We start from the raw sequence: 56,443 nt of genomic DNA, 5'->3' as shown, positions 1-56,443 counted from the left end.
GTGCTCCCGGCGGCGCGGCAGGCGGCGCCCCGTTGGCCAGGGCGCGCAGTTGCTCGACCAGGCGCGTGCGGGCGGCGTCGTCCTCCAGGATATCCGCCAGCCCGGCGTAGGAGCCGGCGTCCGCGGTCGTGGGCGCTGCCGAGGTGGCCGGCGCCTGCGCGGAGGCAGGCGGCAACACGGCGAGCAACCCGATCGCGAGCAGAAGAGCGAGCCACCATCGCCCATCCATCAACCGACCGCCTGGCCGGTGCCCCGAGTGAGTTGCCTCGCGCCGTTCTACCACTAGCCTACCTCCTGTGGGAGCGAAGGGCGCGGCAGTGCCGCGCGCCCTTCGCGCATCGAAAAGCCCCTGATTGTCCCTGAACCCAGGGCGAGCGACAACCCGCACTACCGCAGCACGGCCGCGCAGCCGCTAAAATAGCGGATTCGCCCGCTGTCGCCTGCTTCTTCGACGTGGCGCGCGGCGCTCGCATTCACGTTTGGCTCATCCATGCTCACCTTCCAGCAACTGATCCTCCGCTTGCAAGACTACTGGGCCAGCCAGGGCTGCGCCCTGCTGCAACCCATCGATATGGAAGTGGGCGCGGGCACGTCGCACACCGCGACGTTCCTGCGCTCTCTCGGGCCGGAGCCGTGGCGCGCCGCCTACGTCCAGCCCTCGCGCCGCCCCAAGGACGGTCGCTACGGCAACAACCCGAACCGCCTGCAGCACTACTATCAGTACCAGGTGGTGTTGAAGCCCGCCCCTGCGGACATCCTCGAGCTCTACCTGGGCTCGCTGCGCGCCATCGGCATCGACCCGGCTGCGCACGACATCCGCTTCGTCGAGGATGATTGGGAGAATCCCACCCTCGGCGCCTGGGGCCTGGGCTGGGAAGTCTGGCTCAACGGCATGGAGATCACGCAGTTCACCTACTTCCAGCAGGTGGGCGGCCTCGATTGCAAGCCGATCACGGGCGAGATCACCTATGGGCTCGAGCGCCTGGCCATGTATCTGCAAGGCGTGGAAAGCGTGTACGACCTCGTCTGGACGCACACGCCCAACGGCGTCGTGAAGTACCGCGACGTGTTCCACCAGAACGAAGTCGAGCAATCCACGTACAACTTCGAGCACGCCATGCCGGACGTGCTCTTTGCGCACTTCACGGATTACGAGAAGCAGGCGCAGGCCCTGCTCGCGCTCGAGACCCCGCTCGCGCTGCCCGCCTACGAATCCGTGCTCAAGGCCGCCCACACGTTCAACCTGCTGGATGCACGTGGCGCGATCAGCGTGACCGAGCGTGCCGCCTACATCGGCCGCATCCGCAATCTGTCGCGCGCCGTGGCTCAGGCCTATTACGACTCGCGCGAACGGCTGGGTTTCCCCATGCTGAACTCCGCCACCGCCCAATCGAAGGAAGCTGCATGACCGCCGGCACCGACACCCAAACCCTGTTGGTGGAGCTGTTCACCGAGGAACTGCCGCCCAAGGCCCTGCAACGTCTGGGCGACGCCTTTGCCAACGGCATCGCCAGCGGCCTCGCCCAACGCGGCCTCGTCGCCGAAGGCGCTGCAGCGCCCACCACCTTTGCCTCGCCGCGCCGCCTGGCCGTGCTCGTGCCCAGCGTGCTGGCGCAGGCGGCCGACAAGCCCTACGCCGAGAAGCTCATGCCGGTGAGCGTGGGTCTGACGGCCGAGGGTGCGGCCAGCCCCGCCTTGCAGAAGAAGCTCGCTGCCAAGGGCCTGGCCGACATCGACGTCAGCACGCTCGAGCGCGAATCGGATGGCAAGAACGAACAGCTCGTCTACCGCGGTGTGGCGCGTGGCGCGGCGCTGGCCGATGGCCTGCAGGAAGCCCTCGCCGACGCCGTCGCCAAGCTGCCCATCCCCAAGACGATGAGCTATCAGCTCTCCGATGGCCAGACCACGGTGCGCTTCGTGCGTCCGGCGCATGGCCTCATTGCCCTGCACGGCGAATCGGTGGTGCCTGTCACCACGCTCGGCCTCGAAGCGAGCCGCATCACCCGCGGCCATCGATTCCAGGCCGCACGCGATCCGATCGCCATCGCCGATGCCGGCAGCTACGAGAGCAGCCTTGCGGAGCACGGCCGCGTCATCGCCTCCTTCACAAAACGCCGCGACGCCATCGAGCAGCAACTGCGCGACAATGCGAGCCGCCTGGGCGCCTCGCTGGGCCCAGAAGCCGACGTCGCGCCGCTGCTGGACGAAGTCACCGCCCTGGTCGAGCACCCCACGGTATACGTGGGCGAATTCGAGCCCGCGTTCCTGTCCGTGCCGCAGGAGTGCCTCATCCTCACGATGCGGCTGAACCAGAAGTACTTCCCGCTCTTCGAGGCCGATGGTCAGCGTCTGACCAACCGCTTCCTGATCGTGAGCAACATGGCGCTGGAAGACCCGAGCAACATCATCCAGGGCAATCAGCGCGTGGTGCGCCCGCGCCTGGCCGATGCGCAGTTCTTCTTCGAGACCGACCGCAAGGCCACGCTCGAGAGCCGGGTGGCCGGCCTGGGCAACGTGGTCTATCACAACAAGCTCGGCAGCCAGCTGGCCCGAACGGAGCGCGTGGCCGCGCTGTCTGCCTGGGTCGCACGCGCCCTGGGTGGCGATGCGGCCCGCGCCGAGCGCGCCGCACGCCTGGCCAAGGCCGATCTCGTCACGAGCATGGTCGGCGAATTCCCCGAGCTGCAAGGCGTGATGGGCGGCTACTATGCGACGCACGATGGCGAGTCGACCGACGTGGTCGACGCCATCCGTGGCCAGTACGAGATCCGCCTGGACGCCCCGGTGGCCGCCGACGGCGTCACCCGCGCTGCGCTGTTCCTGGCCGAACGCGCCGAGACGCTCGCCGGCATCTGGGCGGTGGGCTCGCAGCCCACGGGCGATCGCGACCCCTTCGGCCTGCGCCGTGCCGCGCTTGGCCTCATCAGCGCCTTCGAGCAGCTGACGGCCGGCGGCCAGCTCAACGCTCATGACGCGCAGCCCGCGCTCACGCTGGACGCTCTCCTCACGCAGGCCATCGCCGCCCTGCCCCGGGGCGTGGTGAAGGACGCCGCCGACCTGCACGACGCCTTGCGCGGCTTCATCTACGAGCGCGTGCGCAACCAGCTCGGCACCCAATATGATCGCGCCGTCATCGACGCTGTCCTGGCCCTGCAACCGCCCCTGCACCAGGTGAGCGCGCGCGTGGCCGCGGTGGCCGCCTTCCAGCAGCAGCCCGCCGCCGCCAGCCTGGCGGCCGCCAACAAGCGCGTCGGCAATCTGCTCAAGAAGGCCGAGGACACGAGCGCCAGCGTGGATGCCGCGCTGCTGCGCGAGCCTGCCGAGGCCGCGCTGGCCAAGGTCATCGACCAGCTGCAGCCGGACGCCGAGCGTCAGGCGGCGGCTGGCGACTTCGCCGGTTCGCTCACGACGCTGGCCGGCGCGCGCGAGGCGGTGGACGCGTTCTTCAACGACGTCATGGTGATGGCCGAGGATCCTGCCGTGCGGCGCAATCGCCTGGCCCTGCTCGCCCGCCTGCACGGTCTGATGAACCAGGTGGCCGACCTTGGGCGTCTTGCCTGAGGCCGGGGATCGCGGCATTGTCGCCATGAAGCTCATCATCCTGGACCGGGACGGCGTCATCAACCAGGACAGCCCGGCGTTCGTCAAGAGCCCCGACGAATGGATCGCCCTGCCGGGCAGCCTGGAGGCCATTGCGCGCCTGAACCGCGCCGGCTGGCGGGTGGTGGTGGCCACCAACCAGTCGGGCCTCGGGCGTGGCCTGTACGATGCCGACACGCTCAACGCCATCCACGCCAAGCTGCGCAAGCAGCTGCAGGCCGTGGGCGGGCAGATCGACGCCTTCTTCATCTGCCCGCATGCGCCAGGCGCGGGCTGCGATTGCCGCAAGCCCGAGCCAGGCATGTTCCTGGACATCGCACGGCGCTACGACATCGACCTGCGCGGCGTGCCGGCCGTGGGCGACTCCATGCGCGACTTGCTCGCCGCCGATGCCGTGGGCTGCCAGCCGTGGCTGGTGCGTACTGGTAACGGCCGGCGCACCGAGCACGAATACGAACTGCCGCAAGGCACGCTCATCCGCGACGACCTGATGGCCGTCGCGCTCGCGCTGGAGGGCGCATGATTCTCTGGTTGCGATCGCTGATCTACCTGATCTTCCTGGCCGTCACGGTCATTCCGTACGCCATCGCCTGCACGATCCTGCTCGCGGTGCCAATGTCGCGCAGCGCCTACTACCGCTTCACGGTGGGCTGGCCGCGCCTGGCGGTATGGGGCGCGCGCTGGATCTGCGGCATCCGCTGGCAGGTCAAGGGCTGGGAGAACCTTCCCGACAGCGCGGCCGTGGTGCTCTCCAAGCATCAGTCGGCCTGGGAGACCCTCTGGTTTCCCGCCTACATGCCGCGGCAGCTCTGTTTCGTCTACAAGAGCGTGCTGCACTGGGTGCCCTTCTTTGGTTGGGGCCTGTCGTACCTGCGCATGATCGCCATCGATCGCGGCGATCGGCGCAGTTCGATGCAGCAGGTGCTGGCCAAGGGACAGGCACGCCTGGCCGACGGCCGCTGGCCCATCCTCTTCCCCGAGGGCACGCGCGTGCCGCCCGGCGAAGTCGGACGCTATCAGCCCGGCGGCGCACGCCTTGCCGTGCACGGCGGCGTGCCCGTGATCCCGGTGGCGCACAATGCCGGCGAGGTCTGGGCCCGCAATGCCTTCGTGAAGAAGCCCGGTCTCGTCACGCTCTCGTTCGGGCCCGCCATTCCCTCCGAGGGCCTCAGTCCCGCGGAGCTCAACCAGAAGGCCCAGGACTGGATCGAAGCCGAGATGCGCGTCCTGGCCCCGCACCGTTACCGTGACTGAGCCGGACGCCCAGTTGACGTTCGACTGGGGCCTGCCGGCGCCAGCGCCGCGCCCTGCCCCCGCGGCACCTGCGCCACGCCTCGATCCCGCGGGCGCCAGCGCGCCTTCGCCCCAACCGGATACGCGCAGCGACAGCCCCACGGATGCAGCGGCGTCGCCCTTGCTGGACCTTCCCGGCGCCGGGCCAGCGGCCTTGCCGCCGGGCACCGATCTCGCCCTGGGCGGTTCCGGCTTCGTGCCTACCCTGCCGCCGACGACCCTGCCCGCGGGCGCCCGCTGGCGCGAAGTGGCGACGCCCGCCCAGACGATCGGCTTCGTCCTCCTGCGCTCCAAGCGCCGCACCATCGGCTTTCTGATCACGGATGACGGCCTTCGCGTGACGGCGCCCCGCTGGGTCGGCCTGGGCGAGATCGACGAGGCCGTGCGCGGCAAGGCGAGCTGGATCCTCTCGCGTCTGCGCACCTGGCAGGAACGCCAGCAGCGCGTCGCAATGCATCGCGCGCGCTGGGAGGATGGCGGCGAGCTTCCGTATCTAGGCCAGACGATCCGCTTTCGCGTCGGCGGAGATCGCCGGCACTTCGCGGGCGACGCCCTCGCGCCGCAAGCCGGCGACACCCTTTGGCTCGGTCTGCCCTCCGGCGCCGACGGCAACCGCATCCGCGACACCGTGCAGGCCTGGCTGCAAGGTCAGGCCCGCGCGATCATCCAGACACGCCTGGACCATTTCCTGCAACGCACCGGGCTTGCCATCACGCAGTGGCGGCTATCTTCGGCGCGTACCCGCTGGGGATCGTGCACCAGCCAGGGGCATATCATGCTGAACTGGCGGCTCGTGCACTTTGCGGTGGACGTGATCGACTATGTGATCGCCCACGAGCTCGCCCACCTGCGCGAGATGAACCACGGGCCTGGCTTCTGGACCGAAGTCGGGCACATCCTGCCGGGCTACGAGCAGGCGCGGCAGACCCTGCGCCAGCACGACCCGGCGAGCCTTCCATCCTTTACCTAGGAGTCTCCCATGCGAATCCTGCACACCATGCTGCGCGTCGGCAACCTGGACAAGTCCATTGCGTTCTACACGGACGTGCTCGGCATGAAGCTGCTGCGCCGCAAGGATTATCCGGACGGCAAGTTCACCCTCGCCTTCGTTGGTTACCAACCCGAGTCCGAAGGCCCGGCCCTGGAACTCACCCACAACTGGGACACCGACAGCTACGACCTGGGCGCGGGCTACGGCCATATCGCCCTGGAGGTCGAGGATGCCTACGCCGCCTGTGAGCGCATCAAGGCCAAGGGTGGCAAGGTGGTGCGCGAAGCCGGCCCGATGAAGCACGGCACCACTGTGATCGCCTTCGTCGAGGATCCGGACGGCTACAAGGTCGAACTGATCCAGGCCCAGGGTCGCGAGGATTGAGTGCGGCGCTGGTGGATTCGGAGACCGGCAGCGCCTGAACATTCCCTCCGAACCGAACGGTCACACCATAAGGGCTGGATCCTGTCACAGGATCCAGCCCTTTGTCATTTGCATCCTGTCCCGCGCGGCCGATACACAAGCCGTGCGCATTGGTATAAAATTTTGTACAAGGAAGCCAGGTGGCGCAGAGCAAGGAATTCCCTGGATCGGTTCCTCTTACGCCGATCTCATCGGATTTCCTGCCGAACCCCGGCGCGACGCAGGCTTTCAACTGAGCAAAATCCAGTCAGGGCTGGACCCTGAAGACTGGAAGCCCTTCGACGCCATCGGCGCAGGTACGCGGGAGATTCGGCTGCGCGACGCGAATGGCATCTACCGGGTGATGTACGTCGCCAAGTTCGACGAGGCCGTCTACGTCCTTCACTGTTTTCAGAAGAAAACGCAAGCCACCAGCCAGCGTGACAAAGACATCGCCGCGGCGCGCTATCGCGCCGTGATCACGTCAAGGAGGACCGGATCATGACCACCGACACAACGGTTCGTCACGTGAGCAGACCCGACGCGAATCTCTTCGCAGAGCTCGGTTTCTCACCCGAAGAGGCAGCGCGCCTCCAAGCCGCCTCGCGTCAACAGATTCATGAGACGCGCGTATTGAAGGAGCAGTTGATGTCGGAAGTTGCCGGCTGGATTGCGCAACACCGGCTGAAGCAAGCCGAGGCCGCCGACATCCTCATGGTGTCGCGTCCCAGAGTCTCCGACGTCGTGAACCTCAAGTCGAGCAAATTCACCATCGACGCGCTGGTGGAAATGCTCACCCGGATCGGCAAGACCGTACGGGTCGCCGTCAGCTGACTGCCGCCGGGCCGCCCCAAGGCGGAACGCGCCCCCTCGGGGGGCAGCGACCAACGGGAGCGTGGGGGCGTTCTACTAATTCCGCGCGTTGATCACCCGCATCGCCTGCATGCGGCCGTTGCCGTCAAGGACGCGGATCGTGATCTGGCGGGCCTGCATGTTGTCCGGCAGGGGCAGCACGCCGTGGACGTTCTCGTAGTCGCTCAGCGTCAGGCCGACCGGATCCAGCGTGACCGTGCCCGTGCGGCCGCTCGGGTAACGGCCTTCGACGGCGAATTGCACGCCGCCTTCGAAGGTGCCCGAGGCCTCTCGCGTGAGCACGACGTGATAATCCATGCCGCCGTCGCGGTTGAAGAAGCGCGCCGCGCGAATCTGCAGCGTGCCGCCACGCGGATCCGGCGGCAGCGCGTCCTTGAGCATGGCCAGGTCGTTCTGCAGCGGCTTGAGCCCGGTGCGCGCCTTGTCGAGTTCTTCGGCGAGCGTGGCTCGCTCGGCCTGCTGGGCGGCGAGGGTCTCGCGCGTCTCGTCGAGCTGGCTGCGCGTCTGCTGCAGCGCGAGGCTCGCCTGGTTGTACTGCTCGGTCAACTGCCGGGATTCCCCCGCGGACAGACGCGGCGGCAGGTACTCCTCCTGCACGAACAGCACCCCGGCGATGCCGAGCACCACGCCGATCAGCAGCCAGAGCAGCCAACGAGGGAACCGCCGCTTGGGCTTGGCCCCAAAGGCGTAGGGTTTGAACGGCGAGGGTTTTGATCTTCCGAACATCGTGCGCGCTTTCCTTGTACCGCCGACGGCCAGATGCTGCCGTCCCGAACATTAACCGCGCAGGATAGCGCGGATCACCGATGGGCGTGCCCGCACGAAAAATGCCGTTTCGATTGGACAGGTTCCGTCATCAGATCACAAATAGGGTGACGCGAGCCATATCAAGCGGTTTCGCAGCCGCTTGGTGAAGGGGCGCGCCGCGAGGGTGGCGGGCGTCTCTTCGGTGGCACCGGCCATGTTGCGCTCGATCCGCGCGATGATCCAGTGCGCCACGGAGCGGCCGTAGATCTCCATGTCCAGCTCGAAATTAAGCCGCATGCTGCGCGGATCGAGGTTGGACGAACCCACGTAGCTCCAGAGCCCATCCACCGTCATGAGCTTGGCGTGATCGAAAGTGCCGGCCGAGCGCCAGATGCGCACGCCCTTGCCCACGAGCTGATCGAGCTGTGCCGTCATCGCGTAATCGACCAGCCGCAGATTGTTCGTGCCCGGGATCACCACGTCCACCCGCACGCCACGACGCGCGGCGATCGTGAGGGCGGCAATCTGCGCCTGATCCGGCAGAAAATACGGTGACTGGATACAGACACGCTCCTGGGCCACGGACAGCGCGCCCAGGATCATGTCGTGGGTGGTGCCGACGTTGCGGTCGGGGCCAGACGCCACGGCACGCACGGGCATGCCGTCGTCGAAGAACGACGGTGATCCGATCGGGAACCACGTCTCGCTGCGCAAGGACTCGCCCGTCGTGAACTCCCAGTCATGGGCGAACACGGTCATGAGCTGGGCCACCACCGGGCCTTCGACCCGGAAGTGCGCATCGCGCGCAGGCTCGCCGCGCGCGCCCTCGCGCGTGAACCCCGACCGGATGTTCATCCCGCCCGAGAACCCGAGGTGCCCGTCGATGATGAGCAGCTTGCGGTGGCTGCGCAGGTTCGCGTAAGGCAGGCGCAGGCCGAGCGTGCTGCTCATGAAGAGCGCCGTGCGCACTTTGCCCCGCCCGAGCCGCCAGGTGATGGCCGGCCGCGAGTACTTGGCCCCGATGGAGTCGATCAGCACCCGCACGGTCACGCCGCGCTCCTGCGCCTCGATCAAAGCATCCGCCATGGCGCGCCCGGCTGGATCGTTGTCGAAGATGTAACTTCCCAGGGCGATGGTGGAACGCGCAGAGCGGATCGCCGCCAGCATGGCCGTGTACGTCTCGTCGCCGCCATCGAGCGGGGTGACGCGATTGCCCGCCGTGAGCGCGAACTGGCTGATGCGGTCGCCCAGCACCTTCATCGACGCGAAGCGCGGCAGCGTCATCAGGCTCACGTCCACGTCGGAGATCGTGGGCCGCCGGTGCAGGAGGGGATCGGACTGGTCGCGCAGCTGGCCGACCTTGGTGTAGCGCACGCGATTCACGCCGGCCACGAGATAGAACAGGACGCCGAAGACGGGCGAGAAGAGCACGACGGCCACCCAGCCAATGGCGGCGCGCACGTCCTGCTTGGTCATGGCGGCATGCACGGCCGCCGCCAGGCTTGCCACCGTGGTGACGAAGACGGCGACGTGCGGCCAATACTCGGCCACGAATACGCTGAAGCTGCTTGGCATCGGGGTCGTTGAAAGCGGGCCGCCGGCCGCGACTGCCGCGCCGGCTACCTGCCGATCTTAGCTGAAATACCCTGACGCTCCCGGCGCAGGCCGCATGCTAGGATGCTCGCGCCGCCTCCCCCCAGCTTCACGTCCCGGTTCCCCGCATGTTGAATATCCTCTGGCTCGGCTTCTTTCTCGTGGGCGCTGTCGCGGCGCTCGCGCGCTGGCTGGTGGCCGGCGACCCCGCCGTCTTCTCCCAGATCATCGAAGCGCTCTTCGGCATGGCCAAGGTGTCCGTGGACATCATGCTGCTGCTGTTCGGCACGCTCACGCTCTGGATGGGATTCCTCAAGATCGCGGAGAAAGCCGGGCTGATCGACTCGCTCGCGCGCCTGCTCGCCCCGATCTTCGCGCGGCTGATGCCAGGCGTGCCCCGAGGCCACCCGGCCATCGGCCTCATCACGATGAACTTCGCGGCCAACGGACTGGGGCTGGACAACGCCGCCACGCCAATCGGCCTGCGCGCGATGCGCGCGCTGCAGGAGCTCAATCCCAAGCCCGACACGGCCACAGACGCCCAGATCCTTTTTCTCGCGCTCAATACGTCCGCCCTCACGCTGCTGCCGGTGACGATCTTCATGTACCGGCTGCAGCAGGGTGCGCCCGAGCCTGCGATGGTGTTCCTGCCGATCCTGATCGCCACGTCGGCCTCCACGCTCGCCGCCCTGCTCGCCGTGGGCATCGTGCAGCGCCTGCGTCTGTGGGATCCCGTCGTGCTCGCCTGGCTGGGTGGCACAGCCTTGATCGTGGGCGGCATCATGACCTTGCTGGCCGGCATGTCCTCGGCCGCCATGTCGGCCGCCTCCTCGCTGGTGGGCAACCTGGTCGTCTTCGCCCTCATTATCCTTTTTCTGGTGGTGGGCGCGTGGCGGCGGGTGCCCGTGTACGACGCGTTCGTGGAGGGCGCCAAGGAAGGCTTCGACGTTGCCAAGAACCTGCTGCCGTATCTCGTGGCCATGCTGTGCGCGATCGGCGTGCTGCGCGCATCCGGTGCGCTCGACTTCATCCTCGAAGGCATTCGCTCGGTCGTGACGTGGTTCGGTTGGGACACGCGCTTCGTCGACGCGTTGCCCACGGCACTGGCCAAGCCGTTCTCCGGCAGCGCCGCCCGCGCGCTCATGATCGAGACGATGGAGAACTACGGGGTCGATAGCTTCCCTGCCCTGCTCTCCGCGGTGGTACAGGGCAGCACGGAGACCACGTTCTACGTGCTCGCGGTGTACTTCGGCGCCGTGGGCATCCAGAAGAGCCGCCACGCCGTGGGCTGCGCCCTCATCGCGGACCTGGCCGGCGTGCTGGCCGCGATCGCGGTGTGCTACTGGTTCTTCGGCTGAGACGGCGACCTACCTACACCCACCCGCGCTTCAACGCCCGGCCGCCGTCCACCGTGAGATCGCAGCCCGTGATGAAACTCGCCGCCGGCGAGGCCAGGTAGGCGCAGGCCTGGGCAATGTCGTCGACCTGGCCGAAGCGGCCCAGAGCCATGCGACTGAGCTCCTTTTCGGCCTGCCCGCGGGCTTCGTACAGCCGGCGCACGCCTTCGGTGCCTTCGATGGGGCCCGGCAAGACGTTGTTGACGCGGATGCCGTGCCCGCCCCACTCCACTGCCAGGCTGCGCGTGAGCGTCGTGACTCCGGCCTTCGCCGAGGCCGCGTGCGCCGCGCCCGGCCAGCCGGACACCGCCTGCGACAGCGAGATGTTGATGATGCAGCCGCCGTGGGCCGAATCCCGCAACGGGGCGAAGGCCGCATGGCAGAAGTTGAAGGTGCCGTTCAGGTCGATGTCGATGACTGCGCGCCAGCCCTTGGGGCTCATGCTCTCGAAAGGGCTGTGGAAATTGCCCGCTGCGTTGTTGACGAGGATGTCCAGCCCGCCAAAGACGGCGACGGCCTGGGCCACCGCCTGCTCGGCACAATCGTGCTCGCGCACGTCGCCCACCACGGTGATCACGCGTGCGCCCGTCTCGGCGAGTTGGACCTGCGCCTGCGCGAGCTTGTCCAGATCGCGACCGACGATGACGAGCGACGCTCCCAGCAGGCCGTAGACCTCGGCGATGCCTAACCCGATGCCGCCGTTGCCGCCCGTGATGAGGGCGGTGCGACCGGCGAGCAGGCCGGGTTGGAAGACGAGGCGCCCGGCCACGGCCGGGGTGGGTGCATCAGACATGGCAGTCTCCAGAGTCGGCGTGTGCGATCAGTCGGTCGCGGCGTTGCCCGGCACGCGCCAGAGCGTCATGCTGTTGGTGCCGCCCGTGCCGGCGTGAAAATCCCCGTGCGTGAGGATGATCCAGTCGCCCTGCTCCACGGCCTTGTGACGCACCAGTTCGGCGATGACGGCGTCTGGCAGGCGCTCCAGCGTCTGGGCGTCGGGATCGAAGAACACGGCCTGTACGCCACGGATCAGCGCCATGCGGTACAGCGTGGCGTCATGCCGGGAGAACGCGAAGATCGGCACGGAGGACCGGATGCGCGACATGATGAGCGGCGTATGGCCGCTCTCCGTGAGGCTCACGATGGCCTTGATGCCCGGGAAGTGGTTGGCCGCGTACATGGCCGACAAGGCGATCGTCTCGTCGCGACGCTCGAAGGTTTCGCCCAGGCGGTGATGCGAGCTGCGGCTGGTGGGGTGCTTCTCGGCACCCAGGCACACGCGCGCCATCGCCTGCACCGCGGCCACGGGGTAGCGGCCCGAGGCGCTTTCCGCTGACAGCATCACCGCATCGGTGTAATCCAGCACCGCATTGGACACGTCCGAGACCTCGGCACGCGTCGGCATGGGGCTCGCGATCATGGACTCCATCATCTGCGTGGCCGTGATGACGAGCTTGTTGCGCGAACGCGCGCTGCGGATGATGCGCTTCTGGATGCCGACGAGCTCGGCATCGCCCACTTCCACGCCCAGGTCGCCGCGCGCCACCATGACGCCATCGCTCGCGCAGATGATGTCGTTCAGGGCTTCATCATCGGCCACCGCCTCGGCGCGTTCGATCTTGGCAATGAGCCAGGCGCTGCTGCCGGCGGCGCGCACGAGGCGACGTGCCTGCTCGATGTCGCGGCCATAGCGCGGGAAGGACACGGCGACGAAATCCATGCCGATGGAAGCCGCCACGCGAATGTCTTCGCGATCCTTGTCGGTGAGCGCGGGCGCCGACAGGCCGCCGCCGCGGCGGTTGATGCCCTTGTTGTCCGAAAGCTCTCCGCCGATGACGACGGTGGTGTGCAAGGCATCGCCCACGGCCTCGTCCACGCGCAGGACGATACGCCCATCGTCCAGCAGCAGTTCGTCGCCCGGACGGCAATCCGTGGTCAGATCGGGATAGTCGATACCGACGATGTTCACGTTGCCCGCATCCAGCGGATACGTGCGCGAGAGGGTGAAGGCGGCGCCTTCGTCCAACGTGACGCGCTTGTCGGCAAAGCGCGCGATGCGGATCTTCGGGCCTTGCAGATCGCCCATCAACGCCACGTAGCGGCCGTGGCGCGCCGCGATCTCGCGCACCATGCGGGCCCGGGCACGATGATCGTCGGCCGTGCCGTGCGAGAAGTTCAGACGGGCCACGTCCATACCCGCCAGGATCAAGGCTTCGATGCGTTCGGGCGTGCTGCACGCGGGTCCGAGGGTGGCAACGACCTTGGTACGACGGACGATCATGAGGACTCCTGTGTGACAGTGACGGGCCCGCCATCGATCGACGGGCACCCGCGTCGATTCTAGCAATCACCCACGGCGTGGGGATGATGCCCTCAAACCCCCTCACCTGCCACCGGTCACAAGCCCAGCAACTCCTTCAGCCCAGGCGCAGGCGCCGCGCCATGCAGGCAGACGTTCTGCTCCAGCGCACGCAGGTGCACCTCGGTCAACCGCACCGCCTCGTCTGCATCGCCGCGCGCGATGGCAGCCACAATGGCCTCGTGCTCGTCGTGCTCGCAACATGCGTTGCCCGGCGGCTGGTACAGGGCCACGATGAGCGAGCAGCGCGAGACGATCTCTTCCAGATAGCCCTGCAGGATGGGATTGCGGCCGAGCCGGCAGACGGTCAGGTGAAAGCGGCTTGCCAGGCGTGCCCAGGCCGGCTGATCGAATCGATGCATGGCCTGCGATTCGTCACGCAGTTGCGACTGCAGCACCGCCACGTCATCGGCCGTGACACGCTGCGCGGCGAGCCGCACCAGGGTGCTCTCCAGCCCGCGTCGGGCCTCGAAGATGTGGCGCATCTCCTCGGGCGTGGGCACGGCCACGATGGCACCGCGGTTGGGACGCAACTGCACGATGTGGTCATGCGCCAGGCGTTGCAACGCCTGGCGGACCACGGCGCGGCTCACGCCAAAGAGTTCGCACAACGCAGACTCGGTGAGCTTGGTGCCCGGCACGAGACGCTGATCCATCACGCTCTCGAACACCGCCCGATAGATGCGTGTCTCGGGCGTCACGTCCTCCGCCTCGGGGGCAGGCACTGACATAGACTTGGCCGCGGGAGCGGCAGGAGAGCGCGTACGGGTAGCCATGGTGTGCACGAGGTCAGGAGGCGATAGCTTGCCACACGCGCACGGCCAGCGCGATGAGCGCCCGGTCGCTGCCGGCCGGCCCGATCAGCGAGATGCCCAACGGCACGCCGTCGGCGTCGCGCAGCGGCAGGCTCACTTGCGGCAGGCCCGCCAGGCCGGCGATGCAGGTCATGCGCAGCGTGCGAATCCGCACCGCGTCCACGGCCGCCGGGTCCATGTCGCGCGCGGGGGCCAGGCTCGCGGCCGACGGCAGGATCGCAACGCCGTCCGCGCCGAGCCATGTACGCACGTGCGTGCGGATGGCTGCCGCACGGGTGCGCGCGGCAGCCGCGGCGTCGGCAGGCACGGCAGACGCTGCCGCCCAGCGCGCTGCGATCGGTGCGGCGAATCCGGGCTCATGTCCAGCGATCCAGTCACCGTGCGTCTCCCAGCCTTCGAAGGCGGATGCCGTGACATAGGTCTGGCGCCAGGTATCCAAGTCGTCGTTCGCAACTGGCGCGCTACGCACCGGGCAGCCGAGGACCTTCGTCACGGCGTCGGCCACCGCCGCCAGCGGCGCCGCAAAGACGGGATCTGCCTGGGCGGCAGCGTCCGCCACGATCACCGCCTGCGTGGGTACGAAGTCGGTGGGCGGGCTCAACACATCAGCCACTTGCTGAAACGTGCCCGCATCGAGGGCCAGCCAGGTTGGCGTATCGAAGCTGGGATGCAAAGGCACCAGGCCGGCTTGCGAGAGCGAACCGTGGGTGGTGCGCAGCCCCCACAGGCCGCAGTAGCTCGCGGGCACACGGGTGGATCCCCCCGTGTCGGTGCCCAGCGCGAAATCCACCAGACGCGCGGCCACCGCCGCGGCAGAGCCACTGGAGGAGCCGCCCGTCACGCGGCCAGGCGCGGCGGCGTTGATCGGCGTGCCGTAATGCACGTTGTCGCCGTGGATGCTGTAGGCGAGTTCGTCCGTCAGCACCTTGCCCGCCAGGGTGGCGCCGGCCTCGCGCAAGGTATCGACCAGCGGGCTGCTGCGGGTGGGGACGGCGTGCGTGGCAAGCCAGGCGGGGTTGCCCGCGCCGGTCGGGTGACCAGCCACGTCATAGACGTCCTTGACCGCGAACGTGAGACCGGCAAGCGGGCCTTGCGGCGCGCCGGGCAACACGAAGCGCCCATGCGGCACCCAGGCGCCCACGGTGTCGTCGATCGGAAAGTCCGCATTCGCGGCGCGCGCTTTGTCAGGCGTCATCATGGCTGGTACGTCTCGTTCAAAGGAAAGGCGCCAGCCGTCTGGCTGGCAGCATGCGTGCAGATCGCACCAGGCGTGGCGAACCACACCTCACCGCGGTCGCGCGCAGCGCACAGGTGTTCCAGCGCGCGGCGCAAGTGACGCAGCCGATAGGGCTGGCCCACCAGATAGGGATGCAGGGCCACCCCCATCACCAGCGGTTGCCGCCGCGATTGTTCGATCATTTCATCGGCGTTGTCGATGATCATCCGTGCGAAGTCGCACGCATCCATCTGGCGGGCGACGATCATGGGGATGTCATTGAGCTCCTGGGGATACGGCACGGACCAGAGCGTCTGACCGCCGCGGGTGCGCATCGGCAGCGGCTGGTCGTCATGGCACCAGTTCAGCGTGTAGCCGTACCCCGTCTCGGCGAGCAGGTCCGGCGTGACACGGCTCTCCGCAATCCAGGGCGAGAGCCAGCCCGCGGGCGCCGTGCCGCTCGTCTGGGCAATGCGGTCCCGGCATCCGGCAAGCAGGGCGCGCTCGGCCGCTTCCTCCCATTGCCCCTGGCTCTCGGCGTTGGTGTGACCGTGCCCCACGATCTCGTCGCCACGTGCCACGCAGGCAGCCACGAGCTCCGGGCAGTGGTCGTACAGCGCCGTGTTGATGATCGCCGCGCTCGGCAGCGCGAGCTGGTCGAAGAGCTCCAGGCAACGCCAGGCGCCCACGCGATTGCCGTACTCGCGCCAGGCGTAATTGAGCACGTCCGGATGGGGCGACACCGGCCCGATGGCCGCGCCCATGCCCTCGCCGAATGCGAAATGCTCCAGGTTGAAGCCCAGGTACACCGCGAGCCGCGCCCCGTTGGGCCAGACATAGTCCGGCCGCCGGGTGATGGGCAGGTAATCGAAGCGGTCATGGTGCGGGAGATGCCCCGCGTAGCGCGATGTCATCGGATCACGCTCCGGCGGCTGCCGGCAGACCCGGCTCCAGCATCCATTCGGCGCTGTCGTTCCACACGTCCATTTGCACGATGCGGCCTTCGCGCACCACATAGCGATCCACGTAGCGGTTGCCCTCGAAGGCCCGGCCATCGGGCCACTCGCCATAGAGCGTGCCAAGGCTGTAGACCACCGTCTCGGCCCCGTTGCCGCCAGCGACGGTCTCGGTGCGCTCGATCCGCTTCTTCACCCAGCGATAGCGGCCGGCATTGAAGGCGGCGCATTCCGAGGGGTCGCGCATGGATCGCCCGCCCGTGAAGCGGATGCGCAGTGCCGGCGAGACGAAGCGACGCGCACCGGCAGGGTCCGGAATCATGAGGATGCGCAGGTACTCGTCCACGATCTGGGCAGGCGAGAGGCCATCGGCGGGGTGGGCGCCCGTATCGGGTGCGTCGGTCATCGGGAATTCTCCATCGTGGTGCAGGGATCGCGCCATCTCGGTGCGCAGCGCGAGGTTCTCCTTTCGTGTGCAAGATCCATTCCAAATTGTCGACAATCAAAAAGCCCTATTGAAAACATGATTTGAGACGAATCGATGACATTTGGCATGGAGCTTGCATTTGGACATGGGCTTGCCGACGCCCTTTGTGCCGGCCTTTCGGAGATCCGCCATGAAACTGTCCTTTCGTCCCTCCCGGCGCCATCTGCTGGCTGGCGCAGCCGCGCTCGCCTGCGCTACGGCATGGTCCGGCAGCGCCCTCGCCGCCGATCCGATCAAGATCGGCCTGGTGACGGCATTGTCAGGACAATCCGCACTCTCGGGCGAATCCATCACCCGTGGCCTGACGATCGCCATCGACGAGATCAATGCCAAGGGCGGCCTTCTCGGCCGACCCGTGCAGCTGGTGCGCCGTGACGACGAGGCCAACCCGGCCAAGGGCGTGGTCGCTGCTCGCGAACTCATCCACCGTGAGAAGGTGGCGGTGCTCTTCGGCGGCCTGGACACGCCCGTGTCGCTGGCCATCGTGCCCCTCGTGAACCAGGCCAAGGTGCCCTTCATGGGCCCGTGGGCCGCCGGCACGCCGATCACGGTCAACGGCGCGGATCCCAACTTCGTCTTCCGCGTGTCCGCTGTCGACGAGATCGTCAACGTGGGCATGCTCGATTACGCACAAAAGAGCTTCGGCGCCGAGAAGTTCGGCATGATCCTCGTGAACAACCCCTGGGGCGAATCCAACGAGAAGGGGCTGCACGCCGCGCTGCAAGCCAAGGGCATGAAGGCCGTGGGCGTGGAGAAGTTCGAAGCCAACGACGTGGACGTGGTGCCGCAGCTCTCGCGCCTGCAGGCCGCTGGCGCCGACACGCTCTTCATGGTGGGCAACGTGGGCCCGTCCGCGCAGGTGGTGAAGTCGCTCGATCGCATGGGCTGGAAGGTGCCGGTGGTCTCGCACTGGGGTCCGGCCGGTGGCCGCTTCGGCGAGCTTGCAGGCCCGAACGCCGGCAACGTGCACTTCGTGCAGACCTACAGCTTCTTCGGGCCCCAATCGCCCACGGGCGAGAAGGTGCTGGCCGCGCTGAAGGCCAAGTATTCGGACGTCAAGGGCCCGGACGACATCAACCCCGCCGTGGGCGTGGCCAACGCCTATGACGGCATGATGCTGGCCGCCAAGGCCATCGAGGCCGCCGGCTCCACCGATGGCGACGCCATCCGCCAGGCCTTCTATGGCATCCGCAACCACGAAGGCCTCATCAAGACCTACGCCGAGCCCTTCGCCCCGGGCCGCCACGATGCGCTGTCCTCGGACGACTACGTCTGGACGCACTTCGTGGGCAACCGGATCCTGCCGGTCGATCTGAAGCCGTAATACCCCCGAGCGGGAATGCGCAGGCATTCCCGCCCTCCTCGTTCAAGGAAACACGATGCTGTTGTCTGCACTGATCAGCGGGCTGGGCCTCGGAAGCATGTACGGGCTCATGGCCCTTGGCTTCTACGTCACGTATGCCGTCTCGGGCACAGTCAACTTCGCCCAGGGCAGCTCGATGATGCTGGGCGCGGTGCTGACCTTCACCTTCGCCCAGACGCTGGGCTGGCCGCTCCTGCCGGCCATCGCGATGGCGCTCGCACTGTGCGCGCTGTATGGCCTCGTGGTCGAATTCCTCGCCGTGCGCCCCTTCGCGAGCCGCGGCTCGGACGGCTGGCTGATGGCCACGGTCGCCCTGGGCATCGTGCTGGACAACCTCGTCATGTTCACCTTCGGCAAAGAGCCGCGCGCACTGCCCTCGCCACTCGCGCAGACACCCCTGGACCTGGGCGGCATCAGCCTGGGCGTGTATCCGCTGCAGTTGCTCATCCCGGTGGTCGGTCTCGCGCTGGCCGCGGCCCTGCACTTCGTCTCGCGGCGCACGCGCTGGGGCACCGGCATGCTCGCCGTCGTGCAGAACCCGTCGGCCGCGCGTCTCATGGGGATTCCCATCCGCCGGGCCATCGCCGTTGCCTTCGCACTGTCCACGCTCTTTGCCGGCATCGCAGGCGTACTCATCGCCCCGCTCTTCAACGTGCATTCGGACATGGGCACCCTCTTCGGCCTGAAGGCATTCGCCGTGGCCATCCTGGGCGGCATCACGAGCGCCTGGGGCGTCATGATCGCCGGCCTGCTGTTCGGGCTCATCGAAGCCCTGGTCACCAGCACGCTGGGCTCGGGCTACACGCACATCATCACGTTCGGCCTGGTCATCGTCGCCCTGGCCCTGCGTCCGGCGGGTCTTTTCGGCCGCGCCGAGGTGAAGAAAGTATGACATCGCATTCCGCCATCGCCACCGCCCGCCCCGCCCGACCCCTGGGCCTGGGCTCCCCCGCGCAGATTGGCGCGGCCCTGGGTCTCTTCGCCGTGGGCGCGGTGCTCGCGCTCACCGTCAACGATTACTACGTCTTCGTCCTTGCCAACGTCGCGTTGCTCGCCGTGGTGGGCATCGGCCTGAACGTGCTGATCGGTCTGACGGGACAGGTGTCCTTCGGCCACGTCGGCTTCTACGCCATCGGCGCCTACACCGTCGCCATCCTCACCACCCAGGCTGGCATGAGCTTCTGGCTCGCTTGGCCCATCGCCGCGCTTCTCGCCGCCGCCATGGGCGCGCTGCTCGCGTTGCCAGCGCTGCGCGTGAAGGGCCCCTACCTGGCCATGATCACGATCGCCTTCGGCTTCATCGTCGAACACGGCATCGTCGAGATGCGCGATCTCACGGGCGGGCAGAACGGCATCATGGGCATCATCGCGCCCAGCCTGGGTTCGCTGGCCCAGGGCGAGCGCGCCGTGGCCCTGCTGGCCCTGGCGGCCGCGGCTGTCGCGCTGGCAGGCTATGCCTGGCTCTCGCGCGGCACCTGGGGCGCCGGCATGCGCGCCGTGCGCGACAGCGAGACCGCCGCCGCCTCGCTCGGCCTGAATCCGCTGGTCATCAAGGTCGTGGCATTCGCCGTGTCGGCCGCCTGCGCCGGTGCGGCAGGGGCGCTCTTCGCACCGCTCTCGAGCTTCGTCACGCCGCACACGTTCGGCTTCGTGCAGTCCATCCTCTTCGTGCTGGTCGTGCTGCTGGGGGGCGCGGGATCCGTGGCCGGGCCCATCGTCGGCGCCCTCATCGTGGGCCTGCTGCCGGAGCTCCTGTCCAGCCTGGAAGAATTCCGCCTGCTCTTCTTCGGTCTTCTGCTTCTCGTGGTGCTGTGGGTCGCGCCGGAAGGCATGGTGGGGCTCGTGCGCAGCGTCGTGCGCCGGCTGCGGCCCGTCACCGCGCCCTTGCCGAGCGCTGCCGTCGCCACGGACTTCGCCTTGCCTCAGCGTCCCCGCGCGGCCTTGTCGGCCCAGGGCCTGACGATGCAGTTCGGTGGCGTGCGCGCCGTGCAGGCGCTCTCGCTCACGGCCCAGGCCGGTGCGGTCACGAGCCTCATCGGCCCCAATGGCGCCGGCAAGTCCACCGCGCTCAACATGCTGAGCGGCTTCTATCGCCCCACCGAGGGCACGTTCAGCCTGGGTGAGGAACGCCTTGCGGGGGCCTCTGCCCTGTCCCTGGCACGGCGCGGCATCGCCCGCACCTATCAGACCTCCCAACTCTTCGGCGGCCTGACCGTGGAGGAGAACGTCGCGCTGGCCATGACGGGCGGGCGCCTGGGGCCCCTCTTCGGTGCGGGGCGACTGCGTGACGACGACCGACTCGGCCAGGCGCGCGCCCTCCTCGCCTGGTGCGGCTACACCGGCTCGCCGGCGGCACGCGCCGCCGACCTTCCCCACGTGGATCGCCGCCTGGTCGAGATCGCACGCGCCCTGGCGCTGGACCCGACCGTGCTGCTGCTCGACGAGCCCGCCGCCGGCCTGTCGCGCGAAGACAAGGAGCGTCTGGCGGCCCTGCTGCGCCGGATCGCCGATGCGGGACTGGGCGTGCTGCTCGTCGAGCACGACATGGCGCTCGTCATGGGCATCTCGGATCACGTCGTCGTGCTCGACGCCGGTCAGTGGTTGGCCGAGGGCAATCCGGCGACGGTGCAGGCCGATCCCAAGGTGCAGCAGGCCTACTTGGGCGAAAGCCTGGCGTCGGCCGTGTCCGCGGACGAGGCTCGTCCCGCGCCAGGTCCGGAGATGCTCGGCGTGGGCGCGCTGGTGGCAGGCTACGGTGCGGAGCCCGTGCTGCACGGCATCGGCCTGCAGGTGCATCGTGGCGAAGCCGTGGCCTTGCTGGGTGCGAACGGCGCGGGCAAATCCACGCTGATGCGCGCCCTGAGCGGTCTGCACCGGCCGCTGTCTGGCGGCGGCATCCACCTGGATGGCCTGGACATCTCGACCGCCCCGACCGAATCCATCGTGGCCCGCGGCATGGTGCTGGTGCCCGAAGGGCGTCAGGTGTTCCCGGAGCTTTCCGTCCTCGACAACATCCGCCTGGGTGCCTTCCTGCAGCCGAAGGATCGCGAAGCCCGCGTCGAAGAGATGCTGCAACGCTTTCCGCGTCTTCGCGAGCGCCTGCATCAGCGCGCTGGTCTGCTGTCCGGTGGCGAGCAGCAGATGCTCGCCATCGCCCGCGCCCTGATGTCGCGCCCGCGCATCCTGCTGCTGGACGAGCCCTCACTGGGCCTGGCGCCGCGCGTGATCGCCGAACTCTTCGCCGCGCTGGATCAGTTGCGCCGCGAAGGCATGACCTTGCTCCTCGTCGACCAGATGGCCGGCCTGGCCCTGGCCGTGGCGGATCGCGCCTACGTCATGGAAAATGGGCGCATCGTCGCCCAGGGCACGTCGGCCGAGATCGCGGCGGATGCCAGCCTGGCCCGCGCTTATCTGGGCGGGCACTGACAGGGGCGCATCGAGCCGGGCTCGTGTCGCGGGCCCGTGACGCCAACTCGCGCTGAGGGCCATGGCGGGCATCTGCTCTGCCATGGCCTTCGGTCACACCAAGGAGCAGCACCTGATGTCCAATCCCGTTCGCGGCCGTCGAGGCATGGCCGTCGCCCCCCACGCCCTGGCCTCGCAATCCGCGCTGGCCGTCCTGCGCGAAGGCGGCAACGCCATCGAGGCGATGGTCGCGGCTGCCGCCTCGATCGCCGTGGTCTACCCGCACATGAACGGCATCGGCGGCGACAGCTTCTGGCTCGTGTCGCTACCGCGCGCGGGCGGCGACGCCGACGTGATCGGCATCGATGCGAGCGGCGCGGCGGCGCAAGGTGTGCGCGCCGAGCATTACGCGGGCCGCACCGCCATCCCCTTCCGGGGCGGCGACGCGGCCATCACCGTGGCCGGCACCCTCGCGGGCTGGGACGAAGCGCTGGCCTTGAGCCGGGAACGCGCGGGCGGCAAGCTGCCGCTCTCGCGTCTGCTAGCCGACGCCATCGACTACGCACGCCACGGCGTGCCCGTCACGGCCAGCCAGCATCGCAACACCGCCGGCAAGGCAGCCGAGCTCACCCCGATCCACGGCTTTGCTGACGCCTTCATGCCCGGTGGTCAGGCGCCCGACATCGGCGCGCTGTTCCACCAGCCCCGCATGGCAGCCACCCTCGAACACCTGGCCCGTCACGGCCTGGACGACTTCTACCGGGGCGAACTCGCGCGCACCCTGGCCGATGACCTCGCCGCGGCCGGCAGCCCGCTGGCACTCGCCGATCTTCAGGCCCATCGCGCCGTGCGTCGCGATGCCTTGATGCTGCGCCACAGCCACGGCCGCGTCTTCAACATGCCGCCACCCACGCAAGGCCTGGTCTCGCTGATGATCCTGGGGCTGATGGACCGCCTGGACACGAAGCGACACGACCCGCTGGGCGCCGACTACGTCCATGCGGCCGTGGAGTCCGTGAAGCAGGCCTTCGCCGTGCGCGACGCCCACATCACCGACCCCGCGCACATGCGCGTGGACCCGGCGAGCTTTCTCGCACCCGATGCGCTGGACGCCATGGCGGCGCGCATCGACATGCAGCGCGCGGCCCCCTGGGGCGCCGGCAAGGGCCCGGCCGACACCATCTGGATGGGCGTGATCGATGGCGAGGGCCGCGCCGTATCCATGATCCAGAGCATCTATCACGAGTTTGGCTCGGGCGTGGTGCTGCGCCAGAGCGGCGTGAACTGGCAGAACCGTGGCGCTTCGTTCTCGCTCGTGCCCGGTCACATCAACAGCCTCGCGCCCGGCAAGCGCCCGTTCCACACGCTCAACCCGGCGCTGGCCCTGCTCGACGATGGCCGCACGATGGTCTACGGCAACATGGGCGGCGACGGCCAGCCGCAGAGCCAGTCGGCCGTCTTCACGCGCACCGTGCAGCACGGCATGAATCCGCAGGACGCGATTGCCGCACCGCGCTGGCTCCTGGGCCGCACCTGGGGGCAGACCTCGGATACGCTCAAGCTGGAGAGCCGGTTCTCACCCGAGACCGTCGCCGAGCTGCGCGCGCGTGGCCACGAAGTGGACGTGCTGGGGGATTTCGACGAGACCTTCGGCCACGCGGGCTGCCTGCTGCGCAGCCCCGATGGCGCGCTCGAAGGCGGCTTCGATCCGCGCTCGGACGGCTCAGTCGCGGCGTTCTGATCGACGACGCGGTGGTGTCTAAGGCGGCCGTGGACACGGGCGCGCGATGCGAAGTCGCGCGCGGCGGCGCCTCGGTCGTGATGCGGACTCAGTCCACCTTCAGATCGATCTTGCGCACCACCTCACCCCACGTCTGGCTATCCTTGGTCAGCCGCTCGGCGGCGGCAGCGGGCGTGTCGCCCACGGCGGCCTGATCCGTGAGCTTGAGCGTTTCCTGCACGCCCGGATCCTTCAGCGCGGCTGCCATCGTCTGCTGCATGCGCTCAACGATGGGCATCGGCGTGCCCTGGGGTGCCAGCAGCACCAGCGAAAACGTCGCGTCATAGCCTGGATAGCCGGATTCCGCCACGGTAGGCACATCCGGCAGAAGCGGCGAACGCGCCGCGCCCGACACGGCGAGCGCCACCAGCCGTCCGGCCTGAATCTGCGGCAGCACGGTCGGCCCTGCCAGGAACCCACACTCGATGTGGCCACCCATCACGTCCTGCATGGCAGGCGCCGGGCCCTTGTACGGCACGTGGGCCATGCGGATGCCGGCGGTGGACAGGAGCAACTCCGTGGCCAGGTGCCCCGGTGAGCCCGCACCGCCCGAGGCATAGCTGAGCGGCCGGGCCTTGGCGGCGGTGACGAGGTCCGACAAGGTCTTGAAACCCAACGAGGGATTGCACACCAGCGTCTGGCTGAACGTGGACGCCCGGGTCACGGGCATCAGCGCAGACGCATCGAACGCCTGCTTGCCATAGACGTGCGGGTTGATCGTGACGACGGTGTCCGTGGACCAGAGCCACGTGTAGCCGTCCGGGGCCGAGCGGGCCACGTCGGCCGCCCCCACGTTGCCTGCCGCGCCCGGCTTGTTCTCGAGGATCAGGGGCTGCTTGAGTACGGGCTGCATCTTTTCGAGCGTGGCGCGCAGCACGATGTCGCTCGGCCCGCCCGGGGTGAACGGCACGACGAAGCGCACCGGTTTGTCTGGCCACGTGTCGGCAGCCGCGGCAGGCGCAGCCATGCCGAAAGCTGCAGACAGACCCAGGCTCAAGGTAATCAGGACGACGCGACGCTTCATGGGATCTCCAGCAAGAGGCAGACGGGCCAATCGCGCCGTCCAGGACATGCGGTACTGATACATGCGGTACTGATAGCACGGGCAGCACGAACTCAGGCAGCCGGGACATTCCCTAGCCGGCGCAGCCAGGCGGGCAGCAGCGGCCGCGCCAGCCGCTCGCGCCACCACTTGGCCGCCTGACCGCCCGGCGTCGGCTTGTAGGCCAGCCAGAAAGGCTCGGGGCTGCGCGGCTGCTCAGTCTCGCACTCGACGAGACGCCCGGCTGCGATATCCGCCTGCACGCAGTCGCGCGGCACGAAGCCATGCCCGAGACCGGCCACCTGACAGGCGATCTTGGTGGCCATGTCGGGCACGGTCAGCCGCGGCTGGCCGGCGAGCACGCCGATCGTGCGTTCGGCCATCGCCTGCGCGCGATCGCCCACCACCACCGCCGTATGCGCCAGCAGATCCGCGCGGGTGAGCGGATGGCCAGCATGAGCGAGCGGGTGGGTCGGCGCCACGCAGAAGACGAACGCCACCGCGCCCACCGGCACCGTCTTGTAGCCCCCGCCGGCCGGGCCATCGCCCGCGGCGATGATGAGATCGGCGCGGTCCTCGCGCAACGCCTCCCAGGTGCTGGAGAGCGTCTCGCTCACCAGCCGCAGGCGGGTACCGCACTGCAGGGCCTCGAAATCCCGGATGTCGTCGATGAAGGCGCTGGTGGGCAGCAGGGAATCGTGCGCGATGCGCAGCTCGGCCTCGTAGCCCGTCGCGATCTGGCGCATGCGCGATTCCAGGTCGCCGGCGGCCGCCAGCAGCCAGCGCCCTTCGCGCAGCAATTCGTCGCCTGCCGGCGTGAGCTGGATGCGCGGTCCGTTGCGCGCAAAGAGCGGCAAGCCCAGTTGCTCCTCGATCTTTGCCACGGCATACGAGATCGTCGATGGCACCCGGTGCAAGCGCTCCGCGGCCGCCGCAAAGGACCCATAGCGGTCGATGGCATCGACGATCTCGATGGCCTCCAGAGAGAGCTTGCGCATCCGTCACCTCATATTCGATTTTTTCGATCATAGATCGAGAAACTATTCGCTGTGAAGCCGGTTACGGCCGCGCATAATGCTTTCCATGACGACGCGATTGCAAGCCCCTCCTGGGAAGCATCGCAAACCGCTTCCTCGGAAGCCACTTTGAATTTCATCGACAGAGGACACCATCATGATCGACGTTCGCCAAGCCAATGCCCGCGGTGTCGCCAACCTCGGCTGGCTCCAATCGCGCCACACCTTCTCCTTCGGTCACTACCATGACCCGGCCCAGCAAGGCTTCTCGGACCTGCTCGTGATCAACGACGACCGTGTCGCGCCCGCCCAGGGCTTCGGCGCCCACCCGCACCGCGACATGGAGATCTTCTCCTACGTGCTGGAAGGCGCGCTGGAGCACAAGGATTCGATGGGCACCGGATCGGTGATCCGCCCGGGCGACGTGCAGATGATGAGCGCCGGCACGGGCGTGCGGCACAGCGAGTTCAACCATTCGCCCGACGAAGGCGTGCACTTTCTGCAGATCTGGATCGTGCCCGGCCGCCGTGGCGTGGAGCCACGCTATCAGCAGGTGCACTTCTCGCCTGCCGACAAGCGCGGTCAGCTGCGCCTGATCATCTCGCCGGAGGGCGCACAGGGCTCGCTCGCCGTGCACCAGGATGCGCAGGTGTACGCTGGCCTCTTCGACGGTGACGAGACCGCCACCCTCACCCTGCCGCAGGGCCGCTACGCCTACATCCACGTGGCTCGCGGCAGCATCGAGGTGAACGGCCAGCGGCTGGGTGAAGGCGATGGCGCCCGGGTGCGCGACGAGCGCGAACTCACCTTCAGCGGCGGGGAGGACGCCGAAGTGCTGGTCTTCGACCTGCGCCCGAACGAACTGCCGCAGATGCCGTAAAAGACCTCAGCCCCCAACGTCATCGCAGGCCGCTACCCCGGCGCTGACGCTGGGGGGCCGACGCACCCAGCGACTGAAGGCGAGACACTGCGGGGGAGCGACTGCGTCGGGCCCCCAGTGGCAGCGACGCATGTGCAGAAGCTCTTGCGCCCTCAGCCAGCGATGACCCCCGCCTTCACCAGCGCATCCGACATCCCCATGAACTGCGCCACGGATACTTCCTCGGCCCGCGCCGTGGGCGCCACGCCGAGGTCATCCCACGGCACGTGCGCCGTCCAATCGCCCAAGGCGCGGCGCAACATCTTGCGCCGCTGGGCGAAGGCCCGCGTCACCACCTGGGCGAAGGCAGATTCCGACTGCGGACGCGGTCGGTCCTCCGGCAGCGGTCGCATGCGCACCACCGCCGAGACCACCTTGGGCGGCGGATCGAAGGCATCGGCCGGTACGTCGAAGAGCTTGCTCATGGCATAGCGGGCCTGCAGCATCACGGCGAGCCGCCCGTAATCGGCTTCGCCCGGTGCGGCCACCATGCGATCGATCACCTCGCGCTGCAGCATGAAATGCTGATCCTTCACGCGCTCCGCAAAGGTGAGCAGGTGAAAGAGAATGGGCGTGGAGATGTTGTAGGGCAGGTTGCCCACGATGCGCAGATTCTCGCCAAAGGCGCCGAAATCCACCGTCAGCGCGTCGGCCTCCGTGATCTCCAGGCGCTCCGGCGGATACTGCTTGCGCAGCCGCGCAGCGAGATCGCGATCGATCTCCACCACGCGCAGGCGATCCAGGCGGGCGATGAGCGGCGCCGTGATGGCCGAGAGCCCCGGCCCGATCTCGATGACAGTGTCAGTCGCAGCCGGCGCAATCGCGCGCACGATGTTCTCGATCACGCCGGGATCGACCAGAAAATGCTGGCCAAAGCGCTTGCGCGCCTGGTGTTTGCTCATGGAAACGGAAATCCTCTGTTGTCGCGCGCCATTGTAGGCGCTGCCCACTTCTTGCGCCGCACACCACGGCGACCCCGCGTGTGGAGGCACGCGCCATGCTATGGCGTCGCCGTGCCCAACAACAACACAGGAGTCCCTATGCACGCCAATCTGCGTCACCGTCCGTCCCGCCATCTGCTGGCCGCCGGCCTGGCTGCCTGCGCCATGCTCACCGCTTGCGCTGCCAACTACAGCCCGACGCCGGCCATGGTCGTCCCAGCGACCGCCACAGGCCAGCAGCTCGACGCCCTGTTCGTGCAGCGTGCCCTGCAAGGCCAGATGTTCGCCGTGGCCGCTTCGCAACTGGCCATCGAGAAGAACGTGAATCCCGCCACGCAGCAGTACGCCAGCCTCATCCTGGAGAACCTGCGCGCCAACGGTGGCGTACCGCCCCAACTGGCCCAGCAACTGAATCTGATCGCCGCCCCCTCGGCGCTGCCCGCGGAAGAACAAAAGCTTGCTGAACTGCGCCGCGCGGAAGGCCCGGATTTCGACCGTATGTTTGCGTCCTACGTCGGCGTCGCCTTGCCGACGGAGATGGTTGCCCTGTACGACCAAGCGGCGACGATGGCGGCGGACCAGGCGGTGAAGGATTTTGCCCAAAGCCGTACAGAGATCATGCGCTCGCAACTGCGAGCGGGCCAGGCGCTGTACGAGCGCATGTATTGACAAGGCTCTCCGGCACGAAACCTCGTTGAGCCAGGGTGTCGCGGGGCGTGGCGATATCGGCCATACTCCGCACACGCGGCCGGCAGACGCCGGCGCGCTCACCCTGGAGACTCGCATGCGTGCCCTCTTTGCCGCCGCTTTCCTGATGACGTCCGTTGCCGCGCAGGCGCAATCGCCCAGCCCGGTCGGCGTCTGGCAGTCCATCGACGATGAGACGGGCCGCCCCACGGCGCTCATCCGCATCGCCGAGAGCGGCGGCACGCTGTCCGGGCGCATCGAGCAGCTATTTCGCAAGCCGGACGAAGACCAGAACCCGCTTTGCAACGCCTGCACGGACGCGCGCAAAGGGCAGCCCATCCGGGGCATGACGATCGTGCAAGGGCTGCGACCGGCAGCGGACGGTGACGGCTGGGAAGGCGGCGAGATCCTGGATCCGGCCAACGGCAAGACCTACAAGAGCACGCTGCGCCTGACCGACGGCGGTAACAAGGTCGTGGTGCGTGGCTATATCGGCGCGCCGATGTTCGGGCGCTCGCAGACCTGGGTGCGTCAGTAGCGTTCACAGTCGGGCACGGCCTTCGCTACCCTGCGTCACGACTCTCGATTTTGTGGAAGATGACGCATGATGCCGAACACCGTACCCGCCCTTGCCCGCCGCCGCCTGCTGGGCGCGCCTGCGCCGCGCTGGCCCTGTCCCTGGCAGGCTGCGCCACCTTCGGTGACCGGGCACCGCGCGTCACGGTGGCAGGCGTCGAGCCCGCCAGCGGCCAGGGGCTGGAAATGCGCTTCAACCTGGTGCTGCGGGTGCAGAACCCGGGCGACGCGCCTCTCACCTTCGATGGCGTGGCGCTTGATCTGGATCTGAATGGAGATCGCTTCGCCAGTGGCGTGAGCGACGTGCGCGGCAGCGTGCCGCGCTTTGGCGAGACCACGGTCACCGTCCCGGTGTCCGTGTCTGCGCTGTCCGCCGTGCGGCAGATCCTGGGGCTGGTCGACGGCCGCGGGGCCACCGGCGTGCCCTACGTGCTGCGCGGCCGTCTGGCGGGTGGCACCTTCGGCACCACCCGCTTCACCGACCGTGGCCGACTCGATCTGCCCGGGCTCGGCAGCCGCTGAGCCTGCGTCCCGCGGATGGCGGCCGGCCATCCGTTCCCCCTCCCGCAGCCAGGCCTCGTCGGCGACGAAAGTCCTGGCCAGGGCGCGCGCCGTCTGGCGAGCGCCCTCAGGCCGCCTCGTCCCACACGAGACTCTGCATGCCCACCACGCCTGCCGCCCCTGGAGAGCCGATGCTGGCCGCATCGCCCGTTTGCGCGTAAGCACCCTGGGTGCCAACCGCGGCCACCGTATAGGTGGGGTTCTCCACCGACACGCCATCCCACACCGCAGACGCCTTCTCGCCACCGCCATAGGCACGGCCGGCGTGCTGGTTGTCGCTGAACGTCACGCCGGGGCTGGCGGCCGCTGTGCCGATCACGGTGCCATCGCTCGCCAGCACGGGATCGGCGTCGTAGTTGAACGCCGCCGCCACGTAGCCCCGCGCGTCGAAGAGCACCACGGCATCCTGTTTGCCCAGGCCCGGACCGTCGACGGCAATGGTATCGACGCTGTCGTCCAGCCCCCACGCAAGCTTGAAGGCATCGAGCTTGGCGGGCGTGTTCACCAGCGCGACGACCAGTGTCGCCCCAGCTGCGAGCACCGTGCCTTCGGCAATCTCGGCACCTGAGGCGAAGCTGCCTGCCTCGTCGTTGATGCACCAGCCCGAGAGATCGATGGCGGCATCCCCGTGGTTGTAGAACTCCACGAAGTCGCCACCGGCGCCATTGGAATTGACCTCGGTGATCAGCACATCGTAGGACGGGCGCGAGGCCGTGGCGAAATTGAGCGTGCTCTCGTCGTCGATGCCCGCGAACGCGTTGCCGGTGGTGTCCGTGAAGGCACCCGCCGAGATCTGCACGGCATAGGCCGCGCCGGCCGCGAGAAAGGCCGTCGGGTTGATGGTGACCACAGCGCCCTGGATCGACACATCGGCACTCGTGACGTCGATCACCACATCGTCGCCGCCCGAGAGCGACGTGAAGACGATGGTGCCCGCGCCCTTCTGCACCGCTTCGTCGAACGTGAGCACCAGGTCGGCGAAGTGCGCCACGTCGCCTGCCTCGTCCTGCGGCGAGCTCGACACGAGCGACGGTGGCGTGGCATCCGGCGAGCGGTTCACCAACGCACGATCCAGCACGCTTTGCGCATCGCGGCCGTCCGGGGTCTGGATGGCGTTGACGTCGTCACCCGTACTCGGATCGGTGTAGCTCAGCGACACCGCATCGCCGCCCTTGGCCGGCGCAGCCAGCGTCAGCACCACCGTGGCACCCTGCACGGTGACGTTCGTGACGGCCACTGCGCTGCCGTTCACCTGCACGGCAAAGGCATCGGCCAGCGGGGCGTTGGCGCTGTCCAGCGCCTGGTTCCAGGTGAGCGTGACCGTGGCCTGATCCACCTCGGCGGCGGACAACAGCGGCGCGCCGAAGAGACTGCCGCCCACCAGCGCAAAGCCCGGCGCCTTGGTGTAATTGGCTTCCCAGTTGGCCGGATCCTGGATGCGGGCGGCGAGCAGCGCCGGATCACTGGCGTCCAGCGAGCCAACGTAGCGCGCGTTGGTCTGGTTGGCCGGATCGATGGTGAAGCGCATTGCACTGCCGGCGAGCACGAGCTCGGCCGGGATGTGGCCGGCGGGCCCGCCCAGCGTCAGGCTGGCGAGGAAGGTGCCGGGATCCAGGATCTGTCCGGCACTGCCCACGCCCAGACCAGCGATGGTCGCGCCCTGCATGGCGTAGTAGGTCTCGGATTTGCCGATGCCGCCGCTCGCGCCCACGATGGTGCCGATATCGGCCGTCGGTGTGCTGCCGGTGGCGGTCTGGATGGTGATGACGGTGCCAGCCACGAGGTTCTGGCCTGCCGTCCAGGTGAAGGCCGCTTCGTTCGTGATGCCGGAAAAGCCCGTGATCTCGCTGTAATCACGGTCCGTGAAACTGATGCGCGTGCCGCCCGTGATGTCCTTCAAGAGCACGAAAGCGATCGCATCCGGATCTTCCGCGTTGCCGCCGACGAAGAGGATGTCGCCCGCGGCCAGGTCCGTCGGCGCGGCCGAGGTCACGACGCTGAACGGCGCATCCGCACCAAAGCCCGCAAAGGCATTGCCAGTGTGATCGGTCACTGCCCCCATGGGCACCACGAGCGAGTATGTGGCATCAAAGGCCAGGGCCGCGTCCGGGCGGATCGTCAGCACGTTGAACTGCACGCTCACCGCATCGGAGGTGGCGACATCGAAGGACTGCACGAGTCCGCCCTGCGCGTCGCGCAGTTCGATCACACCGGCGCCGAGCTTCACGCCCTCGTCGAACGAGAACACGAAGGCGGTGTCGGCCGCCACGCCCTGCGTGCCCGACGCTGGCGTGGCCGATACCACGACGGGCGCCTGAGCATCCACCACCGGCTGGCCCAATGTCAGCACATTCCCCTGGAACTGCTGCTCGCCGGCGGGCAGGTCCTTGGACACGCCAGTCTTGCCGGGCCACACGGTGTCGCCGTTGTCCTGCAGCAGCTGGATGCGGGTGCCCGGCAGAATGCTTGCGGGCGAGACCAGCGTCTCGAAGCTGCCTCCGGTGGCCGCCAACAGGGCGTCCAGGTCGTTATCGAGTTCGACGGGCGCCGAGCTCGCCAGGCCGTCCCAGGTGAAGAGGCGGAAATTGTGCGTGACGTCGTCGCTGGCAGGGCCCGCGGGCCCTGCGATGATGAGGTAGCCGCTGCCATCGGTGGCTTCCTCGATCGAACGGATGCCACGGCCGCCGAGATTCAGTTCCATCGGCTCGCCGAAGGTCGCCGTCTGCGCGGTGCCGTCCAGCAGGGCCGCCACGTTGGTGACGGGCACGAGCAGCGCGTGCTCGCGCGCCGAGGTGTCGGTCTGCGGTGCGCGAAAGCCGAGCCACAGGGCGCTGCCGTCGGGCGAGGCCGCCATGCCTTCGATGGAGAAGCCGGACACCTGCTCCGGACTCACGCCGTCCGCGGAAGAAGCGGCCAGGCCGAAGTAACCGGCGCCCAGGCCATGGCCATTGTTCGCGTCCCAGCTGGCAAGGTCGCCTTCCAGGCCCTTGTAGCCGCCTTGATAGGCGAAGACCGTGTCGGCGCCGGTGCCACTCACGTTGACGGCAAAGAGCACCTCGCGGCTGTCCGCCTCGCCGCCATTCTTGGAGTTGCCGTGCGAACCGATGAAGTACAGCGTGTCGCCGATGCGCGTGCTGGCCTCCAGGTCCAGCTCACCGTTCACGCCGATGAAGGGGCCGTAGTCCCACTCGAGCACTGCCGCGCCGCCTTCGCGCGAGTAGACGCGAAGCACGTTGGCCTCGTCGTCGCCCACGATCATGTAGTCATCGTCCAACGCGATCGCGGTGGAGGCGTCCGACGAACCTTGGGACGTGCCCGGATTCGGCGTGAAGATCACCTCGGTAGGCTCGGGCTCGGGCTCGGGCTCGGGTTCCGGTTGCGGGCCAGGGCCCGGCTCCGGCTCAGGTTGCGGCTCCGGTTCGGGCTCCGGCGTCGGCGTGAGCACGGCATCCACGAGTTCGGCCACGTGTTCGGCGAGCGAAGTGCCCGGCGCGGCGGACAACGCGGCCTCGAGCTCCGCGGGGTGGGCAGACGGCCCGCAACGCCCAGGTAGACCAGCGTGGCCGCGACGTGTGCACTCGCGTGCTCCACACTCTCCACCGATTGCACGATGGCGCCGAAGATCTGCTCGCGCGGAACGCCATCGGCCAGCAGCCCCAGGTAGTAGGCAAGGCCCCCGGCTTCGGGCGCACGCCCCAGCGCGGCCTGGTACAAGCCCGTCACGAAGGCGAGATCCGACACATCGTCCGACTGCGCCTGACCTTCCGCCGACTGCGCGAACGACGCGCCAATGTCGGCGAGCGACATGCCCGCGCGATGTGTGGCCAGCCAGTAGGCAAGGCCGTCGGCATCGGGCTGGCGGCCCAGACCGGACACATACAGACGGACCAGCGCCGCACTGGTGGACTGGACTTCCTCGGTGAAGAGGAACGCCGTCACGACTTGCGCGAGTGTCTGGTGGCCATCGGCCACCCGGCTCACCCAGTACGCCTGGCCGACGGGATCGGCAGCGCGGCCGAGGAGATGGGTGTAGAGCCCGGTAACGACATCCACGGTCGAGGTGGCCATGCTGCGATCCAGAAAAGAAGGGAAAGGCGCGAGCATGGGGGTCACCCATTGCAAGAATATGTCAATCCCTCACACGAGCGGGTCGCAAAATGGCACAAAAACTCACAACTCTGCCTATACTGCGGTCACCGAGCTTTCTGGCTCCCAACCAAGAGACGTCTGCCATGTCCTATCCGCTGCTTGCCTCCATCGACTGGGGAACCCGCCTCGAAGGCAATGTCATCAGCTACGCATTCCTCAAGGAAGGCGCCACGCTCGATCTCGTCGCTGAAGAGGACGGACCGGTCGAGACCAAGACGCTGGTCGGCTGGAATGACTACGAGCAGCAGCAGGCGCGCCTTGCCCTCTCGCTCTTTTCTGCCATCACGCCACTCACCTTCGTGGAGGTGGACGATCCGGCGCAGGCCACCGTGCGGTTCGCCCTGTTCGATTTCGGCAGCACGACGCTGGGTTGGGCCAACCCGCCCGGCGAGAACACGTACGGACAGACGGGCGCGATCGCGTCGTTCAACGTCGCGAGCCCTGAGTGGTCGCGTGAAGCCGGCGGCGCGCTGGACCAGGGCGGCTACGGCTTCATCACGCTCACTCACGAGTTCGGCCACATGTTCGGGCTGGCCCATCCCCATGACGATGGCGGTGGCTCCCCAGTGATGCCCGGCGTGATCCACTCGCCGTATCACGGCCTGGGCGGCACCACGGGTGACTTCGAGCTGAACCAGGGCGTCTACACCATGATGTCCTACAACGATGGCTGGGTGACCGGCCCCATGCGCGTCTCGCCCTCGGACAACTTCGGTTGGGCCACCGGACCGATGGCCCTGGACATTGCCATTCTTCAGCAGAAGTACGGTGCGATCGAAGCCGGCGCGCCGGGCACGGTGTATCAGCTAGCCGACATGGACGGCCCCGGCGTGGGCTATACCGCCATCTGGAACAGCTTCGGCGATAACGTGATTCGCTACGACGGCGCGCGCGATGCCGTGATCAATCTGAATCCGGCCACGCTCGAGCTCGAATGGGGTGGCGGCGGCTTTCTGTCGTTCGTGAGGGGCGTGCATGGCGGTTTCACCATCGCCCACGGCGTGGAAGTGACCACGGCCGTGAGCGGCGCCGGCAATGACACCCTCTTCGGCAACACGCTGGACAACTGGTTCGACGCTGGCGCGGGCAGGAACACCATCCACGGCAACGACGGCTTCAACACCGTGATCTATAGCGGCTCGCGCGGCGACTACAGCATCGACTTCGGCGAGAACGTCTGGGCCGTGGAGGCGGAAGACGAAAGCCGCATGGACATTCTCTACAACGTGCGGGGCGTGCAATTCGACGATGCCACCTTCGTGATCGAGGCGGTTGCCGACGTCTCCCTCCTGATCGGCACGCTGTATCACGCCCTGCTGGACCGCGACCCCGATGCCCAGGGCTTTCACCACTGGACGGTCAACGCCTTCGGCGACGACACGGTGGAATCCATCGCCCAGAACATGACGCTGTCAGACGAATTCCTCAATGGCCGCGGGCTGCTCGAGGACACCGTCTTCGTGCAGACGCTCTACGCCGATCTGCTGGACCGTGAGGGCGACGCAGGCGGGCTGCAGTACTGGACCGAGGCCCTTGGCACGGGCGATATGACCCGTGGCGAGGTGGCGCTGTCCTTCGGCATGTCGGACGAGTTCGATGTGTCGCTCATGGGGGATCTGCTCACCGCCATCGGCGAGTTGGGCGATCTCTGGGCTTGAACGCAGGACAGTAAGCCCGCACCGCATGCCTCACGCGGGCTTGCCCGCCGGGGCCGCCAGCATCGGCGGCCACCTGGCGGGATCCTGGAAGTGCGCAGACAGGACGTCCAGCAGCGTGCGCAGCGCCGGCGACATGTGCCGGCGCGAAGCATAGATCGCATGGATGCCGAGCGCCTGCGGCCGATAGCCGGTGAGCAGGGGCACCAGCCGGCCTGACGCCACCGCTGCCGTCACGGCGTACGCAGGTTGCAACGCCACCCCGGCGCCCGCCTCGGCAGCTGCCAGCAGGACATGGCTCTCGTTGGCGCTCAGGTTGCCGGCCACCGGCACGCTGACCGGTTCATCCGCGGTGTCGTGAAAGAGCCAGAGACTGCGGCCGAAGAGTGAGTAGGTCAGGCAATTGTGCGTGGCCAGATCCTCTGGCCGTCTCGGTACACCGTGCGCCTCGAGATACGCGGGCGCCGCACAGACCACGGAATCGCACACGCCCAGACGACGCGCGATGAGATTCGGGTCCAGATCGTTGGTGATCCGGATGGCGAGATCGATGCGCTCTTCCACGAGATTGACCGGCCGCGCATCGATACGGAAGTCCACCGCCACCAGGGGATGCCTGCGCAGGAACGCGCTCACCACCGGCATCAGGACATCCTGCGCGAGGGACTGCGAACACGCGATGCGCAAGAGCCCCCGGGGCCCTTCCACATCCTCGGCCGGGGTCGGCACCTCTGCGGCCAACGCCAGCATCTGCTGGCATCGCGCCAGCGCCTGTTCGCCCGACGGCGTGAGGCTGAGCCGCCGCGTCGTGCGATGCAGCAGCCGCGCGCCGGCCCAGGTTTCCATCTCTGCCAGGTACCGCGTCACCATGGCGCGCGACATGCCCAGCCGCTCGGCTGCGGCAGACAGACTCCCGCGGCCCACGATCTCGGCGAACACCTCTGCGGCTCTCAGCCGGTCCATATGATCGATCCATGCAACGATGCTGCTCATGATAGGCGGTTTTTCCGGGGGGTCCGTGCGCCTACCATGAAGCCAATCTCGCCAAGACCGGAATTGCCATCATGGGCATCGACACCCCCACCGCCATCCTGCACTACGTTTATGACCCGCTCTGCGGCTGGTGTTATGCCGCCGCGCCGCTGTTGCGTGCCGCGCACGAGTTGCCGGGCTTGCACATTGCCCTGCACGGCGGCGGCATGATGACGGGTGCGAACCGGCGCACGATCACACCGGAATGGCGCGAGTACGTCATCCCGCACGACAAGCGCATCGCGCAGCTCACCGGCCAACCGTTCGGCTTGCATTACTTCGACCATCTGCTCAACGACCTCGGCGCGGTGATGGACTCGGCCCCGCCCACCACGGCTGTGCTGGCCACGGAGTCGCTGGATGGGCGCGGCCTGGACATGCTTCACCGGCTGCAGAAAGCGCACTATGTCGAGGGCAGACGCATTGCCGAGCGCGCGGTGATCGACAGTCTCGCCGCCGACCTCCATCTGCCCGAAGACACCTTCGGCGCCACGTTCGACGCGCTGGCTGGAGATCATACGGAGGCGCACATCGCACAGAGCCGGGCGTGGCTGCATCGACTGGGCGGCCAGGGCTTTCCCACGCTCGCGCTGGAGATCGGCGGGCGCATCACTGCACTCGACATCGGCGTCTGGCTGGGCCGTGAACAGCCCTGGGCGCAGCATCTGCAGGGTCACCTGACCCAGGGCTTGCCCGTTGCATCCCCCGCAGCGGCTACCGATGCCGCCTGTGCGCTGGGCATCGACGGCGCCAAGCCACTCGCGTGCTGAGCACGCGGACCAGCCCCTCTTCGCCGGCCCCTTTCTTCGTTCCCTTCTCAGGAGTCCATCATGAGTCACATCGCCATCCTCGGCATTTCCGGGCGCGCCGGTGCGCGCATTGCCGCCGAACTGTTGCGCCGAGGCCACCAGGTCACGGGCATCGCCCGCCACGTAGCGGAGGTGCCGGCGAAGCCCGGCCTCGCCCTGGCTGCGGCCGATGCCACCGATGCCCAGGCGATTGCACCACTTCTGCGCGGCCACGATGCCGTGATCAGCAGCACGCGCTTTGCGGGCGGGACAACGGCAGACACGCTGCTCGCCGCGGCGCGCCAGGCCGGCGTGCCCCGCGTCCTGGTGGTGGGCGGCGCGGGCAGCCTGGAGATCGCCCCAGGCCAGGCACTGGTCGATACCCCGGCATTCCCTGACGCCTACAAGGCCGAGGCGCTGGCGGGCCGGGACTTCCTGCAGGCCCTTCGTCAGGAGCGCGAGCTTGACTGGACCTTCCTCTCGCCTTCCGCCGAGTTCGCCCCCGGGGAACGCACCGGCCAATTCCGGCTCGGAGGTGACACCCTGCTCGTGGACGACCAGGGCAAGAGCCACATCTCGATGGAAGACTTCGCGATCGCCATGGCCGATGAACTGGAGAAGCCCGCACATTCGCGTCAACGGTTTACCGTCGGTTACTGAGGTCGCGCGGTGCGGGCCGTTGGCGAGCGGTACGCGACGAGCGCCAGCGGCCCCGCATTTGCGGGCTCCTGCGGAAACACCCAGAATGGCAGGATCGGGCGGGCCGACAAGGCCGCCCACTGCCGGAGGGCCCCGACCGCATGACGACGCCCGTTCTCCTCACCTTCAATCCAGGTTCCTCGACGATCAAGCTCGGGGTGTTCGACATCAGCGGCGACACACCCCGCCAGCGCGCCAGGGCGCATGTGGATCTGCGCGAACGCCCTGCCCCCCTGCACATCCCGTGTGCGCACGATGAGCACACCGTCCCGCTGTCTGCCGACGCCCATGCGCAGCCCGAGCACCTCGTCGCACAGACGCTCGCGCACCTGAAGCAGCACGTCGCGCTGGACGCCATCGCCGCCATCGGGCATCGCGTCGTGCATGGCGCGGATCGCTTCACCACGGCCGTGGCCGTCTCCGACGACGTCCTCGCGGGCATCGAAGCACTCGTTCCGCTCGCCCCCTTGCATCAGCCCCAGAATGTCCGGCTCATTCGGGCGATCCGGGCGCACGATCCCGGTCTGCTGCAGGTCGCCACCTTCGATACGGCCTTTCACGCCACGCAGCCGGCGCTCACGCGCCGACTGCCCTTGCCGCGCGCGCTCTTCGATGCTGGCGTCAAACGCTACGGCTTTCACGGTCTGTCGTACGCCTTCGTGGCCGAGCGCCTTCGCGCAGTGGCCCCTGAGCTTGCGCGCGGCCGCGTCATCGTCGCGCACCTGGGCAGCGGTGCCAGCCTGTGCGCCTTGCGCGAGGGCCGGAGTCAGGATGCCAGCATGGGCTTCTCCACTCTGGACGGCATTCCCATGGCCACGCGCAGCGGCACGCTGGATCCGGGTGTTCTCCTGCACCTGCTGACCGAGCGCGGCATGAGCGTGCCCCAGGTGCAGGAGATGCTCTATCACCAGTCAGGGCTCCTAGGCCTCTCGGGCGAGAGCGCGGACATCCGGGACTTGGTCGACAGCCCCACGGCCCAGGCGCGCGAGGCCTGCCAGAGTTTCGTGCTGCGTATCGCCCGCGAAGTGGCTGCGATGGCCACCGGCCTCGGCGGCCTGGACGCGCTGGTCTTCACTGCGGGCATCGGCGAGCACCAGCCCTGGGTGCGAGCCGCCGTGTGCGCGCATCTCGCGTGGCTTGGCGTGACGCTGGACGCGACAGCCAACGCCCGCCATGCGCTGCGCCTGGAAGCAGCCGACAGCCGCGTGGCCGTGCTCGTCGTGCCCACCGACGAAGAATCCATGATCGCCGCCCACACATTGGCCGTGGCACGCGCCCAGCCATGACAGCCAGCGCGACAGCATGGGCACGCCGATGGCTGACTGACGGCCATGCCCATCGCCTCACCTGCCAAGAGGAAGCCGCATGACCGAATCCGCTGTGACTGCATCCACGCCGCTCGACCCCGAACTTCTGCATCGCATGCACGCCTGGTGGCGCGCTGCCAACTACCTGTCCGTCGCGCAGATCTACCTGCTGGACAACCCGCTGCTTCGCGAGCCACTGGAACCCGCCCACGTCAAGCCGCGCCTGCTCGGGCATTGGGGTACCACCCCCGGTCTGAATTTCATCTACGTGCATCTGAACCGCGTGATCCGCGCGCACGACCTGAACATGCTGTACATCGCAGGCCCGGGGCATGGCGCGCCGGGCGTGGTCGCCAATACGTATCTCGAGGGCACCTACAGCGAGATCTACCCGGCCGTCTCTCAGGATGAGGAAGGCCTGCGCCGCCTGGTACGGCAGTTCTCGTTTCCCGGCGGCATCCCGAGCCACGCCGCCCCCGAGACGCCTGGGTCGATCCATGAAGGCGGCGAACTCGGCTATTCACTTGCCCATGCCTTCGGCGCCGTGCTGGACAACCCCGATCTCATTGCCGCCTGCGTCGTGGGCGATGGAGAAGCCGAGACGGGGCCGCTCGCCGCATCCTGGCACGCCAACAAGTTCCTGGATCCGGTCACGGACGGCGCCGTGCTGCCGATCCTGCACCTGAACGGCTACAAGATCGCCAACCCGACGGTGCTCGCCCGCATCCCGCCCGAGGAGCTCGACGCCTTGCTGCGCGGCTATGGCTACGAGCCGATCTACGTCGAGGGCGAAGACCCGACGCCCATGCACCGGGCGATGGCTGCGGCCATGGACACGGCGATGTCAGGCATTCGCACGATCCAGTCGGCGGCCCGCGCCCAGGGCCACACTGAGCGACCCCGCTGGCCCCTGATCGTGTTGCGCAGCCCCAAGGGCTGGACCGGGCCCAAGACCGTGGATGGCCTGAAGAACGAAGGGTTCTGGCGCTCGCACCAAGTACCGTTTGCCGACATGGCCAACGCCGAACATCTGCATTTGCTGGAACAATGGCTGCGCAGCTACGGGCCTGAGGAGCTCTTCGACGATGAAGGCCGTCTGCGTGCCGAGATCGCAGCGCTCGCGCCCGACGGCATCCGCCGCATGAGCGCCAACCCCCACGCCAACGGCGGTGCGCTACGACGTCCGCTGCGCCTGCCGGAGATCGCGCCCTATGCGCTGGACGTGCCTGCGCCAGGCAGCGTCAAAGGTCAGGCGACCCGGGCACTGGGTGAGTACCTGCGTGACGTGTTGCGGGCCAACGCCCAGAACCGCAACTTCCGCGTCTTCGGCCCCGATGAGACCGCGTCGAATCGCCTGCAAGCCGTCTTCGAGACCACGGAGCGCGCCTGGAACGCGGCCACCGTGCCGGAAGACGAACACCTCGCGCGCGACGGCCGCGTCATGGAAGTGTTGAGCGAACACCTCTGCCAAGGCTGGCTCGAAGGCTATCTGCTCACCGGCCGGCATGGTCTCTTCTCCTGCTACGAGGCCTTCATCCACATCGTCGATGCCATGTTCAACCAGCACGCGAAGTGGCTCAAGACATCGCGCGAGGTGCCGTGGCGCCAACCCATCGCCTCGCTCAACTACCTTCTCACCTCGCACGTCTGGCAACAGGATCACAACGGCTTCAGCCACCAGGACCCGGGCTTCATCGATCACGTCGTCAACAAGAAGTCCGACATCGTGCGCGTGTATCTGCCGCCGGATGCCAACACGCTGCTCGCCGTGGCAGAACATTGCCTGGGTAGCTGGGATCGCGTGAACGTGATCGTGGCAGGCAAGGCCCCTGCCCCACAATGGCTGGACCGCGCAGCCGCTGCACGGCATTGCCAGCGCGGCATCGGCATCTGGGCATGGGCGAGCAACGATGCAGGCGCCGAGCCCGACGTCGTGCTGGCCTGCGCGGGCGACGTGCCCACCCTCGAGACCCTGGCTGCCGTCATGCTGCTGCGTGAGGCACTGCCCGAGCTCAGGATTCGGGTGATCAACGTGGTGGACCTGATGACGCTGCAGCCGCCGAGTCATCACCCGCACGGTCTGCCGGACAAAGCCTTCGACGCCCTCTTCACCACCGACAAGCCTGTGATCTTCGCCTATCACGGCTACCCGTGGCTGATCCATCGGCTCGCCTACAAGCGCACGAACCACGCCAACCTGCATGTGCACGGGTACCAGGAGGAAGGCTCGACCACGACGACGTTCGACATGGTCGTGCGCAACCGCCTGGATCGCTTTCACCTCATGGCGGCCGTGCTGGACCGCCTGCCGGGCCTGGGCGCACGCGCCGCCTACCTGCAGCAGGGGCTACAGGACAAGCTCGCGCAGCACGACGAATACATCCGTGCGCACGGGGTGGATCTGCCGGAGATACGTGATTGGCAGTGGCAGGGCTGATCGACATCCCAGGGGGAATGCGTTGAAGCGTCGGTCCCCCGGCCTTTGCGCTCTCGCGCAAAGGCCGGGCTGGAAACCGGGCATCATATGACCTTCCGGCGCTCGTTGCCGCCCTCGCCTTGCCTTCATGTCACCCTCATCTGCCGGTGCCCGCCATCCCGCCATGGCACTGCACGCGCTCACGCTGATCACCTTTCTTGCAGCCTCGGCCTCCCCCACACCGTTGTACCGGCTCTACCAGGAGACCTGGGGTTTCTCTTCCCTGTGGCTCACGGCCGTGTTCGCCGTTTACGCCGCAGGGCTGCTGCTGGCGCTGCTGAGTTTCGGCGCGCTGTCCGACCGAATCGGCCGCAAGCCCGTCATCCTCGCCGCCCTGGCGTTCCAGACGCTTGCTGTCACCCTGTTCCTGCTGGCCGATGACATCGCCTGGCTGCTCGCCGCGCGCATCGTGCAGGGCTTTGCCACGGGCCTGGCCACCACGGCAGTGGGCGCGGCCCTGCTCGACCTGGATCGGGACCGCGGCGCGCTCATCAACAGCGTTGTGCCGATGATCGGCATGGGCATCGGCGCCCTGTCGAGCACGCTGCTTGCCGAGTTTGCGCCTTATCCACTGCGATTGGGCTTTGCCGTGCTTCTCGCGCTCTTCCTGGTGCAGACGGCACGCTCTGCGCGGGCTCCGGAGACATCGACCGCCCGCGATCCCGCCGCCTGGTCCTGGCGGCCTCGTGTCGGCGTGCCCGCCGCAGCGCGAGCGCCGCTCTGGCGGGTCACGCCCGTCAACATGGCCCTCTGGGCTTTGGGCGGCATGTACATGGCGCTCATGCCATCCCTGCTGCGCGACATCGCGGGGCCGCAGGCAGCCTGGCTGGGCGGCATTGCTGCAGCCCTGCTCACCTTCACGGGCGCGATCGGCGTGCTGCTGATGCGCCTGCGCAGTCCCCACCTGGCCCTGCGCGTCGGCGCGTTCAGCCTGGTCGCGGGCACCGTCACGTTCCTCACCGGGATACTGCTGCGCGATCTCGTCATTCTCATGATTGCGCCCATCATCGCGGGCGTGGGCTTCGGTGCCGCTTTCCTCGGCACGCTGCGCACCATCGTGCCCTTCGCGCAGCCCCACGAGCGCGCCGGCCTCATGGCCGCGTTCTACATCCAGAGCTATCTGACGAACGCCGTGCCGATTCTTCTTGCGGGCTACGCAGCGGGCCGCTTCGGTCTGCCACTCACGGCGGCCACGTTCGCAGGCGCGATTCTGACGCTCGCCGTCGTGGGTCTGGTCACCACGTGGCGTATTGCACGTTAGAACGTCGCCTGGGGAAGCTGACGCTTGTCGAAGACGAGGTAGGCGCGCGCGTCCTCGGGGATGGGCGGCAGCGTCGCATCCCACTGGGCCCACGCCTCGCGCAGCTCAGCCAGGCGCGCCGGCTCACGCTCGCGCAGATTGGCGCGCTCGCGCGGGTCCTTGCGCAAGTTGAAGAGGTATTCGATCCCCTCGACCTGCAGATACTTCCAATCGCCACGGATCATGGCGCGCTGATCGCGGTGCTTCATGCGCCAGTACAGATCCCGAGCCACCGTGGCCTCGGGCTGCGCCAGCCCGGGGAGCAGAGAAACGCCGTCGAGCGGATAGTCCGGGTGCGCCGCGACGCCCGCGGCCGCCATGAAGGTGGCGGTCCAGTCCATCGTCATGTGCGGCTGCTCGCTCACGACCCCTGCCGGCAATCCGCGTGGCCAGGCCGCCACGGTGGGCACGCGAATGCCGCCTTCGAGCAGATCCATCTTCTGGCCCACGAGCGGCCAGTTGTTGGAAAAGCGCTCGCCCCCGTTGTCGCTGGTGAAGACGATCAGTGTGTTCTCTGCCAGGCCCAGCCGCTCCAGGGTGTCGATCACCCGGCCGATGCCTTCGTCCATGTGATGGATCATGCGCTGGTAGGTGTCGATCGATCCGCCGTCCAGATGCTTGCCGATGCCCTGGATGCGCTGCGACTCGACGGCGTCATCCCGCGTGAGCCAGGGCCAGTGCGGCGCGCTGTAGTGCAGGCTCAGCAGGAAGGGCGACGTATCCCCCACGGATTCGATGAAGCGACATGCCTTCTCGGACAACAGATCGGTGAGATAGCCCTCCTCGACGATGGGCGTCTCGTTCTCCCACAGATCCGGGCGGCCACGCGGGTCGCAATGGGCGAAGTAGTCCGAGCCGCCGGCCTGGAACCCATAGAAGTAGTCGTACCCGGACTTGTTCGCGCCGAAGCGCGGCGCGGGCCCCAGGTGCCACTTGCCCACGAGCGCCGTGCGGTAACCCGCCTCACGCAGGAGCGACGGCATCGTCGGATGCTCGGGCGGCAAGCCGAGCACCTTGTCGTCCTGCAGGGTGGGCAAGGGCTCTTCCGCGCCACCGCGCAGGCGGTACTGCCACCGTCCGGTGATGAGCGCGAAGCGCGTGGGCGAGCACACCGCCGAGTTCGCATAGCCGCGCGTGAAGCGCACGCCCCGGCTCGCCAGCGCGTCCAGGTTGGGGGACACATCGGCGCGCCGGTTGTAGGCATCCATCGCGCCGGTACAGCCCAGGTCGGCGTAGCCGAGGTCGTCGGCCAGGATGAAGATGAGGTTGGGGCGTGGCGAGCGAACGGTCATAGGGTCTCTTGGCGATGCAGTGAGCGGATGGGTCAGTCCAGGCGGATGTTCGCCTCACGGGCCACGGACTCCGCGCGTCCATGCTTTCCTTGACCAGCGCGTTGGCATCGATGCTGGCATCGACCGAGCTCAGGCTGTTGGACGTGAGCAGACGCTGGATCTCCGGCGTCTTCACGGCTGCCGCCGTCGCCGCCCGCAGCTTGTCGGCCACGTCCTGGGGCGTGCCCTCCGGGACCGCCACCACGTACCATTGCGGCAGCTCGAAGTTGGACAGCCCGGCTTCGCGCAGGGTGGGCACTTCCGGCGACGCCTCGGCCCGCTGCGCAGTCGTGACGGCGTAGGCGGTCAGCTTGCCGCTGCGAACGTGCTCGTAGACAGACGACACACCGAGGAAGGCGAGCGGCACCACACCGCCCATCACGTCCACCACAGCTTGGCCACCGCCTTTGTAGGGCACGTGCACCATGTCCGCGCCCATGGCCTGGTTGAGCATCTCGCCGGCAATGTGCTGACCCGTGCCAATGCCTGAACTCGCATACGCGAACTTGCCGGGATTCGCCTTGATGGCGGCGCTGAGCGCGGCGAAGTCCTTGGGCCCGCTGGCTGGCCCCACGAGCACGACGGCCCCCTGCGCGATTGGCGCCACGGCGGTGAGCCCGGCGCCTACCTTGGGCACGTGCGGCGCGTGCAGGATAGGCCCGGCCGCCGTGACGAGGGTGTAGCCATCCGGACGGGCTCGCGCCACCGCCGCCAGCGCGATGCCACCGGCACCGCCTGGCTTGTTCTCGACGACGACGCTCTGGTTCAGCTCCTTGCCGACCTGCTGGGCCAGCGCGCGCGTGATGACGTCCACCGAGCCGCCGGGTGTGAACCCCACGACCCAGGTGATCGGCTGCTCGGAAGGCCACGGGCTTGCAGCCCAGCCTGCAGCAGGAATGCTCGTGACGAGCATGGCGAAGGACGCAAGGACGACTCGTGCTGCATGACGCATGGTGGACCTCTCAGAAGGTGGTGCACAGAAACGCCGCCGAGACGGCAGAAGACCCTGCCGCACGCGTTGCTCAGCGCTTGCCGAAGGCATCGCTGCTCGCGCCCGGGACGGTGTTGGGGTAGCGCTGGAAGCTGTCGTTCATTCGCTTGACGATGCGCAGCATCGGGCCCATCACCCAGGTGTTGAAGACGAGAACGTCCGTCTCTTCCTTCGGATCACGGGTGGTGTTGAAGAGGTAAGGCGACTCGAGCTTGCCCTTGCCTTCGTTGACTTCGGGCTCCCAGTAGAAGTGCAGCTTCCAGTCGCGCCACTTCACTGCGCGCAACTCGTTCTTGATGTAGAAGGGAAAGCCCTCTCGCGCCGATTTCTCCTGCAGGCCCGTCAGGAAATCCCACTGATCCACGCCATCGATGGGACGGTCCGCAGGCACGGCGGCACCGGCCACGCGCGCCAGCGTCGAGAAGACATCGGTGACGTGCACGATCTCGTTGCTGACCTGCGCGGATGGGATGCGGCCTGGCCAGCGCGCGATGAACGGCACGCGCAGGCTGCCTTCCATGGCGGTGTGGTAGGTGCCGCGCCAGGGGCCCGCGGTGCCGCGGTACGGGCTGCGAAACTCGGGTCCGTTGTCGCTGCAGAAGATGAAGAGCGTGTTCTCGGCAATGCCCAGGGCATCGATCTCGTCGAGCACCTGCCCCACGCGGTGGTCCATCTCCATCATCGAGTCGGCAAACTCGCCGTGATCCGACGCGCCCTCAAAATCCGGGTGCGGCAACGTCGGAAAGTGCAGATGCACAAGCGGCAGATACAGGAAGAACGGGCGCTCGGCCGCATGGTGCCGCCGCATGAACGTCCTGGAGCGCTCCACCAGGTCGGCGTCGATGTGCCGCCGCGTATCGAGGTCGTAGACCTTGACGTTCCTCGAGGGCTCGCCGGCGCGCCCCTCCATGATGTAGGGAATGTCCGCCGCCTCGGGATCAAACCCCACGGACGACGTGAACTGGCTCTCGTCCGTCGTGCGCGGTATGCCATACCATTCGTCAAAGCCACGGTCCGACGGATACCGCCCTTCCACGTCGCCCAGATGCCATTTGCCGTAATGCGCGGTGGCATAACCCTGGGCCGAGCACAGCTGGGCCAGTGTCACTTCGCCCGGTGTGAGGCCTTGCGGCAGGCCGGGTGGCACGGACTGCAGGCAACCCGTGCGAATCGGATGACGCCCTGTCATCAACGCGGACCGGGTTGGCACACAGTCGCTTTCCACATTAAAGTTCTGCAGCAGAAAGCCGCTTTTTGCCAGCGCGTCGATGCGCGGCGTCGGCGCACCCCGCAAGGCACCACCGCCATAGCAACCCAGCTCGCCCCAGCCTAGATTGTCGGCAACGATGAGCACGATGTTCGGCTTGGTGGTCATGCCTCGGGTCCCCTTCTGATGTCGATCAGTGCAGTGTATGGACTTGCCTGCGGCACAACTTTCCGTAAGTGCACGTTCGCCATTACTTTCAGTCATGAACCTGACGCTGCGAGACATCGAGTACTTCGTCGCCATGGTCGAGCACGGCAGCTTCGCGCGCGCCGCGTCAGCGCTGGGCGTGACGCAGCCGGCGCTGTCCAAGGCGCTCAAGCGGGTCGAGGCCGACACGGGCCTTGCGCTGTTTCATCGCGACAGTCGCCCGCTGCAACTCACCTCCGCGGGCCTGACCTTCCTGCAGCACGCCAAACGTCTGAACGCCGAATACGCAGGTGCCGTGCGCAATGTCACGGAACTGCGCACCGGCAACGCGGGGTTGCTGCGCATCGGCGCCACCGGGGCCACACGGGATACGCTGGTGCTGCCCACCCTGGCGGACATGTTCCCGCACCGCCCCGCGATGCGCGTGCAGCTGCATGTGGATTTGTCGGACTCGCTGGTGCGGCGCGTGGAGGAAGGCACGCTGGATCTGGCCGTCGTGCCGACGTACGCAGCCGTCGATCAACTGAGTCATGTGCCCTTGGGCGTCGATGAGCTGCACATCGTGACGAGTGCGCCGGGTCTGTCCGATCGTGGCACACCCGTGCCCGTGGACGAACTTGGCCGCCATCGATGGATTCTCCCCACGCCATCATCGCGCGCCCGCGTGCTGCTGGACGCGGGCTTCGCGCACATCGGCATGCCGCGGCCCGACGCCGCCCTGGAGCTCGACTTCATCTCGCACGGCGCGATGGAACTCGCCGCCGCCAACGGCTTTCTGATCGCCATTCCCGGCGATAGCTTGAGGCGCGCCAGCGAGCTCGGCCTTCGTCCGATCCGGCTGGATCCGCGCATGCAGGTACAGTTGCGCCGCAGCCGATCACTCGTCGGCCGGGACATGGCGACGTGGTCGCCGCTGATGCACGAATTCGCCCAGCGTCTGCAGCAGGATCACGGCTGATGCCCAAGCCGGCCAAGCGCCGCGGCAGTGCCTCTCTGCCCTGAGTCATGCCGATTCAGATCAACGCGTCCCACGCCGCTAGACGCGGGTCGCGTCTCGGCACCCCGAACCACGGCGCTGGGCACGTCAAAGCGCTGCACCTGCGGCGCGACATCCGCGCAGGGGGGCCATGCCGCCATGCGACAGACGCCAGCGCGGCGCGTCTGCTGCCACAGCGCTCACTCGGCCACCAGGCCCAGGCGCTCGATCAGGGGCTGCCACACCTTGGTATCCCGCTGCGACCAGACCTGCGCATCGCCGGCTTTCGCGTCCACGAGCGTGAGGTTCATGTTCTGCATGCGCGCGCGATAAGCCTCGTCGCCATTGCACGCGCGGGTGGCGGCAGCGACGCGCTCCAGGATGGCGGGCGACGTGCCGGCCTTGGCCACCACCGCGATCCATGAGGGCCGCGACAGGTCCGCGGCCGCGGACAGCGCCTCGGCCAATGTCGGCACATCCGGCAGCAGCGTCGAGCGCTCCTGGCCGAAAAGCGCCAGCGCCGTCAGCTTGCCGGATTTCACGTGCGGCACTGCCGTGCCGAGCACGAGCGTCATCGCCTGGATCTGATCGCCGATCAGCGCCGTGACGCCGGCGGATTCGCCAACGAACGGCACGTGCGTGGCGGGCACCCCGATGCGCTCCATCAGCGCCGTCGTGAGCAGATGGGCAGGGCTGCCGTTGCCTGGCGAACCGAAGTCGAGGCCGCCGGCCTGCGCCTTGCCAACCGTGGCGAGATCGTCGAGCTTGGTCACGCCCAGTGCCGTGGGGACGGTGAGCACCAGCGGCGAGGTTGCGATCACGCCGGCATCAGCGAAGTCCTTGGCGGGGTCGTACGGCGCCTGCCGATATACGTAGGGCGTGATCGTCATCTGCGACATGCCGACGGTCATGAGCGTATAGCCATCGGCGGGCTGACCCTTGAGTTGGTTCACCGCCAGCACGCCATTGGCCCCTGGGCGGTTCTGCACGACGATCGGCTGGCCAAGCTCGCGCGAGGCGCATTCCGACCACGAGCGGGTCATGGCATCCGAGCCGCTACCCGGAGGCTGCTGCGCGATCATCTGGATCGGCCGGTCCGGATAGGACTGGGCATGCGCCGTCGCGACGGCAAGCAACAGCGCGGCGCACACGGGCGCACGACGAAAAAGCGGATTCACCATAGTCTCCAGAGATGGGAAGAGTCGGCAGACACGCGCACGACGGCGCGTTTAGCCTGCCTGCGTGGGCGGCAGATCCGCTCCGCATTGACTGACGAGAAGCTCGGCCAGACAGTCGAGTTGCGACTGCGGCGCACCCGGATCCCCCGGGAACAAGGCCAGCAGGCCCAGCCCGCGCAGCGTCGACAGCACGGTGGCCACCACTGCGTCGCGCCGCGTCTCGGGCAGCGCGTGCAATTCCGGGAGCGCCGCAAGAAAGTCGCTGCGCATCTTGTCGTTCAGGACGCGTCGCTGCTCGGCCACCTCGGCGAGTACCTCGGGCTGGCCGCGGCTGCTGAGATAGATGTGCCAGGCGGCGATGAACCGTGGCTGCGCGTAGAGCCGCTCCCAGAGTGCCTGCAAGAAGAACCGCGCGCGCGACGGCAGCGCCGAGTCCGCCGGCGGTAAGCGGTGCGCCTCCCACGCGTCCGACGCGAGCAGCGACTCGAGCACGCGCATCATGAGCGCTGCCTTCGATTCGAAGTGGTGTTGCACCGCGCCCGAGCTCAAGCCTGCCCGACGCGCAAGCTGATGGATGGACATGTCTTCCAGGCCGCCAGACTCGATCACGTCGATGGCGGTGGCGATCAGCCGGCCACGGGTCGCGGCGCTGCGCTCGGCGTGGCTGCGCCGGGGCTGGCGGCTTGGGGTCGGGTTAGTCAGGGTCATCACCCATGCAATGCAATATGGATTACGAGCATAATGTAAATGAAAGTGGCCGCTTTGCCCTTTCGCGTAAACCCGAAGCCGCGCGTCGTTCACATCAGGGACAATGCCGCAGACACCCGCTGGAGACCGCCATGTCCACCCTCGTCCCGCCACCTGACTTCCCGTTGCGGCCCGCCCTCATCGACGCGCTGCAGACGCGCTTCGCGGCGAACTGCTCCACCGCGCTGGCCGTGCGCGCGCAACATGGCCGCGACGAATCCGTCTTCGACGTGCCACCGCCCGGCGCGGTCGTGTTCGCGGAAAGTACGCAGGACGTGGTGGATGCGGTGCGGCTGGCCGGCGAACACGGCGTGCCCGTGATTCCCTACGGCGCAGGCTCGTCCATCGAGGGCCACCTCCTGGCTGTACAGGGCGGCATCAGCATCGACGTCTCGCGCATGAATCGCGTGCTGTCGATCCAGGGGGACGACCTCGTGGCCACTGTGCAGCCGGGCGTCACCCGCAAGCAACTGAACGAGGAACTGCGCGACACGGGGCTCTTCTTCCCCATCGATCCGGGCGCCGATGCCTCGCTGGGCGGCATGGCCGCCACGCGCGCCTCCGGGACCAATGCCGTGCGCTACGGCACCATGCGCGAGAACGTGCTGGCGCTCGAGGTGGTCACTGCACAGGGCGATGTCATCCGCACCGGCACACAAGCCAGGAAGAGCAGTGCAGGCTATGACCTCACACGACTTTTCGTGGGGAGCGAAGGCACCCTGGGCGTCATGACCGAGGTCACCGTGCGGCTCTATCCGCTGCCCGAGGCCGTGTCGGCGGCGATCTGCTTCTTTCCGGACCTGGACGCGGCGGTGCAGACGGTGATCCAGACCATCCAGCTCGGCGTGCCCATCGCCCGCGTGGAGCTCCTGGACGGCAACACCGTGCGCATGGTGAACGCCCACGCCAAGCTCACGCTGCGCGAAGAGCCGATGCTGCTGATGGAATTCCATGGTTCGCCGGCCAGCGTGCAGGAGCAGGCCGAGACCGTGCAGGCGCTCGCCAGCGAGGCCGGCGGCAATGACTTCTCCTGGGCCACCACGCCCGAAGACCGCACGCGGCTCTGGACGGCGCGTCACAACGCCTTCTTTGCCGCCCTGCAGTCACGCCCCGGCTGCCGGGCCGTCACGACCGACACGTGCGTGCCGATCTCGCGCCTGGCCGACAGCGTGCGCGCGGCCGTGGACGACGCCAATGCCAGCGGCATCCCCTACTTCCTGGTGGGCCACGTGGGCGACGGCAACTTCCACATGGGCTATCTCATCGATCCCGAATCGCCCGACGAGCGCGAGCGCGCTGAGCGCCTGAGCCACGACCTCGTGGCGCGCACGCTCGCCGTGGGCGGCACCTGCACAGGCGAGCACGGCATCGGGCTGCACAAGATGGATTTCCTGGTCGAGGAGACCGGCGAAGGCGCGGTGGACCTGATGCGCGCCGTCAAGCGGGCGCTGGATCCGCGCGGCCTGATGAACCCAGGCAAGATCTTCCGGATGCGGTGAGAGCGCTCTCACCGCCCAGATGTAAAAAAGCCCGCAGATGCGGGCTTTCGACCGTGCGACGGGTGTTCAACGCGCCTGAGTGAGCCGTGTCAGAAGATCACGCGCCCGGTTGTGAAGATGCTGGCTGTTGACGGCCTCCGCGCCGCCCGGCGCGTCCGACACATCCTCGCTGCGCAGCTGGATCTCCTGATACGTGGCCTTCCAGCTCTCGAGCGTGCCGGCGGGCAACGACGGTTGGTCCAGCGCCGTTTCCATCTCGAAGATCATCTGGCGCAGTTGCTGCTGGTCCTGAACAAAGGTTTCCATGTGGCCTCCTGAGCGTAGGTCATCAGGCTTCAGAGTATCACCCACCCTGCGCCGCGGCGACACGATCGGCAACGGACCATGACCAGACCCGACGATTCGTCACGAAGTCATGTTCAGAAGCAGCTGCGCTCCACGACACGCCGTCCCACGTTGAACACGATCTGCGTGGCCGGATCTGCCATGAAGCTTGCATAACGTCGCTGCGGGCAGAACCATTCGAACGACTTCTTGTTGCACTCGAGAATGTCAGCCTGCCGGTCCACCCCGTCGATCCTGACCGGATAGCTTCGGTGAATGGAAGACTCGCAGACGAACCCGATCCGCTCCGCGGCGCGCCGCGCGTCATCCAGCGTGCGGCCTTCCGCGTTCATGCGCGTGACGTCCCGGTCGTGCCGAGTCTCCGAGACCCGGGTGATGTAGCAGCCAGAGAGGGTGGACAGCATCAGAGTAGCGACGAGGAGGCCAGCGACGCGCATGCAGGGACATCCTTCGGAGCAAAACGCCGGAGTATAGAAAGGATGCGTTCATCGGTCGATGGACGGTGTCAGGTCTGGCAGCCGCTTTACAATCGCCGACAGATGAACCGGGGAGGCACGCGTGTCGATCACTTTTGAATGGGCAAGAATGGAATCCATGACGCCCAGGCAGATCTACGACATCCTCGGCGCCCGCGAGGCCGTGTTCGTGGTCGAACAGGCATGTCCCTATCAGGAGATCGACGGCGCCGACTTTGCCTCATGGCACCTGTCGGTGCGGTCCGATGGCGAGCTCGCGGGCTATGCCCGCGTCGTGGCGCCCGGCGTGAAGTATGACGATCCGTCCATTGGACGGGTGATGACAGTCGAGACATTCCGCGCGTTGAAGATCGGCCGTCAACTGATGGCAGAAGCCATCCGGTTCACCGCAGCCACCTATCCTGGCCGGAACATCAGGATCGGCGCGCAGGCGCGGCTCCAGGCTTTCTATGAATCGCTGGGCTTCGAGCGCACCAGCGAGATCTACAGCGAAGATGGAATTCCGCACATCGAGATGACGCGGTGCGCGGCTAGCGGATAAGACGCTGCGGTTCCTGATGCCCATATGGCGGACGCCGGAAACGAAACAAGGACCCGAAGGTCCTTGTTTGCGCGAATTCTTTGGGGTGGCTGATGGGACTCGAACCCACGACAACTGGAATCACAATCCAGGACTCTACCAACTGAGCTACAGCCACCACTGGTGCCGAACGGCGTGCAAGACGAGCGCCTTGCAGGAAAGAAAATGATTATACACAAAATGCGGCGCTTGCAAAGCGCCGCGCCGCGCTTCGAAGGCCGGGCACAACGCCCGGCCTTCCCCTGACCTGCCTTAGGGCTTCAGGTGCTCGGTCAGGAAGCGCTCCATGGCGTGATAGAACTCGAAGCGGTTCTCCTCGTTGTGGAAACCGTGCCCTTCGTTGTCCTTGACCATGTATTCAACCTCCACGCCGCGTTTGCGCAGCGCCTCCACGATCTGGTCGCTCTCCGCCTTGTTCACGCGCGGATCGCGCGCGCCTTGGGCGATGAACAACGGCGTGCGGATCTTGTCCGCATGCAGCGCGGGCGACGTGGCCGTGAGACGCTCCTTGTCACGCTCCGGATCGCCCACCATCTCGCGCATCTGCTTGAGCATGGGCTCCCAGTACGGCGGGATGGTGTTCATGAAGGTGAAGAGGTTGGATACGCCCACGTAGTCCACGGCCGCCGCGTACAGATCCGGCGTGAAGGCCACGCCCGCCAGCGTGGCGTAGCCGCCATAGCTCGCGCCGTAGATGCCGATGCGCTTGGGATCGGCAATGCCCTGCTCCACCAGCCAGTTCACGCCATCGGTGATGTCGTCCTGCATCGTGAGGCCCCACTGGCCGAAGCCCGCCTCCCAGAACTTGCGGCCGTAGCCGGTGGAGCCCCGGAAGTTGACCTGCAGCACGCAGAAGCCGCGATTGGCGAGGAACTGCACCTCGGGATTGAAGCCCCAGCTGTCGCGCGCCCACGGCCCGCCGTGCGGGTTGACGATGCACGCGAGATTCTTGGGATCGCGGCCACGCGGCAGCGTCAGGTAGCCATGGATCGTCAGGCCATCGCGCGAGGTGTACTCGATGGGCCGCATCTCGGCCATGTCGCTCTCAGCCAGCGCCGGGTTGATCTGTGCGAGTTCGGTCAGCACGTCCTGCTTGGCACCATACAGATAGCGGCGGCCCGGCGTGCGGTCGTTGTGCGCGGCCACGATGAAGGTGTCCTCGTCGCGGTTCCAGCTCTGCACGTCTACCTCGTAGCCGGGCAGGTGCTGCTGCAGGCGCGCGAAGAGCTGCTCGGTTTCCTTGTCGAAGTACTTGCGCTCGGTCTTGGCTGGCTCATACGTCGCCACCGTGAGCACCTTGCGCTTGCGCGAGTAGCCCACGCCGCCCAGATCCACCTGGGGCGGCTCGAAGATGAGTTCTTCGGCATCCGGGTTCTTGGGATCCACCACCACCAGCGAGAGGCGATCGCGGCCGCGATTGCTCAGCGTGTAGAGCTTCTTGTCGTCGAACGTGAAGAAGGCAGGCGACACCGACGTGCGGTAGTCGGTGCGCACGATGGGCTTGAACTCGGCCTCTTCCGTGTCGCGGTACAGCAGCACGGTTTCCAGGCCGTCGGTGGCCATGGCCAGGCGCAAACGGCCTTGGTGATCCGTGCCCCAGCCGACAATGTTGCCGGGGTTCTGTGCCACGAGCTTCTGCTCGCCCGTGCGCACGTTCACGCGGAACACGTCGAACACCGTGGCATCACGTTGATTGTGGCTGATCAGCACGTGATCGGGGTCGTCCGGCAGATCGTCCTCGATGCTGGCGCGCACGTTCTCGTAGGGCGTGAGATCCGTGATCTTGCCGGACGCCGCATCCACGGCCACCACATGGAAATTCTCGTCGCCACCGAAGTCCTTGGCGAAGAGGATGGTGTCGGAGCCCTTCCAGAAGTAGTTGCCGATATCGCGATCGGTCTCTGCCGTCAGACGGCGCGGCTCGCCCGTCGGGCGGCCATCGGCCAGCGGCTGCACGAACACATTCATGCGCGGCGGGCTGCCGTCCACGGCAGCGGGCATCATGAAGCCCAGCGTCTTGCCGTCGTCGGACAGGCGAAAGTACCCCTTCTCGGGATTGCGGAAGAAATCTTCCAGTGGCTGCCGCTTGGGCAGCACCGGGGCGCTGGCAGCAGCGGGCGGGATCGCGCAGCAGGCGAAGAGCGAAAACATGGCGAGCATGGAACGAAGCACGTGGGGCCCTCAGCGAATGGGGCCACGGCCGACGCGCCTATGCAGGCGTCGCGACCATGGCCGGTTGCAGCAGTGTCGTTCGTCGCCGGCCACGATGGGCCATGCGTACGACGAACAGGCCGAGCTTACACTGCCACCTCGGGGCAACCCGTGTCGATTCGTGCCAGGCACGCCTTCAGGCTGACACGCGGCTCACAACGTGATGGTCTTGTAGATTGGCGAGGGGCGACACCACGTGCTCTTGTACTCCGTGTCCATGCGACCCAGCGAGAAGCGAAGATCGCGTCCCTCTGCTTCTGCCATCTCCCAGGCCTGAACGAGGTTCAGCCAGACCAGCACGGAACCCAATGACAAGTCTGGGTAGCGCGGATCGACGCCGCCGTTGATGCATTCAGCGGACAGCCAGCCGGGGCTGCGGGCCATCAGCACGAAATCGTAGGCGACAGGCTCCCCATGGAGCCAAAGCACTTGACCGAACAACAGATGGCGCAGCTGCGTCAGCAGATCGATCATGGCCTGACGATCCCCCGGCGCCTTGCCCCAGCGGCTGCGGTGCAGGTTCTCGTAGAGGTTCGCCAACGTGCTGGCATCGTGGTCCTGGACCTGCGTCACCGTGCCGCCGGCCTCCAGGAAGGCCCGCACCGCCTGCCGACGCTTGCGCTTGGTCTTGGCGGAGAAGCCGCTTTCGCTCATGTCCTTGGCCAACGCCAGTTGACGCCGGTCACGCTGCACGGGTCGCAGGTTGGTGAAGAGACCGCGGTTCAAGGCCGACACATGCGAACTCTTCAGCGTGAGGATGTTGGCCCGTGCACCGGCAGCGCTGGACACTGGCAGCACGATCTCGGGTGCGCCAAGATCGAAATGCGCCTGCACCACGTCGCGCAAGACGCGCTCGTCGCCCGCCAGACGATTGCCCCATCGACAGACAGCCCCGACCAGCTCTCCATTCTTGCCTTTCAACCCGAGATAACGAGGCCTGAGCGGCATGCGCGCATGCAGGAGATCCAGCACGTCAGGGTGCGTGATCACACTGCCACCGAACCGCTCATAGCAACGTCGATACTCCACTGCGGAAATGACGCGCCAACCGCGCGTCCTCATGACCAACTCTCTCCAACAAAATCGCAACATGCGTCCTGCCACTCCCTTCGGATCTTCCACACCGACGCCGGGCAAGCCCGTCGCGCCTGGTCGGCAGGACCGTTAGGATCTCGTTATCAGGTCGTCCTGCCGATGCTGCACACTCGATCTTGGCTCGTGCACGAACACACTGTCGAGCTGGCAGCGCGGGCAGGATCATACCCTCAACGTTGAGAATGTGGCAGGTTTCTATGTACCCACCTATCAGAACTGCCAGTACGCGGGCACCCAGGCATAGGCGTGATCGAGCTTCAACATGCGGCCGAGGCCCGGAAACGGGTAGTGAAAGCCCAGCACCAGCATGCGTTCGGCGGCTGCGCGATCGAAGATGCGTTCACGCGACGCCTGCGCGGTCTCCTTGTCTCGATCGGGACCGGGGATCCATGCGTTGTCGATATTGACGACAGGGTGATAGGCGAGATCTGCGGTGAGCAGCAATTGCGCGTCTCCCGAATGGACCAGGAAAGTGGCCATGCCAGGCGTGTGCCCTGCCGCGATCAGCGTCGTGAGACCCGGCACGATCTCATCGCCGGCGTCGTAGCGTTCAATCGAGGCCGCATACGGTTCGACACTGCGCTTGATGGCGGCGCCGAACCGGCGACGAAAATCTTCCGGCACCGGCATGTAGGACAGATCCGGCTCGTTCTGCACGAAGAAATCCCAATCTGCTCGAGGCGCGAACACCGTGGCGCGCGGGAAGGCCTTGCCCCCATCCGCTGCGCGCAGATTGCCGACGTGATCTGGGTGCGTGTGCGAGATCACGATCACATCGATGTCTTCCGGGCGCAGGCCCAGCGCGGCCAGATTGGCGAAGATCCTGCCGCCATGCGGCCCCATGGTCTGGCCAGCGCCGGCTTCGAGCAGGATGCGGCGACCGCCCATCTCGAGCAGCAGGACGTTCAGGTTGAGTGTGAGGTGATCGGTGGGCAGGAACGCCTGACGCAAGGCTTCGCCCAGCTCGAGCTCACCAGCATCGCTCGCATAGATGGCCGGCGGGCCGCCGATCAGGCCGTCGCTCACCACCGTGGCCGTGATGTCGCCGAGCTGAAAGCGATACGTTGCAGCATTGCCTGCGGCGAAGGGCGCCGCCGGCGTTGCTGCTTGCGCGAGCGCCGGGCGCGTGAAGCCCGGTCCCAGCGCGAGTCCGGCAGCGCCCGCCACGGCAGAGAGCA

General features: G+C 67.4%; 48 protein-coding genes, 1 tRNA gene and 4 pseudogenes (1 of these 53 only partly in view). 27 read left to right on the top strand and 26 right to left on the bottom strand.

The annotated features are described in order from the left end of the window. Window positions 1-229 (bottom strand): annotated as a pseudogene (locus tag IMZ29_RS02905) (hypothetical protein); the annotation flags it as partial. 261 nt (window positions 230-490) lie between these two features. Between IMZ29_RS02905 and glyQ the strand changes: the two are divergent. The 8 genes from glyQ (at window position 491) to IMZ29_RS02865 (ending at window position 7,120) form a co-directional block, all read left to right on the top strand. Beyond that, window positions 491-1,408: a glycine--tRNA ligase subunit alpha gene (glyQ, locus tag IMZ29_RS02900; RefSeq protein ID WP_216180177.1), complete on the top strand. Its 918-nt coding sequence runs from the start codon at window positions 491-493 to the stop codon at window positions 1,406-1,408. After that, window positions 1,405-3,561 carry a glycine--tRNA ligase subunit beta gene (gene glyS / locus IMZ29_RS02895; protein ID WP_216180175.1) on the top strand — a complete coding sequence of 719 codons (2,157 nt, stop codon included), beginning with the start codon at window positions 1,405-1,407 and terminating at the stop codon, window positions 3,559-3,561. The genes glyQ and glyS overlap by 4 nt, the downstream gene beginning before the upstream one ends. Before the next feature lie 25 nt (window positions 3,562-3,586). Beyond that, window positions 3,587-4,123 carry a D-glycero-beta-D-manno-heptose 1,7-bisphosphate 7-phosphatase gene (gmhB, locus tag IMZ29_RS02890; protein ID WP_216180172.1) on the top strand — a complete coding sequence of 179 codons (537 nt, stop codon included), beginning with the start codon at window positions 3,587-3,589 and terminating at the stop codon, window positions 4,121-4,123. After that, window positions 4,123-4,854, top strand: coding sequence for a lysophospholipid acyltransferase family protein (locus tag IMZ29_RS02885; RefSeq protein WP_216180259.1), 732 nt, complete (start codon window positions 4,123-4,125; stop codon window positions 4,852-4,854). The genes gmhB and IMZ29_RS02885 overlap by 1 nt, the downstream gene beginning before the upstream one ends. A gap of 193 nt (window positions 4,855-5,047) precedes the next feature. Then, window positions 5,048-5,863, top strand: a complete 816-nt coding sequence (locus IMZ29_RS02880; protein ID WP_371820090.1) for a M48 family metallopeptidase — start codon at window positions 5,048-5,050, stop codon at window positions 5,861-5,863. Window positions 5,864-5,872: 9 nt separating this feature from the next. Beyond that, entirely contained in the window at window positions 5,873-6,268 is a 396-nt protein-coding gene (gene gloA / locus IMZ29_RS02875; RefSeq protein WP_216180169.1) for a lactoylglutathione lyase, read from the top strand. Between the two features lie 142 nt (window positions 6,269-6,410). Then, window positions 6,411-6,791, top strand: a complete 381-nt coding sequence (locus tag IMZ29_RS02870) for a type II toxin-antitoxin system RelE/ParE family toxin (protein WP_371820083.1) — start codon at window positions 6,411-6,413, stop codon at window positions 6,789-6,791. Then, window positions 6,788-7,120 carry a helix-turn-helix domain-containing protein gene (locus IMZ29_RS02865; protein WP_216180166.1) on the top strand — a complete coding sequence of 111 codons (333 nt, stop codon included), beginning with the start codon at window positions 6,788-6,790 and terminating at the stop codon, window positions 7,118-7,120. The genes IMZ29_RS02870 and IMZ29_RS02865 overlap by 4 nt, the downstream gene beginning before the upstream one ends. Window positions 7,121-7,195: 75 nt before the next feature. Here the strand turns inward: IMZ29_RS02865 and IMZ29_RS02860 are convergent, their stop codons facing one another. Then, window positions 7,196-7,885, bottom strand: a complete 690-nt coding sequence (locus tag IMZ29_RS02860) for a hypothetical protein (RefSeq protein ID WP_216180163.1) — start codon at window positions 7,883-7,885, stop codon at window positions 7,196-7,198. A gap of 135 nt (window positions 7,886-8,020) precedes the next feature. After that, window positions 8,021-9,481: a phospholipase D-like domain-containing protein gene (locus IMZ29_RS02855; protein ID WP_216180160.1), complete on the bottom strand. Its 1,461-nt coding sequence runs from the start codon at window positions 9,479-9,481 to the stop codon at window positions 8,021-8,023. Between the two features lie 146 nt (window positions 9,482-9,627). On the opposite strand from IMZ29_RS02855, the gene IMZ29_RS02850 reads away from it, so the two are divergent. Next, a complete protein-coding gene (locus IMZ29_RS02850; RefSeq protein ID WP_216180157.1) occupies window positions 9,628-10,857 on the top strand; it encodes a spore maturation protein in 1,230 nt (409 codons plus the stop codon). A gap of 13 nt (window positions 10,858-10,870) precedes the next feature. Here IMZ29_RS02850 and IMZ29_RS02845 read toward each other — a convergent pair whose 3' ends face one another. The 6 genes from IMZ29_RS02845 to IMZ29_RS02820 form a co-directional block, all read right to left on the bottom strand. Then, window positions 10,871-11,689 (bottom strand): SDR family oxidoreductase, encoded by an 819-nt coding sequence (locus tag IMZ29_RS02845; protein WP_216180154.1) that lies wholly within the window; start codon window positions 11,687-11,689, stop codon window positions 10,871-10,873. A gap of 27 nt (window positions 11,690-11,716) precedes the next feature. Beyond that, window positions 11,717-13,174, bottom strand: a complete 1,458-nt coding sequence (gene pyk, locus IMZ29_RS02840) for a pyruvate kinase (protein WP_216180151.1) — start codon at window positions 13,172-13,174, stop codon at window positions 11,717-11,719. A gap of 116 nt (window positions 13,175-13,290) precedes the next feature. Beyond that, the gene (locus IMZ29_RS02835) at window positions 13,291-13,983 is read right to left on the bottom strand and encodes a GntR family transcriptional regulator (RefSeq protein WP_253206684.1); all 693 of its coding nucleotides are present in this window, start codon (window positions 13,981-13,983) and stop codon (window positions 13,291-13,293) included. Window positions 13,984-14,041: 58 nt separating this feature from the next. Beyond that, on the bottom strand, window positions 14,042-15,265 hold the full coding sequence (locus IMZ29_RS02830) for an amidase (protein ID WP_253206682.1): 1,224 nt from the start codon (window positions 15,263-15,265) through the stop codon (window positions 14,042-14,044). After that, window positions 15,262-16,197, bottom strand: a complete 936-nt coding sequence (locus IMZ29_RS02825; protein WP_216180144.1) for a polysaccharide deacetylase family protein — start codon at window positions 16,195-16,197, stop codon at window positions 15,262-15,264. Before IMZ29_RS02825 ends, IMZ29_RS02830 begins: the two co-directional genes overlap by 4 nt. A 4-nt stretch (window positions 16,198-16,201) precedes the next feature. Then, on the bottom strand, window positions 16,202-16,645 hold the full coding sequence (locus tag IMZ29_RS02820; RefSeq protein WP_216180141.1) for a nuclear transport factor 2-like protein: 444 nt from the start codon (window positions 16,643-16,645) through the stop codon (window positions 16,202-16,204). 211 nt (window positions 16,646-16,856) lie between these two features. Here IMZ29_RS02820 and IMZ29_RS02815 point away from each other — a divergent pair, with 211 nt between their 5' ends. From IMZ29_RS02815 to IMZ29_RS02800, 4 genes are all read left to right on the top strand, one after another. Further along, window positions 16,857-18,050 carry an ABC transporter substrate-binding protein gene (locus IMZ29_RS02815; RefSeq protein WP_216180138.1) on the top strand — a complete coding sequence of 398 codons (1,194 nt, stop codon included), beginning with the start codon at window positions 16,857-16,859 and terminating at the stop codon, window positions 18,048-18,050. A gap of 55 nt (window positions 18,051-18,105) precedes the next feature. Beyond that, a complete protein-coding gene (locus IMZ29_RS02810) occupies window positions 18,106-18,981 on the top strand; it encodes a branched-chain amino acid ABC transporter permease (RefSeq protein WP_216180135.1) in 876 nt (291 codons plus the stop codon). Next, on the top strand, window positions 18,978-21,515 hold the full coding sequence (locus tag IMZ29_RS02805) for a branched-chain amino acid ABC transporter ATP-binding protein/permease (RefSeq protein ID WP_216180133.1): 2,538 nt from the start codon (window positions 18,978-18,980) through the stop codon (window positions 21,513-21,515). The genes IMZ29_RS02810 and IMZ29_RS02805 overlap by 4 nt, the downstream gene beginning before the upstream one ends. A 115-nt stretch (window positions 21,516-21,630) precedes the next feature. Then, window positions 21,631-23,235: a gamma-glutamyltransferase family protein gene (locus IMZ29_RS02800; protein WP_253206681.1), complete on the top strand. Its 1,605-nt coding sequence runs from the start codon at window positions 21,631-21,633 to the stop codon at window positions 23,233-23,235. Window positions 23,236-23,323: 88 nt separating this feature from the next. Here IMZ29_RS02800 and IMZ29_RS02795 read toward each other — a convergent pair whose 3' ends face one another. After that, on the bottom strand, window positions 23,324-24,298 hold the full coding sequence (locus IMZ29_RS02795; protein ID WP_216180130.1) for a Bug family tripartite tricarboxylate transporter substrate binding protein: 975 nt from the start codon (window positions 24,296-24,298) through the stop codon (window positions 23,324-23,326). Between the two features lie 92 nt (window positions 24,299-24,390). Then, window positions 24,391-25,314, bottom strand: coding sequence for a LysR family transcriptional regulator (locus IMZ29_RS02790; protein WP_216180127.1), 924 nt, complete (start codon window positions 25,312-25,314; stop codon window positions 24,391-24,393). Between the two features lie 175 nt (window positions 25,315-25,489). Between IMZ29_RS02790 and IMZ29_RS02785 the strand changes: the two genes are divergently transcribed. Beyond that, window positions 25,490-26,212, top strand: coding sequence for a pirin family protein (locus tag IMZ29_RS02785; protein ID WP_216180124.1), 723 nt, complete (start codon window positions 25,490-25,492; stop codon window positions 26,210-26,212). Window positions 26,213-26,364: 152 nt separating this feature from the next. Here IMZ29_RS02785 and rsmA read toward each other — a convergent pair whose 3' ends face one another. After that, a complete protein-coding gene (gene rsmA, locus IMZ29_RS02780) occupies window positions 26,365-27,153 on the bottom strand; it encodes a 16S rRNA (adenine(1518)-N(6)/adenine(1519)-N(6))-dimethyltransferase RsmA (protein ID WP_216180121.1) in 789 nt (262 codons plus the stop codon). A 138-nt stretch (window positions 27,154-27,291) separates the two neighbouring features. Here rsmA and IMZ29_RS02775 point away from each other — a divergent pair, with 138 nt between their 5' ends. The 3 genes from IMZ29_RS02775 (at window position 27,292) to IMZ29_RS02765 (ending at window position 28,977) form a co-directional block, all read left to right on the top strand. Then, on the top strand, window positions 27,292-27,861 hold the full coding sequence (locus tag IMZ29_RS02775; RefSeq protein ID WP_216180118.1) for a DUF4142 domain-containing protein: 570 nt from the start codon (window positions 27,292-27,294) through the stop codon (window positions 27,859-27,861). 115 nt (window positions 27,862-27,976) lie between these two features. Then, window positions 27,977-28,417 carry a DUF2147 domain-containing protein gene (locus tag IMZ29_RS02770; protein WP_216180115.1) on the top strand — a complete coding sequence of 147 codons (441 nt, stop codon included), beginning with the start codon at window positions 27,977-27,979 and terminating at the stop codon, window positions 28,415-28,417. 59 nt (window positions 28,418-28,476) lie between these two features. Then, the gene (locus tag IMZ29_RS02765; protein ID WP_216180112.1) at window positions 28,477-28,977 is read left to right on the top strand and encodes an LEA/WHy family protein; all 501 of its coding nucleotides are present in this window, start codon (window positions 28,477-28,479) and stop codon (window positions 28,975-28,977) included. Window positions 28,978-29,083: 106 nt separating this feature from the next. Here IMZ29_RS02765 and IMZ29_RS22550 read toward each other — a convergent pair whose 3' ends face one another. Continuing rightward, window positions 29,084-32,518, bottom strand: a complete 3,435-nt coding sequence (locus IMZ29_RS22550) for an Ig-like domain-containing protein (protein ID WP_256445143.1) — start codon at window positions 32,516-32,518, stop codon at window positions 29,084-29,086. A 92-nt stretch (window positions 32,519-32,610) separates the two neighbouring features. Beyond that, window positions 32,611-33,120: pseudogene (locus IMZ29_RS23035) on the bottom strand (DUF4214 domain-containing protein); the annotation flags it as partial. 128 nt (window positions 33,121-33,248) lie between these two features. On the opposite strand from IMZ29_RS23035, the gene IMZ29_RS02745 reads away from it, so the two are divergent. After that, entirely contained in the window at window positions 33,249-34,823 is a 1,575-nt protein-coding gene (locus IMZ29_RS02745; RefSeq protein WP_216180107.1) for a DUF4214 domain-containing protein, read from the top strand. A 30-nt stretch (window positions 34,824-34,853) separates the two neighbouring features. On the opposite strand, the gene IMZ29_RS02740 is transcribed toward IMZ29_RS02745, so the two are convergent. Then, window positions 34,854-35,783, bottom strand: coding sequence for a LysR family transcriptional regulator (locus IMZ29_RS02740; RefSeq protein ID WP_216180105.1), 930 nt, complete (start codon window positions 35,781-35,783; stop codon window positions 34,854-34,856). A 101-nt stretch (window positions 35,784-35,884) separates the two neighbouring features. On the opposite strand from IMZ29_RS02740, the gene IMZ29_RS02735 reads away from it, so the two are divergent. The 5 genes from IMZ29_RS02735 (at window position 35,885) to IMZ29_RS02715 (ending at window position 42,383) form a co-directional block, all read left to right on the top strand. Further along, entirely contained in the window at window positions 35,885-36,622 is a 738-nt protein-coding gene (locus tag IMZ29_RS02735) for a DsbA family protein (RefSeq protein WP_216180103.1), read from the top strand. Window positions 36,623-36,682: 60 nt separating this feature from the next. Beyond that, window positions 36,683-37,300, top strand: a complete 618-nt coding sequence (locus IMZ29_RS02730; RefSeq protein WP_216180101.1) for an NAD(P)-dependent oxidoreductase — start codon at window positions 36,683-36,685, stop codon at window positions 37,298-37,300. Window positions 37,301-37,440: 140 nt separating this feature from the next. After that, window positions 37,441-38,625, top strand: coding sequence for an acetate/propionate family kinase (locus IMZ29_RS02725; protein ID WP_216180098.1), 1,185 nt, complete (start codon window positions 37,441-37,443; stop codon window positions 38,623-38,625). Window positions 38,626-38,704: 79 nt separating this feature from the next. Continuing rightward, window positions 38,705-41,083: a phosphoketolase family protein gene (locus IMZ29_RS02720; protein WP_216180094.1), complete on the top strand. Its 2,379-nt coding sequence runs from the start codon at window positions 38,705-38,707 to the stop codon at window positions 41,081-41,083. A 127-nt stretch (window positions 41,084-41,210) separates the two neighbouring features. Continuing rightward, window positions 41,211-42,383, top strand: coding sequence for an MFS transporter (locus tag IMZ29_RS02715; protein ID WP_216180091.1), 1,173 nt, complete (start codon window positions 41,211-41,213; stop codon window positions 42,381-42,383). Here IMZ29_RS02715 and IMZ29_RS02710 read toward each other — a convergent pair. The 3 genes and pseudogenes from IMZ29_RS02710 to IMZ29_RS02700 form a co-directional block, all read right to left on the bottom strand. Then, complete coding sequence (locus tag IMZ29_RS02710; protein WP_216180088.1) at window positions 42,380-43,714, bottom strand: sulfatase family protein; 1,335 nt, start codon at window positions 43,712-43,714, stop codon at window positions 42,380-42,382. The two genes, IMZ29_RS02715 and IMZ29_RS02710, sit on opposite strands and share 4 nt — an antisense overlap. A gap of 97 nt (window positions 43,715-43,811) precedes the next feature. Beyond that, window positions 43,812-44,666: pseudogene (locus tag IMZ29_RS02705) on the bottom strand (Bug family tripartite tricarboxylate transporter substrate binding protein); the annotation flags it as partial. A gap of 109 nt (window positions 44,667-44,775) precedes the next feature. Continuing rightward, window positions 44,776-46,119, bottom strand: a complete 1,344-nt coding sequence (locus IMZ29_RS02700; protein ID WP_216180085.1) for an arylsulfatase — start codon at window positions 46,117-46,119, stop codon at window positions 44,776-44,778. Window positions 46,120-46,156: 37 nt separating this feature from the next. Here IMZ29_RS02700 and IMZ29_RS23170 point away from each other — a divergent pair. Both IMZ29_RS23170 and IMZ29_RS02695 read left to right on the top strand, forming a co-directional pair. Further along, a pseudogene (locus IMZ29_RS23170) lies at window positions 46,157-46,390 on the top strand (helix-turn-helix domain-containing protein); the annotation flags it as partial. Window positions 46,391-46,492: 102 nt separating this feature from the next. Continuing rightward, window positions 46,493-47,116 carry a LysR substrate-binding domain-containing protein gene (locus IMZ29_RS02695; protein ID WP_371820089.1) on the top strand — a complete coding sequence of 208 codons (624 nt, stop codon included), beginning with the start codon at window positions 46,493-46,495 and terminating at the stop codon, window positions 47,114-47,116. 218 nt (window positions 47,117-47,334) lie between these two features. Here the strand turns inward: IMZ29_RS02695 and IMZ29_RS02690 are convergent, their stop codons facing one another. Both IMZ29_RS02690 and IMZ29_RS02685 read right to left on the bottom strand, forming a co-directional pair. Continuing rightward, a complete protein-coding gene (locus tag IMZ29_RS02690; RefSeq protein WP_216180079.1) occupies window positions 47,335-48,315 on the bottom strand; it encodes a Bug family tripartite tricarboxylate transporter substrate binding protein in 981 nt (326 codons plus the stop codon). A gap of 48 nt (window positions 48,316-48,363) precedes the next feature. Beyond that, window positions 48,364-49,020 (bottom strand): TetR/AcrR family transcriptional regulator, encoded by a 657-nt coding sequence (locus tag IMZ29_RS02685; protein ID WP_216180241.1) that lies wholly within the window; start codon window positions 49,018-49,020, stop codon window positions 48,364-48,366. A 131-nt stretch (window positions 49,021-49,151) separates the two neighbouring features. Between IMZ29_RS02685 and IMZ29_RS02680 the strand changes: the two genes are divergently transcribed. Next, window positions 49,152-50,558: an FAD-binding oxidoreductase gene (locus IMZ29_RS02680; protein WP_216180076.1), complete on the top strand. Its 1,407-nt coding sequence runs from the start codon at window positions 49,152-49,154 to the stop codon at window positions 50,556-50,558. A 66-nt stretch (window positions 50,559-50,624) separates the two neighbouring features. Here IMZ29_RS02680 and IMZ29_RS02675 read toward each other — a convergent pair whose 3' ends face one another. Then, window positions 50,625-50,864, bottom strand: coding sequence for a hypothetical protein (locus IMZ29_RS02675; RefSeq protein WP_216180073.1), 240 nt, complete (start codon window positions 50,862-50,864; stop codon window positions 50,625-50,627). Between the two features lie 113 nt (window positions 50,865-50,977). Further along, entirely contained in the window at window positions 50,978-51,307 is a 330-nt protein-coding gene (locus IMZ29_RS02670; protein ID WP_216180070.1) for a hypothetical protein, read from the bottom strand. A gap of 190 nt (window positions 51,308-51,497) precedes the next feature. Between IMZ29_RS02670 and IMZ29_RS02665 the strand changes: the two genes are divergently transcribed. Further along, the gene (locus IMZ29_RS02665) at window positions 51,498-51,920 is read left to right on the top strand and encodes a GNAT family N-acetyltransferase (RefSeq protein ID WP_253206679.1); all 423 of its coding nucleotides are present in this window, start codon (window positions 51,498-51,500) and stop codon (window positions 51,918-51,920) included. Between the two features lie 81 nt (window positions 51,921-52,001). Here the strand turns inward: IMZ29_RS02665 and IMZ29_RS02660 are convergent. From IMZ29_RS02660 to IMZ29_RS02645, 4 genes are all read right to left on the bottom strand, one after another. Then, window positions 52,002-52,077: transfer RNA gene (locus IMZ29_RS02660), tRNA-His, on the bottom strand. A 134-nt stretch (window positions 52,078-52,211) separates the two neighbouring features. Beyond that, complete coding sequence (locus IMZ29_RS02655) at window positions 52,212-54,119, bottom strand: S9 family peptidase (protein ID WP_216180068.1); 1,908 nt, start codon at window positions 54,117-54,119, stop codon at window positions 52,212-52,214. Window positions 54,120-54,323: 204 nt separating this feature from the next. Then, complete coding sequence (locus IMZ29_RS02650; RefSeq protein ID WP_216180066.1) at window positions 54,324-55,232, bottom strand: GNAT family N-acetyltransferase; 909 nt, start codon at window positions 55,230-55,232, stop codon at window positions 54,324-54,326. 243 nt (window positions 55,233-55,475) lie between these two features. After that, on the bottom strand, window positions 55,476-56,443 hold the 3' portion of the coding sequence (locus IMZ29_RS02645) for an MBL fold metallo-hydrolase (RefSeq protein WP_216180063.1). It continues 43 nt past the right edge of the window; 968 of the gene's 1,011 nt are visible here — the last part of the coding sequence; its start codon lies off the right edge, out of view; the stop codon is at window positions 55,476-55,478.

The organism is Verticiella alkaliphila (genome assembly GCF_018904615.1).
Classification (GTDB): Bacteria; Pseudomonadota; Gammaproteobacteria; order Burkholderiales; family Burkholderiaceae_B; genus Verticiella; species Verticiella alkaliphila.
Note: the sequence above shows the minus strand (reverse complement) of the source record. Positions and strands in the feature narration are given on the sequence as shown.

What these genes read in the sequence shown, in the direction of transcription:
- glyQ (WP_216180177.1), top strand. Translation starts at nt 491, where the DNA reads ATGCTCACCTTCCAGCAACTGATCCTCCGCTTGCAAGACTACTGGGCC.
- glyS (WP_216180175.1), top strand. Translation starts at nt 1,405, where the DNA reads ATGACCGCCGGCACCGACACCCAAACCCTGTTGGTGGAGCTGTTCACC.
- gmhB (WP_216180172.1), top strand. Translation starts at nt 3,587, where the DNA reads ATGAAGCTCATCATCCTGGACCGGGACGGCGTCATCAACCAGGACAGC.
- gloA (WP_216180169.1), top strand. Translation starts at nt 5,873, where the DNA reads ATGCGAATCCTGCACACCATGCTGCGCGTCGGCAACCTGGACAAGTCC.
- IMZ29_RS02865 (WP_216180166.1), top strand. Translation starts at nt 6,788, where the DNA reads ATGACCACCGACACAACGGTTCGTCACGTGAGCAGACCCGACGCGAAT.
- IMZ29_RS02860 (WP_216180163.1), bottom strand. Translation starts at nt 7,885, where the DNA reads ATGTTCGGAAGATCAAAACCCTCGCCGTTCAAACCCTACGCCTTTGGG.
- IMZ29_RS02855 (WP_216180160.1), bottom strand. Translation starts at nt 9,481, where the DNA reads ATGCCAAGCAGCTTCAGCGTATTCGTGGCCGAGTATTGGCCGCACGTC.
- IMZ29_RS02850 (WP_216180157.1), top strand. Translation starts at nt 9,628, where the DNA reads ATGTTGAATATCCTCTGGCTCGGCTTCTTTCTCGTGGGCGCTGTCGCG.
- IMZ29_RS02845 (WP_216180154.1), bottom strand. Translation starts at nt 11,689, where the DNA reads ATGTCTGATGCACCCACCCCGGCCGTGGCCGGGCGCCTCGTCTTCCAA.
- pyk (WP_216180151.1), bottom strand. Translation starts at nt 13,174, where the DNA reads ATGATCGTCCGTCGTACCAAGGTCGTTGCCACCCTCGGACCCGCGTGC.
- IMZ29_RS02835 (WP_253206684.1), bottom strand. Translation starts at nt 13,983, where the DNA reads ATGTCAGTGCCTGCCCCCGAGGCGGAGGACGTGACGCCCGAGACACGC.
- IMZ29_RS02830 (WP_253206682.1), bottom strand. Translation starts at nt 15,265, where the DNA reads ATGATGACGCCTGACAAAGCGCGCGCCGCGAATGCGGACTTTCCGATC.
- IMZ29_RS02825 (WP_216180144.1), bottom strand. Translation starts at nt 16,197, where the DNA reads ATGACATCGCGCTACGCGGGGCATCTCCCGCACCATGACCGCTTCGAT.
- IMZ29_RS02820 (WP_216180141.1), bottom strand. Translation starts at nt 16,645, where the DNA reads ATGACCGACGCACCCGATACGGGCGCCCACCCCGCCGATGGCCTCTCG.
- IMZ29_RS02815 (WP_216180138.1), top strand. Translation starts at nt 16,857, where the DNA reads ATGAAACTGTCCTTTCGTCCCTCCCGGCGCCATCTGCTGGCTGGCGCA.
- IMZ29_RS02810 (WP_216180135.1), top strand. Translation starts at nt 18,106, where the DNA reads ATGCTGTTGTCTGCACTGATCAGCGGGCTGGGCCTCGGAAGCATGTAC.
- IMZ29_RS02805 (WP_216180133.1), top strand. Translation starts at nt 18,978, where the DNA reads ATGACATCGCATTCCGCCATCGCCACCGCCCGCCCCGCCCGACCCCTG.
- IMZ29_RS02800 (WP_253206681.1), top strand. Translation starts at nt 21,631, where the DNA reads ATGTCCAATCCCGTTCGCGGCCGTCGAGGCATGGCCGTCGCCCCCCAC.
- IMZ29_RS02795 (WP_216180130.1), bottom strand. Translation starts at nt 24,298, where the DNA reads ATGAAGCGTCGCGTCGTCCTGATTACCTTGAGCCTGGGTCTGTCTGCA.
- IMZ29_RS02790 (WP_216180127.1), bottom strand. Translation starts at nt 25,314, where the DNA reads ATGCGCAAGCTCTCTCTGGAGGCCATCGAGATCGTCGATGCCATCGAC.
- IMZ29_RS02785 (WP_216180124.1), top strand. Translation starts at nt 25,490, where the DNA reads ATGATCGACGTTCGCCAAGCCAATGCCCGCGGTGTCGCCAACCTCGGC.
- rsmA (WP_216180121.1), bottom strand. Translation starts at nt 27,153, where the DNA reads ATGAGCAAACACCAGGCGCGCAAGCGCTTTGGCCAGCATTTTCTGGTC.
- IMZ29_RS02775 (WP_216180118.1), top strand. Translation starts at nt 27,292, where the DNA reads ATGCACGCCAATCTGCGTCACCGTCCGTCCCGCCATCTGCTGGCCGCC.
- IMZ29_RS02770 (WP_216180115.1), top strand. Translation starts at nt 27,977, where the DNA reads ATGCGTGCCCTCTTTGCCGCCGCTTTCCTGATGACGTCCGTTGCCGCG.
- IMZ29_RS02765 (WP_216180112.1), top strand. Translation starts at nt 28,477, where the DNA reads ATGACGCATGATGCCGAACACCGTACCCGCCCTTGCCCGCCGCCGCCT.
- IMZ29_RS02745 (WP_216180107.1), top strand. Translation starts at nt 33,249, where the DNA reads ATGTCCTATCCGCTGCTTGCCTCCATCGACTGGGGAACCCGCCTCGAA.
- IMZ29_RS02740 (WP_216180105.1), bottom strand. Translation starts at nt 35,783, where the DNA reads ATGGACCGGCTGAGAGCCGCAGAGGTGTTCGCCGAGATCGTGGGCCGC.
- IMZ29_RS02735 (WP_216180103.1), top strand. Translation starts at nt 35,885, where the DNA reads ATGGGCATCGACACCCCCACCGCCATCCTGCACTACGTTTATGACCCG.
- IMZ29_RS02730 (WP_216180101.1), top strand. Translation starts at nt 36,683, where the DNA reads ATGAGTCACATCGCCATCCTCGGCATTTCCGGGCGCGCCGGTGCGCGC.
- IMZ29_RS02725 (WP_216180098.1), top strand. Translation starts at nt 37,441, where the DNA reads ATGACGACGCCCGTTCTCCTCACCTTCAATCCAGGTTCCTCGACGATC.
- IMZ29_RS02720 (WP_216180094.1), top strand. Translation starts at nt 38,705, where the DNA reads ATGACCGAATCCGCTGTGACTGCATCCACGCCGCTCGACCCCGAACTT.
- IMZ29_RS02715 (WP_216180091.1), top strand. Translation starts at nt 41,211, where the DNA reads ATGTCACCCTCATCTGCCGGTGCCCGCCATCCCGCCATGGCACTGCAC.
- IMZ29_RS02710 (WP_216180088.1), bottom strand. Translation starts at nt 43,714, where the DNA reads ATGACCGTTCGCTCGCCACGCCCCAACCTCATCTTCATCCTGGCCGAC.
- IMZ29_RS02700 (WP_216180085.1), bottom strand. Translation starts at nt 46,119, where the DNA reads ATGACCACCAAGCCGAACATCGTGCTCATCGTTGCCGACAATCTAGGC.
- IMZ29_RS02690 (WP_216180079.1), bottom strand. Translation starts at nt 48,315, where the DNA reads ATGGTGAATCCGCTTTTTCGTCGTGCGCCCGTGTGCGCCGCGCTGTTG.
- IMZ29_RS02685 (WP_216180241.1), bottom strand. Translation starts at nt 49,020, where the DNA reads ATGACCCTGACTAACCCGACCCCAAGCCGCCAGCCCCGGCGCAGCCAC.
- IMZ29_RS02680 (WP_216180076.1), top strand. Translation starts at nt 49,152, where the DNA reads ATGTCCACCCTCGTCCCGCCACCTGACTTCCCGTTGCGGCCCGCCCTC.
- IMZ29_RS02675 (WP_216180073.1), bottom strand. Translation starts at nt 50,864, where the DNA reads ATGGAAACCTTTGTTCAGGACCAGCAGCAACTGCGCCAGATGATCTTC.
- IMZ29_RS02670 (WP_216180070.1), bottom strand. Translation starts at nt 51,307, where the DNA reads ATGCTGTCCACCCTCTCTGGCTGCTACATCACCCGGGTCTCGGAGACT.
- IMZ29_RS02665 (WP_253206679.1), top strand. Translation starts at nt 51,498, where the DNA reads ATGACGCCCAGGCAGATCTACGACATCCTCGGCGCCCGCGAGGCCGTG.
- IMZ29_RS02655 (WP_216180068.1), bottom strand. Translation starts at nt 54,119, where the DNA reads ATGCTCGCCATGTTTTCGCTCTTCGCCTGCTGCGCGATCCCGCCCGCT.
- IMZ29_RS02650 (WP_216180066.1), bottom strand. Translation starts at nt 55,232, where the DNA reads ATGAGGACGCGCGGTTGGCGCGTCATTTCCGCAGTGGAGTATCGACGT.